Consider the following 43,256-nt stretch of genomic DNA (forward strand, 5'->3'; position numbering starts at 1 on the left):
AGCAAGCTTCACTACTACAGCCAAATTTAACACCGTGAATAAAATTAACCTGTAGACGCACAACTTGTTGGCGTGACGGGCACAAAGCCCGTAAAAAGTAATTTTTTCACAAAGAGGTTAAGAGATGCTGCGCTTTTAGAGGTAGTAATAAGGCTAAGCCTGTCAATAAAGCATGACTTGTGTTTTCTCATTTACTCCTCTTTCACTTCTCTATGTGAAATAAATCTTTAAGGTTTTTTTTCCGATGCAACGAATTTATATACCGATACAAAAAAGCGCGATATAAATACCGCGCTCTTAAATCTGCTTTTTACTTGTGAAATTTACTCGCTTTCACTTTCCATAAAACGTTGTAACTGATCTTTTAAGTTTGGCGGAATACCTTTAATTACAAGCGTGTCCGTTGCCTCGTTGTAAGTTACGCGCTCACCTAAGTGTTTACGTTCAAAGCTTACACTCACACCACCACCAAGACCTGAGAACTTAACCATGCTGGTTACGGTTTTCTTATCAACAGGGAAAGTTTCTTCTAAGTCATAGCTTTGTTCTTTACAAAAACTATCAAACGGGCTGTCATCGCCTTTTGTAAGCGTTGCAGATAGCTCGCTTACGCTGGCATCTTCACCAGTTGTCACACAGTCATTACAGTAGTCAAAAACTTGTTTACGTAAATCGTCTTTTTCTGATTTATCAAATTTTTGCTCAGATAAATAATCCTCTACTGCGCTAAGCATTACTTGGCTTTGCTGTTTTGAATCAATACCCTCTTCACAACCTAAAAAGTCTAAGAAAAAGTCAGCAACTTTACGTCCAGCTCGCCCTTTGATAAATGAAATATAACGGTTGTCGTCAGCTTGTGTATCCCACGCTGTTAAATCGATACGAGCAGCAAGTTGCATGCGTGATATGTCTAAATGACGAGAAGCGGCTAAATCAAGCTCTGAGGTCATAGAATAATGCTCTTTGATGTTAATCATCGCAATTAGCATGTAATCAGTTGCAACGTACTGGTAATGACAAAATACTAAATAGCCTGTTTCACTAAATGCATACTTATCAAGCTCTTCTTTTAAAACCGTTGAGGCTTGCTCGGTCATATGCCAAAAGCCTAACTCATCATTACGGTAACTTTGCATTGCAGATGCTACAACACTGTTTTTGTCACCACTGAAAGCACAATAACCTTTACCAGGTTTACCATTGTATGCATGATGTAATTGTTCGATAAAAACGGCTACTTTATCGTTAATTACCATCTCATCATTTCGAAGGTGAATTTGCGTATCGTCGTCTTTTTTGTCTACATAGTGAACGACTAATTTTTTAACGTCTGTTGTCATCTTTGTTTTTCACGCCTCTAGTGTTAAAATACGAGAATATAACTATTTTATTGAACCAACTAATGCCAATCTTATCAAAATACTCTAATGAAGAAGTAGAACAAATCGTCGATCAGCTTATTGATGTGCTAACTAAACACAATGCGCCGGTTGATTTAAGTCTTATGTGTTTAGGAAATTCTATCACGCATATCTTAAAAGAGCATGTACCAACAGGGAAAAGACAAGCTGTAACCGAGAACTTTGCAAAAGCGCTCGCGCAGTCGGTTAAATAAAATTTATGAATTTATCGCAGCACAATCAATTTTCATCAAAAGCGAGTCAGCTGCTAAGTTGGGGGCATTGGTTTACCTTTGCCAATATCGGCTTAGCCCTACTTATTAGCTTAAGCTATTTATTTGCAGACTCGCCACCTACAAGCTTTTTAGGCATTACCTATATGCTAGTTACTTGGCTAAGCCACACTAGTTTTATAGCCTTTTTAGCGTTTGTGCTGACGGTATTTCCGCTTAGTTTAATATTCCCCTACCCACGACACATTCGTGGCATGGCCGCTGTAATAGCCACTGTAGGCGCATCATTGCTTACTCTTGATGCTTATGTGTATGTTAATTTAGGTTATCACCTAAGTATATCTGCCTTACCTGAGATCATTTCATTGTTGTGGCATCGTTTAACAAGCTCTCCTGCTTTAACAACCATTTTAGCCAGTGGTATTGTTGTTGTTATTTTAGGCTTTCAGCTACTTGTTAGTAATTACACATGGCACCACCTTGAGCGTTTAAAGCAATATAAATTTGCACGTTACGCAATTTCTTTTTTAATCGTGTGTTTTTCGCTTAGCCACAGTATTCATATTTGGGCTGACGCCAATTTAAACTTTGACGTAACAAAACAAGATAATGTTTTGCCACTTTCATACCCTACTACCGCTAAAAGCTTGTTAGCTAAAAATGATCTGCTAGATATAGAAAGCTACGAGCAAGCACACAACGTAAAAATTAATAACCAAAATATTAGTTATCAAATGCCAAGCCCGCTTGAAAAATGCGAGGACTACACACAAGCCAATGTAGATATATTTGTATTTGAAACTCAACAACAACTCGAAAAGTTTGTTGCCGAGAATAAAAACATGCACAAAACAGAGCAGTTTTTACAGCCAACAAATCATGACGATACGTTATTTAGCTTAGTGTATGGTTTACCCGCTTTTTATAAAGCAGCAATTTTAACCGAGCAGACACTCCCAGTTTGGCAAAGTCAGCGCCGTAGCATTGAAGTAACTGACATTGAAGAACTAAGCTTTATTAATGATCAAGCACATAGCTCTAGTGCTATTCGAGTAATTAAAGCGAGTGATACCCCTACTGTTCGAGATGATGAAACACAGGTTTTTGCTTTTAGTCTTGCCAATAACAAGCAAGAAGTAGTAACCACCTCAACTTTATACAGCTCTGACAAACGTATTTCTAAGGTAGATGGGCTAATTCAACCTAGCGATTTAATTGCAACAAGCGTTGGGCAATATTTAAATTGCAAAGCTATTGCCAAGCAAACAATGCTAGGCGTTAATCTATACAAGAAAAAAGACGATATGGGCGTGAACTACTCTCAGGGTGTTGTTATAGCCTATAAAAAAGATAGGATTACCTTAATAGATTCAGATGGTAACTTTAAAAACATTTCCGCCGCTGAAGGTTTTTCTATTGAACAAGGTTTAGATATACCATTTTTAGTACAGAGTATTAAAAAGCTCAAAACCTTTACCCAATAACAGTTATCCTAACCTAGCTTGATATACCACCAAGCTAGGTTATAGTTTTATATTGTTGTTAGATATAAAAACCAAGGATGACATGTATGTTTAAAACTTCTCGTTATATTCTCCATTCTAGCTTTTTACTTATCAGTTTTTTTAGCTTTAGCGATACCACTTACTACAAATGTGTAACAGAAAAAGGCACTGTCTTTTCTCAACTCCCCTGTGACGACGAAGCAACGACTTATAAAGTTAACACAACGGGTAATCAGTATTCTGGTCCTAAGGTTGACTACACTAAACAACTAAACGAACTTGAGCGTGAAAGGCTTCTATCTGGCTTACAGGCAGAGCTTCGCAGTAATAACCATAAACTAACAATACTTGATCGTAATAAAGAGCGTGCTGAATACAAACAACAAGAGCGGTTAAATCATATCTTAGCCATTGATGATAAAAAGCGTATTACTAAAGACATTACTAAAAAACTAAAAATAATTAATAAAACATATAAGAAAAACGTATCGGCTGTGACTAAACAAATTAAAATTCTCGAAAAAAAGATAGCTCAATTCCAATAAGTTACTCTTAGTTAGTAAGTAACATTTATCTTGGTTTTAAACTTAAAATAACATACCCTTAACACAATAGAGTATAAACTCTAGGGACTTTTAAGGAGTGCAAATGCAACCTCGCCATATTGCTGAATTAATTTTAACGGGTTTTAAAAGGCACTATCAGTTATTTCAAAAAACAACAGCCAAAGCCCCTCTTGCCTTTGCAAAAAAAGATTGGCAAGCAATTAATGATATCAGCCGTTTGCGTATCAGCTATTATGATGATCGTGTTAACGAAACCACGCAAGCGCTAAAAAAAGAAACCCCAACCGAACAACTCGATGAAAGCCTATGGCTTGAAGTTAAAAAGATATACCAGCATTTTTTATGTTTTCATCCCCAAGCAGAGCTCGCAGAAACTTTTTATAACTCTGTATTTTGCCGGCTGTACCATAGGCGCTATTTTCATAATGACTTTATATTTGTAGAAGCAACCTTAAAAGATGCTCCTTCAGTGCCTGTAGAGGCAGAATATAGAACATACTTTCCTGTAGTTGATGGCCTCAAACCAACAATAAAACGCATTATTAATCATTTTGATTTTAAAGCCCCATTTGTAAATTTAGAGCGTGATATCCGCCTCCTTGTTAAAGCTTTTTATAAACAAGCACCCGATACACATCACCAACCTTGGCAAATGCGCTTTGATATTTTACACACACCTTTTTATCGTAATAAAGCAGCCTATATTGTTGGTCGTGTTGTTTCAAAAAGTGGGGTTCAGCCCTTTATAATCGCTGTATTACACGATGAAGATAACGGATTATATTTAGATGCACTTTTAACTAAGTCATCTCAAATGCGTGTTATTTTTGGCTTTGCCCGCGCCTACTTTATGGTAGAGACTCACGCACCTTCAGCACTTGTCCGGTTTTTAAATCAACTTATGCCAAACAAAACACTTGCTGAGCTCTATAATGCAGTGGGTTTTCATAAACAGGGGAAAACTGAGTTTTACCGAGAGTTTTTAAATCACTTATCTCACTCTAGTGATGAGTTTACAATTGCACCGGGGACTCCCGGTATGGTGATGATGGTATTTACCCTTCCCTCATTTGGTTATGTTTTTAAAGTAATAAAAGACAAATTTGGTGAGAGTAAACCCTTTGGCCGTGATACCGTATTAAAGCGTTATCAACTCGTAAAAAACCATGATCGCGTTGGCAGAATGGCCGATACCATAGAGTATTCTAACGTCGTATTTCCTTTAGCGCGTTTTGATAGTAATTTACTTGCGCAATTACATAAAACAATTGGCTCATCAATGGTAATTGAGGGCGATTGGTTGATCATCAAGCACTTGTATATTGAACGGCGAATGACACCTCTTAACTTGTTTTTAGAAAATGCTGATGAAGAAAGTGCTGCCGACGCGATTGAAGAATATGGGCAAGCCCTAAAAGAAATGATTGCTGTTAATATATTCCCTGGTGATATGCTCTTAAAAAACTTTGGTGTAAGTAAGCACAAACGTATTATTTTTTACGATTACGATGAAGTCCAATATCTAACCGATATGAACTTTAGAGCATTACCAAAAGCAAAGAGCTATGACGACTATTTAATGGATGAACAAAGTTACTCTGTTGCACCACAGGACGTATTTCCTGAGCAACTTTGTACATTTGTAATGCCAAACCCTATGTATAAAAAGTTTTTACTCAGCACTCACCCAGAGCTTATAGATGTTAGCTTTTGGAAGCAGGCACAACAAAATATAAAAAATGGTCAGGTAAGTCATATTTACCCATACCCGACAGCACAGCGCTTTATTCACCACTGGTAAGCGCTAAAGGACACACACAATGAATATAAGCAAAATAGATTTAAATTTACTCGTTTACCTCGATACATTGCTGCGAGAATGCAACGTAACACGCGCTGCTAATCAATTGAGTATAACGCAACCTGCAATGAGTAATGGCCTTAAACGTCTTCGTAACTTATTTAACGACCCTATTTTAGTTCGTACCAGCGATGGTATGGTACCTACCGAGCGTGCTTTGGAGTTACAACCCGTTATTCGTGGCATTTTAATGACCCTTGAAGAAACTCTAGCACCTAATCGAGAATTTGAGGCAAGCCAAAGTAAGCGTGTGTTTAGAATAATGGCCAGTGATTACGCTGCAAGTACATTAGCACCAAAGCTTTTAAGTAAATTGCACGAAGAAGCCCCCGATACTACTTTAGATATACTCACACCAAGTGATGTCACCTTTCATGATGTAGAAAACGGTAAAGTAGATATGGCAATCAACCGTTTTGAAAACTTACCGCAGTCTTTTCATCATAAACGTATTTGGAAAGATAGTTTTTGCTGCTTAGTAAAAGCCGATAACCCTATAATTGAAAACTTTAGCCTCGACAGCTATTTAAAAGCACGCCATATATGGGTGAGTAAAACAGGTTTTGGTGTAGGTGTGGGCATGGACCCTAAAGATGTGCAAAAACTTGGCTGGGTTGACGAAGCACTTGCTCACTTTGGTAAGCATCGTAATATTGCCACTTTTACGCGTAACTACCATGTAGCAATTCATTTAGCTAAAGAGAAAAATTTGATTGCGACCCTTCCTTCAAAAGCCGCAAATATATATTTAGATGATCCGGGGCTTAAAATTTTAGAGCCACCATTTCCAATTCCTCCTTTTGAGCTTGATATGATTTGGAGCCCACTGTTACATCGCGATGCGAGTCACATTTGGTTACGTCAAAAAGTAGCTGAAGTAGCTGAAGAGCTAAAATAACTTTATTACACAATATAATGTAAAAATTGCTAGGTTAATTTTTTGCCTGTTAACTTAGCACCCTACTGAGATGAAATTAAACCAATAAAATCAAATGACTACATAACCATTGAAACGTGGAACATACATTGCTTTTATTAAATTGAACTATACATTCATTTAATTAAAGAGGTCATTATGAACACCCATCAAGGATCAGAAGTAAATCATATTACTGACATCATTCAAGTTATGAACAGCGGCATCGATTTTTATCAAAAAGCACAGGAAAAAGTTGAAGACCCTGCTATTGGTGCACTTTTTCAGCGTATGATAGATGCCCGAAAAGTGAGTGTTGAGCGCTTGCAGCCATATGCAATTAATGAAAAAGGCGAACGCGAAGATGGCTCATCTTTCGCAGTTGAAGCACGACGTGCGTACACAGCCCTATTGACTACTTTCACCTCACACAACGACAGCACGTATGTAAAAGAGCTTGAAGAGGTAGAAGATAAAACCCTTGAAGAAATTAAAGCAGCAATGGATAAACCGCAACCAGCTGACTGCGAAGCTGCACTGGCTAAAACATTATTAACAATGCAAAGCTGCCATGCAGAAATGAGCCGTATGCAAAAGCATTAAGCTTACATAGCGCATAACTAGAACCCAGCCTCGAGCTGGGTTTTTTATTACCTCTAATACCAACCTACATAGTTTTTTAAGCAATTTAACAAATTGAATTACATTATAACGATGCTAAATAGACCCATTTTTAAGCAGATCGGTATAAACACCACCTTATTTCGCCACATTTTAAATACATAATTAGTACAAATATTTAATGTTATTAGAATATTTATTTAACCACGCTTTATTTTTGCTGTGCTAATTTTGTTAATAGGTACCTAAAACCTTGCTGTGGCGCCGCAGCATTTAATTAAAAATAAGGTCCAATATGAAAAAACTAACCAAACTACAAAATAATGCTGATGTAGATATGACCCCGATGTTAGACATAGTGTTCATATTACTAATTTTCTTTATTGTAACTACATCTTTTGTAAAACCTGTGGCTATTGAATTAAACCGACCACTCGACAGCCCTCAAATAGATAAGCCTGTTAAAAATGCTTTATTTAGAATTGATGAAAGTAACGGAGTATATTTTTCTGGGAGGTTAATTGATTTAGAGCAAGTTGCGACTAACTTAGCTATGTTCGCGGCTAAATATGAAATAAGTTCGGTACTTATAACCGCAGACGAAAACAGTACACATAATACTTTAATGAATGTAATGAATAATATTAAGCAATACGATGATTATCCAATAAGTTTGATTTCTAAATAAAATCAGCCCAAGCTAAAACCAAAAAAAGGGCCTTACGGCCCTTTGAGTTAAATAACAAAAGGGAGGTTATTAATTAAAAACGGTATTCTGCACCTACGTAGTAGTAAGCACCGTTAAATCCAAACGGAGCCGAACGACGTGAGTAGTCAAACACACCTGAGCTACTTATTACTGTGTTGCCACTAGCATCCACAATAGTACCTGAGCGAGAGTTACCTATTTCATTTTTATCTGGGTAAACATCGAACAAGTTATTTGCACCAATATTTACTGATAAATCTTCAGTAACGAAGTAGTTAACTTTAACGTCAGTTAAAATTTCTGCGCCATACGTTTGACGACCGCCATCTTCTACTGTGTATTCACCAAAACGATTAAGTGACAGGTTAACAGTCCAATCATCACGTTGATAAAGCGCACTTAAGTTAATACGGTCCTCTGGTTGCCACTCTTCTATAATAGAGATGTCTTCAGCTGAGAATATATCTTCTACTTTTACTGTCTCAAGGCTTGAGCCAGCAGGAGAGAACAACGATACAACATCTGTTTTGGTAAAGTTAGCTGCAAGTGTAAAATCAAGCGTGCCGCCTAAACCTTCAGTGTTCCACGTTGCTACAAAATCAACACCACGAGTTTCTGTATCAGCACCATTTAAGAAAAACTGCCCTACGCCAGCACCTGCACTATTTAGTGCTGCATCAAGGCTTGTAGATAACCCTTTACCTAAGCGATCACTAATTACAATACGGTCGTCAATATCAATCGAGTAGTAATCAACGGTTACATTAATATTATCGGTAACGTTATACACAATACCTAAACTACGGTTTTGTGATTTTTCTTCTTTAAGTTTTGGAATACCTAAACTTTGCGCAAGTGTTGAATCATTTCTAAATGTACCAACTTCTTCTGCAACTAAATTCCCATTAGTATCAACAACAAATTGTGTGCTTACGTTATTAAAGTAAAGCTGCTGCATTGAAGGCGCTCTAAATCCTGAGCTTAATGCACCACGTAATGAAATATCGTCGGTAATAGACCAGTTACCAGCAAGTTTAAAGTTTACTGTATCGCCAAAACCTTTGTAGTTATCGTAGCGAAGTGCTCCAGATAAAATCACATCTTCAATTACATAAGATTCTGCATCTACGTAAAATGAAATTACATCACGTGACTCATCCACTGAAGACGCAGGTGATGAACCACCAAAACCTTGTGAACCACCCGATGCATCTTCAGAGCCAACACCGCCACTTAAACCGCTGTAAATACTTACACCATTTAGTGTGTCGTAATCGCGGTACGCATATTCATTACCTTCTAAAATACGGTATTCGTCAGTACGTATTTCAGCACCCATCGCTAACGAATAATCATCAAAGTTTTGTGTAAAATCAATATTGATTGTTTGCAATGATAATTCCATGCCGTAAGCGTACGCTTCACGTGGAATAGTTGTACGAATATCAGCTGCACTTAAACCTTGGTCATAACGTAAAAAGTTAGCGTATGAGGCATTGATAGTGTCACTTGTAGTGTAATCAATACTGTTCTCGCCATAGGTGTAAGATAAATCAAGGCTTGCATCGTTATCAAATTCAGTTTTATAACCAAAGTTGTACGAGATATCATCGATAGTTGTGTTGATTTTTGGTAAGAAACCTAGCGGAATCGTCGCATCGTTATCTTGTAGTACTGGGTTACCACCTGCATTTGCATTATGACGGAAAAATGCAGCCGACTCATTTTCACGTGTTGAGTAAGTAATAAAGCCGTAAAGCTCGCCATCACCTAACTCGTAACCGGTATTAATTGTTAAACCAAACTGCTGAGAGTCAGCATCACCAATTCTAAAGGTATCACGATCGGCTGTCAGCTCACGCGGATCGCCAGCAAGTAAAGTGCCGTCACTTAGTTCTGTACAACCATAAAACTGACAAGAGCCATGTAAACCGGCACGGTTAGTCGGTGCACGGTCACGGTAATTGATAGTTGTATTTAAATAACCGTCATCACCTAGCGCAAAGCCTTTATTAAAATCAAGGTTAATGGTTTCGCCATCGCCTTCAGAATATTGACCGTAGTTAATAGCCGCTTTACCACCTTCGCTACCATCTTTGAGCACAATATTAATAACACCTGCAATTGCATCAGAACCATACTGAGCAGCAGCGCCATCACGTAATACTTCAATGCGTTTAATTGCAGAAGCTGGAATTGCATTCATGTCAGTACCTGCGGTACCACGCCCAACAGAGCCATTAATATGAATAATACTTGCTTGATGACGACGTTTGCCGTTAATTAACACCAATGTTTGATCGGGGCCCAAACCGCGAAGTGTCGCAGGTCTTAAAGCATCTGTACCATCACTAATTGCAGAGCTTGAAAAGTTAAATGAAGGGGCGATAGACTGAAGCATACGACCAACTTCTGTTTGGCCCGTATTTTCAAGCGCTTCTGCACTTAGGATATCTACTGGAACGGGTAAATCTTCAACTGAACGTCCTGCTACACGGCTACCGACAATAGCAATTTTTTCAATTTTTTCTTGAGCGACTTCTTCTGCTGCGTTTACACCTTGCGAATTTACTGCAAGTAAAGCTGGTAATACTGCTGCACTGACCGCTGAAAGCTTCATCATGTTGTTATCATTCCTGTTGATTTGTTTGAGTTTTATACTCAGTAAACCATTTTGATCAACAACCGCATCGAGCTCAGTCCCACCTAATAATGCCTCTAGAGCATCTAGCTGAGTGTAAAATCCATAAACTGAATTTGCGTCATACTGCTTTGCCAACTCATAAGAAAACACCACGGTTTGCTCTGTTTGTTTAGCATATTCAATTAAGGCTTTGTCTGCTCGCTGCGCTTTTATATCAAATTGCACCATTTGCCCAGTGGTTTGTGTTGCTGCTTGTACACTTAAACTAAAAATAGCCGGTGCAAGCACACTAAATCCACTCAATAAATGCGTTTGGTTACTGCGCAACTTATATAAACAGCTGACAAACAAAAATCCTCTATGGGTTTGTTTCTTTTTTTTAATGTTTTTTTTACGTTCAATCTTTATTGATGTAACTTTACCTAACATTAGTTTGATTTGCATAACGTCTACTTATGATTCTGTATGGTGTTTTAGCGTTACTACATGCTCACCTAAACGCTCATGATCAATCGAAAAGTTAGTTTGTAAACTTTCTAGTAAACCTTCAACGTCACCGGCTTTAAATACTCCAGCGACTTTAATACTGGCAAGCTCAGCTGATGAAAGCTCAAAACGTGTGGCTGTATAGCGGCTTACTTCATTTAAAGCATCGCTTAGCTCTTCTCCATTAAAAATAAGCATCCCGTTTTGCCATGCCAAATCGCGTTGTACGTCGTTCATTGAAAGCTGCGTAATTGGTTTTGTAACACTTTGCTCAATAACTGCTTTTTCGCCTGAGGTAACAATATTGGCATTAATTTGACGAATTTTTTTCGTGCTATTATCTGCAAGTTGATAATCTTTAAAGTCATTTGCATCAACCGCTACACTTGGATCAGTGATCATCACTTTGCCTTCAGTAACCACCAGTTCTAAATCTGATGAAGTATTGCGTTGTACATTAAATACCGTGCCTAACGCGGTAAAACTTTTATCACCAGCCATAACACTAAACGGACGCGTCGCATCTTTTGCTACATTAAAGCGCCCTTCTCCACGACTAAGTAATAACTGCCTGCGGCCTTTACTATAAGCAACTTCTAGTAAGCTATTAGTATTAAGCTGCACTATGGTGCCGTCTGGCAATACATACGTTGCTTGCTCGCCTACTTTTGTTTTGTAAATTTTAGTGTAATTAACTTTAGCAAGCTCTTGGTTGTAGCCATTTTCTAAGTTAATTAATAAGTAGCTGCATACCATTAACGCTGCAAACAAACTCGCTGCAATTGAGTAAGAAAACATCCACTTGTTTTTTGATGTTTTAGTATTGTTGCGCTGAGGAAATAAATGACTTAATTCGTTTAATACTGAAAGCTCATCCCAAAGCTGAGCAAGCTCGTATATAGAGTCTTGATGTGCAGTGCTTTGCATCATCCATAATTTAAATTGCTCTTTTTCATCATCAGTTAAACCACGATCAATCGCGCTTATCCAATCACATGACTTTTCTAAGATTAAATCTTTTGAATTAAATTGATGAACATTACTCATTCTGCGACCCTCTTAACTGATATAGGATGTGCTTGAGCTTTAAGGTTCGTTTGAGGGCTTTGCTCATGTTCACGCATGTATAACATGGTTTGTAACAATCCTTTGGCAATGTGTTTTTCAACAGTGCTTTGGCTTAACTGCATTTGGTCTGCTATCTCTTTTTGGCTCATACCGTAAACTTTTTTTAATATAAAGCATTTACGAATCGATGAGCTTAGTTGCTCAGTAGCTCTACAAAAAAGTAAAAAACGCTCTTTAGATGTGTATTCGTCTTCGAGCTTCATTGATTTGAGTAATACGGGCAATTCGTTATCGTTTTCTAACGAATCATTAAATTTATTGTCCCACTTAGCTATATGGTTGAGTGCTAGATGTTTTGCTGTTTTTAGCATATAACTGCGGGTAAACTGGATGTCTTGTTTTAAATCAGCTTCATAGCTTTTTACAAAAGTTTCTTGCACAATATCTTCTACATCGTCGGGTTGAACAATGCGCGATACAAAACGTTTGAGCTGTTTAGAAATATCAACAAATGTTGACGTGAACTTTACTTTTTTCGTCATCCTTAACATCCACCTGTTGTTATTTTTATTATTAGGGCGTGTTGGCCTTTCGTGGTTGAATTTGCAGCAGTACGTTTGGTATTTAGGCAAGGCAGAGCCTATGTAGTGTGGTTACTCCCCATAAATAAGTGATAACGCAGCATAAATGCCAAACATGCGCTGCCCGTTGGGTTCTTTCTAGGGACGATTAACTCTTTGTTGCTCGGTTTTGACTTAGCCCGCTAGGTTACAAACCTCGCGCCGCGATTAAATCGTACCTAGATTGAACAAATTTCAATCCACAAAGGTTAACACGCCCCAATAGATTACGAGTTTTTGACATAAAAACAAGCTCAAATGTTAATTCTGGGTTATTTAAATGCATAGGAAGATAAATGAGTAAACTTTTAGATTATATACGACTTAGTTTCTTTGCATTCGGTTTACTACTTGGAGTGCAAATACCTGCATTTGTAAGTGACTTTGGTCAAGCATTATCAGCCCAGTTAATTGAAGCTAATAATGCCGTTGCGCCTTTTAAAAGCGATGCAGCTAAGTATTTCAATAATGATTTAACTAAGCTAATAAAACACTATCAAAATATTGATGATGAAATTGTGAACAAAGGGGCAAGTAATATCAGTACTCTTTACGAGCGACAGCAAGATTTACAGATAGCCGTAAATAGGTTTGAGAAATCTCCGTATATATTTACTATGATCAGTGGCATGAGCGATATAAAGCAACAAGTATGGCAACGCTTTGAAGGTCAAATCATTTTGAAAAAAGACTCTATTATAGCCGCCATTGTTGCAGCCATAATTGTTGCCTTGCTTGCAGAGCTTACTGGTTATTTGTTTTTAATTGGAGTAAAACGCTCATTTAAACGCTTATTCGCAGCTCAAAAATAGTGATTTCATAAAATCATAAAATACATCGGTTTTGCGGGTTGTTAAACTATTTTGCGGACGTAAAAACCAAACCGGTGCATCATCTTGTGCCATTACCCCTGGCATAACTTCAACCAAAATACCGTTTTTAAGATCTTCATTAATCGCTATTTTTGATTTAATAGCAATACCATGACCTGCAATGGCAGCTTGTGTCATATTATCGGAGTTTGAAATAGTAAAACGAGTTTTAGCATTAAAGGTATGTATTTTTTTGTGTTCGTCAAAAAGCTTTAACTGGCGTTGCCACGGCAGGCAAACCCAATAATGCTCACTCAATTGCGTTAAATTTTCAGGCATGCCGTACTTTTCTATATAGCTAGGGGCTGCACACAGTATGCGACTATTGTTTACGATTTTACGAGAAAGTAATCCTGAGTCATTTAATTTTCCCACCCTAATTGCAACATCTTGCGCGTCATCAACCACATTTACAAAATGATCCGTTATTAAAAAATCAAGCTTTAGTTCAGGGTAAGCTTGCTCAAACTCATTGAGTTTAGGCATTACGTATTTTGAAAAAACCCAAGGCGGCATGGTCACGCGTAGTAAACCACTCACCGATGAGCTGCGCGCGCCAATACTATGTTCAGCATCGTGAAGGGCTTCTATTATAGCCCCCACACGCGTATAAAATATTTCACCTGCGGGAGATAACCGTACTCGCCTGCTATCTCTAAAAACAAGTACTGTAGCAAGCTCACGCTCTAGTTTACTTAAGCGATGGCTCACCGTTGCAGGCGATAAACGCTGCTCGCGGGCAGCAGCAAGTACGCCCTTGTTTTCAACTACAGCTATAAATGTTTCTAGGTCGCTTAAATTATACATAAAGATGCCATTGTGCACTTTTCAATGTTTAATATTTTCGAATGAAGCTTTCAGTATTGCAATGTTTATTTAAATATCTAAAACACTATAATTGCAAATAGTCTAATTATTGAGGTTCAATCATGAGTTTAAAAGCGCAAATAGATGCCTATAACGTACAAAAAGATGCCAAATTGCCAGCTGACGTTTTGGCACTAATGAACACTACAAACGAAGAGCTAATTGCACAGCATATAAAAGACAATGCATTGCAAATTGGTCAAAAAGTAGAAAACTTTAGCTTAGCCAACCATAACGGCGAAAACATTGAGCTTGCAGATTTATTAAAAAAAGGCCCGGTAATTATTAGCTTTTACCGTGGTGGCTGGTGCCCATATTGTAATCTAGAACTAAAAGCACTTAACGACTACTTACCACAATTTAAAACTCAAAGTGCTCAGTTAGTCGCAATATCACCACAACTACCTGATGAAACTCTCTCAACTGCACAAAAAAACGACCTTGAATTTGACGTGCTTTGCGATGTGAGCAATAAAGTAGCTGAGCAATTTGGTTTATTGTTTAAACTTGATGAGCGTATTCAAGCGTTATATACACAATTTGGTATTGATTTTGAACACTACTACGGCGATAAAAGCTTTAAATTACCGCTACCGGCCACCTATGTGATAAACCAAGAAGGTGTTATTACATACGCATTTTTAAGCGAAGATTACACCCTACGCGCAGAACCTATTGATGTTATGACAGCACTTGAATCGGAGAATAATTAATGTCTATTTTAAAATCGTTAAAAACACTTACTCTTTCACTACTTGTGGGCACAAGCCTTGTATCTGGTTATGCAGTCGCTGATGAACCAAAAGAACAAGCAAAACCTAAAGTGCTTATTTTTGATGTAAACGAAACCCTACTTGATTTAACGTCAATGCGTACCTCTATTGGTAAAGCGCTAGGCGGACGTGAAGATTTATTACCACTGTGGTTTTCAACTATGCTGCATCATTCATTAGTAGATACAGTAAGCGGTAGTTACCACGACTTTGGGCAAATCGGTGTGGCATCACTCCTTATGGTTGCTCAAAACAACAACATTGATATTACAAGTGAACAAGCTAAAACAGCTATTGTTACGCCTCTTTTAACGCTTCCTCCCCACAGCGATGTTAAAGAAGGACTGGCAAAACTCAAAGCACAGGGCTATAAGTTAGTAAGCCTTACAAACTCTTCAAACAAAGGTGTAAAGGCACAGTTTGAAAGCGCTGGTTTAATGTCTTACTTTGATGCGCGTTACAGCATTGAAGATATTAAAATTTACAAACCAGACTTACGTGCGTATGAGTGGGTACTTAAAAAGCTAAACGTAGCACCAAATGAAGCAATGATGATTGCAGCCCATGGCTGGGATGTTGCTGGTGCAAAAGAAGCAGGCTTACAAACCACTTTTATAGCACGCCCAGGTAAAGCACTTTACCCATTAGCTAAAAAACCAGATCACGTTGTGAAAGATTTACATGAATTAGCCGATCTACTTAAATAAGTACACGCTGATGAATCAATACCCAAGCGGCCAATGTTAGGATGACATTGGCCGCTTTTTTGTAACTACCCCTAAATATCTCTTAGTGTATTTATTATCATAATTAGTATGTTAAAAATTGAATGTAAACAAAGCATTTAGCCCGCTATGCGTTATTTTATCTGCTAGCAATTTAGTACTCACAACGCTACTATTAAATAAATACGTGGTGGAGAACATAATGAATAGTGAAAGATTAGGTGAGTTTGAGCAGTACTTTCAAATTAATGAAAGTATAAGAGTAAATTTATTTCCCGTATCAAACGGACAAGTTCCTAAATCGCAGCTTGAGCTTGAAGACGACATTCCCCCACTATTTAGATTAGCAAATGAAGTAAGTGAGCTTGAGCAAAGCTCGTTACGCCCACTGCGTAACTTAGGCGATATAGCACAAGAGCTAGCTACTTTTTTACAAGCGCAGTCACGTAAAATAGATTTAATAATGAGCCATATTTTGGCCTCAGAACAAGCCCAAGATAACGCAATACAATGTGATAGCTACGGCGGTGGCGGTATTCGTTTTACATCACCTGAAGTACACTCAATTGGCCAAGCATTTAGAACCAAACTGTTTTTGCACCACGAGGCCTCTGCGGTTTATTGTTACACCGAAGTTGTGGCAGTAGAAAAACAAGATAGCGAACACTACCAATACACTATGCTCTTTACCGCAATTAGAACCACTGACCAAGAACTTATTGTTAGAGCGAGTTTACATGCTCAAACCCGCCAACTTAAAAAACGTCAAGAACTTGATCAAAACCAAGGCGACCTAAACAGTGATAATTAGCTGACATCTTTATGTAAAATGCTAAACTAGCGCCATCTTAATTAGTATATAAAATTCATGAACTTTAGACTTTTACCAGAATGGGCCGAGCAAGACGCTGTTATGCTTACATGGCCTCACAAAGACACCGATTGGGCCGACAACTTAGCGCGTGTAGAACCTGTATATATTGAACTTGCTAAACACATAACAACGCAGCAACAGCTTGTTATTGTGGCGCATAACAGTGCCTTAAAAGTGCATATTACAGCATTACTAAATAGTGCTAACGTCTCTCTTAATCGTGTTCATTTTGTAGTAACGCCTACTAACGATACCTGGGCGCGCGATCATGGTCCGCTTACTTGCGCCGCTATTGATTCAACAGAACAATTAAAAGTATATGATTTTACTTTTAATGGTTGGGGCAATAAGTTTGAAAGCACATTAGACAATCAAATTAATCGTACTTTGGTAAAAGAGCTAAGTAGCACAAACAACCAATATCAAGCGCTCGATATGGTACTTGAAGGTGGCGGTATTGAAATAAACGAGCACGGTGTGTTGCTAACAACCAGTGAGTGTTTGCTTAATAAAAACCGTAACCCTGATTTAAACCCAAATGATATTGAAGCACTTTTGAAAGAGCACTTAGGCGCGACGAGTTTTTTATGGGTTGAACATGGCTATTTAGCGGGCGATGACACCGACAGCCACATTGATACTTTAGTGCGTTTTGCTCCAAATAATACCCTTGTATATGTGCAGTGTGACGATAAAACTGATGAGCATTTTAGCGCACTTGATGCGATGGAAAAACAACTAAAAACCTTTAAAACTGCCGATAACACCCCATATAACTTAATTGAGTTACCGTGGCCAAAAGCCGCTTATGACGATGAGCAAACACGCTTACCGGCTACCTACGCTAACTACTTAATTATTAATAATGCTGTGCTTGTGCCAACGTATAATGATGCCAATGATGAACGTGCTCTTGCACAAGTTCAAAAAGCATACCCACAACACACTATTATTGGCGTAAATTGCCAACCAATCATTGAACAATTTGGCAGCCTGCACTGTATTACAATGCAATTACCTCGTGGATTTTTAGCTGGAGCAGCACAATGACAAGCCCTGCAAAATTAACCGTTGCGTTAGTGCAACAAAGCAATACCGATAACGCAAAGGACAATATGGCAAAATCAATAAGTGCCATTCGTGAAGCCGCTCAAAAAGGTGCAAAACTGGTTGTACTCCAAGAGCTACACCGAAGCCTCTATTTTTGCCAAACCGAAAATGTTGACGTATTTGATTTAGCCGAAACCATTCCAGGCCCTAGCAGTAATGCCTTAGGTGAGCTTGCTAAAGAGCTAAGCATTGTTATTGTCGCGTCTTTATTTGAAAAGCGCGCTACGGGCCTTTATCACAATACTGCAGTTGTATTAGAGCAAGACGGCAGTATTGCAGGTAAATACCGCAAAATGCATATTCCTGATGATCCAGGTTTTTACGAAAAATTTTACTTTACCCCAGGTGATATCGGTTTTGAGCCTATTCAAACCTCGGTGGGTAAATTAGGCGTGCTAGTATGTTGGGATCAATGGTTTCCTGAAGCTGCACGTTTGATGGCAATGGCTGGCGCTGAGGTATTAATTTACCCAACCGCTATCGGTTGGGATCCTAACGACGACATTGCTGAGCAAACTCGTCAAAAAGATGCGTGGGTTATTAGCCAGCGTGCCCATGCTGTTGCCAATGGCGTGCCGGTAATTAGCTGTAACCGCGTTGGCCATGAAAGTGACCCTAGTGCGCAAAGCGATGGTATTTCGTTTTGGGGCAATTCGTTTATTGCAGGCCCACAAGGTGAACTATTAGCAGAGGCTAATAATACTGATGAGCAAATTTTAGTAGTAGAAATTGATCAAAAACGCTCAGAAAACGTAAGACGTATTTGGCCTTTCTTACGTGATAGACGAATTGATCACTATAAAGACCTAACAAAAATATACCGAGACTAAGTAACCTTAACTCAAGATGGCTCTTACTTGCTAAGAGCCATCTATAAATGGAGTAATAAATGGCGTTTGAGCAATGGGCAGCCTTGCCTTGGGTAAAATCTCATAAAGATAAAATTCAATGGGGCCAGCTAAGCGGAAGTGGTTTAAGTATTGCTATTGCTGAAGGCGTTAAACAACAAGATAACTTAGTCTTAATTGTTACGCCTGATACACCAAGTGCACTGCGCCTTGAAACAGAATTAGAATATTTATTACCCGATAACCCAGTCATGGTATTTCCTGATTGGGAAACTCTGCCATACGATCATTTTTCTCCCCATCAAGATATTATTTCAGCCCGTTTGGCCACTTTAAACACCTTAAAAAAAGAACAACAAAGTGTGTTAATTGTGCCTGTATCTACTTTAATGTTGCGCACAGCCCCGGCCTCATTTATTTACGGTTCAACAATAAACTTTAAAGTAGGCGACAAACTAGACACTCATAACTTTCGTGACAATTTAGAGCAAGCCGGTTATTTAAATGTTCAACAAGTAATGGAGCACGGCGAATACGCTATACGCGGCTCTATCGTTGACTTATACCCAATGGGTAGCCCACACCCATTCAGACTCGACTTTTTTGATGACGAACTCGATACCATTCGCTTATTTGATGTAGAAACACAGCGCTCTGATGAAAAAGTAGATAAAATTGAGCTACTTCCAGCGCATGAATTTCCTACTAACGACGCTGATATAGAACGCTTTAGAATAAGCTACCGTGAAAAATTTGGCGCAAGCTCGCAGCAAGATTCAGTATACATGCAGGTAAGCAAAGGTAACTGGCCTGCAGGTATTGAATACTACATGCCGTTGTTTTTTGAAAAGCTCGCGACTATTTTTGACTACCTGCCAGATACAACAACCGTTATGCAGCTGGGTGATTTAGAGCACGCGGCAGATAACTTTTGGCACGATGTAAATGTACGCTATGAAAACCGCAGAGTTGACCCACTTCGTCCATTACTTGAACCCAATGCGCTTTATCAGCCTATTGAAGAGCTGTTTTCTAATTTAGGCAATTTTGCACGTATTAGATTATCCCTTGCAAAGCTTGGCACTAAAGCGGGTAATAAAAACTTAAGCGTTAGCGAGCTGCCAGCCATTCGAATTGATCATAAACAGCATGAACCTTATGGCGCGTTTATAAATTATGTAGCAGAGCAAAAAAAGAAAAAAGGCCGCATATTACTCAGTGTTGAATCGGACGGTCGTCGCGAATCATTGCTGAGCATTTTAAAACCAAGCGGTTTAAAATTTAAAGAATTTGAAACACTCGAACAATTTATAAAAAGTGCAAGTGACGTAGGCTTAATAGTAAGTCCGCTCGAGCAAAGTGTAGTACTTGGCACTAAACCAAGCCTTTCTATTATTACCGAGCAAGAACTGCTTGGCATAAAAGTATCTCAGCGCAGACGCCGCAAGCACAAGTACGAAGCCAGCCAAGATGCGCTAATTCGTAATTTAGCCGAGCTTAAAGAAGGTCAACCTGTTGTGCATCTTGATCACGGTGTTGGCCGTTATCAGGGGTTGCAAACAATTGATGCTGCAGGTGTAGTTACTGAATTTGTAACAATTACTTACGCAAGTGAAGCTAAATTGTACGTGCCAGTATCTGCATTGCATATGCTGAGTCGTTACTCTGGCGGTGAAGAAGCCAGCGCCCCACTGCATAAGCTTGGCTCAGATGCATGGGAAAAAGCAAAAAAACGTGCGGCTGAAAAAGTTCGCGATGTAGCCGCAGAATTACTCGACATTTATGCTCAGCGCCAAGCAAAACCTGGTAATAAATTTACTCTAGATGCCCCCGCATATCGACAATTTAGCGATAGCTTTCCGTTTGAAGAAACTGACGATCAGCGCAACGCCATAGAAGCCGTATTAGGTGATATGCAATCAAAACAAGCGATGGATCGTTTAGTGTGTGGTGACGTAGGCTTTGGTAAAACAGAAGTGGCCATGCGCGCTGCTTTTGTAGCAGTTAACGATGATAAGCAGGTAGCCATTTTAGTGCCCACCACCTTGCTCGCTCAACAACACTATGAAAACTTTAAAGACCGTTTTGCTGATTTTCCTATTGAAGTAGGTGTGCTTTCGCGCTTTAACTCCACTAAAGAGCAAAAAGACACACTTGAAAAAATGGCCAATGGTAAGCTCGATATAGTTATTGGCACGCATAAACTTATTCAACAAGACATTAAATTTAACGATTTAGGCTTGTTAATTGTTGATGAAGAGCATCGCTTTGGTGTTCGCCAAAAAGAGAAAATTAAAGCACTGCGCGCCGATGTAGACATACTCACACTGACTGCAACGCCAATACCTCGTACACTCAACATGGCCATGAGCGGCATGCGCGATTTATCGATAATCGCAACGCCACCGGCTAAACGTTTAGCGGTAAAAACCTTTGTACGCCAACGCGATGTAGAACTAATACGCGAAGCGGTACTGCGAGAAATTAAACGCGGTGGCCAAGTTTACTTTTTACATAACAACGTAGAAACTATCGAGCGTGTTGCACAAGAAATTAGTGAATGGGTACCTGAAGCCAGTGTGACTACAGCCCATGGCCAAATGCGCGAGCAAGAGCTTGAGCAAATAATGACTGACTTTTACCATCAAAAATACAACGTGCTAGTATGTACCACAATTATCGAAACCGGTATTGATGTGCCTACGGCTAATACCATTATCATGGACAGAGCAGATAAACTCGGCCTTGCCCAGTTACACCAATTACGTGGACGAGTTGGTCGAAGCCACCATCAAGCGTATGCCTACCTACTAACAGGTGACCCTAAAGCCCTTTCTAAAGATGCGAGTAAACGCTTACAAGCAATTGAATCATTAGAGGACTTAGGTGCAGGTTTTGCCCTCGCTACACATGACTTAGAAATTCGTGGTGCGGGTGAGCTACTTGGCGATGATCAATCAGGCCAAATGCAAACCATCGGCTTTAGTTTGTATATGGAAATGCTCGAACAAGCCGTAAATGCGCTGCGCGAGGGTAAAGAGCCAACGCTTGAAAACCTACTTCAAAAACAAACCGAAGTAGATTTAAAGCTCGCTGCATTATTACCTGATGACTACATACACGATGTTAATGCACGCTTGGGTATGTATAAGCGAATTGCAAGTTGTGCTAACCTTGATGATATGGATGAGCTACAGGTGGAACTAATAGACCGCTTTGGTTTACTACCTGATGCTGCTAAAAACCTATTTAGCCTACAATTATTAAAAATGAAAGCTAGTAGTTTAGGTATAACTAAAATTGAGGCAAACCCAAAAGGTGGTTACTTTGAGTTTAGCCAAGATACCAAGGTTAACCCTAGCTTCATCATTGGCTTGATACAAAGTGCACCTAAGGTGTACAAAATGGATGGCGCAAATAAACTGCGCTTTGCAATTAGTGAGGCAAATGCCCGCGAACGCTTAAAAATGGTCACTGCAATGATTGCAGATTTCGAAAAAAAGGTTAGCCATTAATGTTGCTAAAAAAATCGCTTATTGTTTTATGCTGCTTATTTAGCAGCACTGCATTTGCAGAACGCTGGTTTGAGGTTGAGGTGCTTGTATTTAAACAGCGCCCTGCCCCGTATTTACAAGAAGACTTTAGCCTTAAGCACAAAGCTATTGAAGATAAAAATACGCTAGACTTACTGACCCCTCTTTACACTGAACAAGCAATGCAGGCCTGCATAGATGGCGATGAGCGTTTTCAAAAACGCACTTTTACTGATTCATTAGTTAATTCAAACCCGCAATCAGGTGTATGTGACAACAGTATTGACTACCTACAAAGCTACGATGAGCTACCTGTAACGCCTTTAGCACCCGCTAAAGATGATATGCAGCAAACCTATTTATTAGCGCCGCAACAGCTGCAATTTAAAGCGCAATATAGGCAACTGGACCGCAAAGGCTTAACACCTATTCTACATACTGGCTGGCGCTTTGAAGGTGCAAGCAAGTCACGCGCCCCAAGCATGCATTTAATGGCGGGTAAGCATCTTAAAAATGAACCCAATGTAACACCTAGCTATTCAAACCCTGATTTTGTAAGTTTATTGAATTCACAACCGGCGCTATTTAACGACCCAGATCAATCAAAAGCAGAATGGGAACTAGACGGTTTATTTAAAATACATTTACGACATTATTTATACATTACAGCTAATTTTGATATTAGCCAAAAGCTAGAAAACGGCGATATAGAGTCAGCCCGTTTTTCTCAGTTTAGACGTGTAATTAGTGGTGAAGTACATTACTTTGACCATCCACGAATGGGCATGATTGTCCAGATCAGAAAATTCAAACATTAATATTAAGTAGGATATAACAATGAAAAAACTCCTTATCATCGCAGCTACATTAAGCCTTGCGGCTTGTTCTAAGGTAAGTCTTGAAAATTATGAAAAAATTAAAGTAGGCATGGATAAGACTGAAGTTGAAACTATTTTAGGCAGTGCTGATAACTGTGTTGAAAAGACACTACATACTAACTGTGTATGGGGCGATGAAGCAAAAAATATCGAGATCACGCTAGTATCAGACAAAGTAACTTTATATAGCAAACATGGCTTAGCTAATAAATAAAGTGACCAAATATTAGGGGCTTATTGTATCAGCCCCTTTTAAAATTAATTAAACTCATTTTTTGGAGTAGATAAGCTCAATATTAACGATTTTACTGCGATTTAACGTTATTTTATAGCGTTGATAAAGTGTTTTATCTTCCTCAGTTAGAACAAGTACCATGTTTAATTGATAACGCCTTTCTACAGCCTGCTTAGAAATTTTATTACTGTCTAAATGATATAGCTTCCCTTCACCACGTTTTAAATAACGTGCAAATGGTGCAAGATTAAATTGTAGCGTGTGCTGTAGTGTATCGTAGCCGGGCAAAAATTCTTTCGCACTAACACGTGTCTCACTTGCAAAGTGTAACCACTGCGCAGCTTGTTTATTTTGTTGACGACGTTTTGAAAAAATAGATTTCACTTCTTTAGGTATTTTTTTAAAGCGCATGTATTCAAGCCAAATTAACTGACTCGCTACTTTGTCTTTGGTAATACTATTTTTAAAACTAAATCGCCACTTAGGTCGCCCTTGTACAATGGCTCGCCAAATCATACGTGTAATATCTTCTTTAAATATTTCACGCAGCCCGTAAATAACTCCTAAAATTAAAATAAGCGTCGCGGTGACTTCCGTAAACGTTGAGCGGGCATTAAGTATCACAACCATCACAAATGCCATGATAACAGCTGTTACAGTGCCTTTAACTAATCGTTTAAGGTAGCTGTTAAGAAACCGCGTTTGACGCTGTAATATTACGCCGTGCTCAATTAAGCGTTGTAACAAGCGCATTTTATTTGTTATTCGATTTGCGTCTTGCATAGTGGTTTCAGAGTTGTAGCTTTTCTCTGCTCGATACGTATTTTCGCTTTTACAAAACTGCAGTAAATCGTTACGCTCTTTTGCATAATCGCTACTACGTGGGCCTTCATCTAAAAGCTTTAAAAAAGATTGCTCAACATGCCAACTTAAATAGTTATCAGCATTGGTAAAAAATGGCAGTAGTTTTTCGTCATCTGGTGTGTAGCGACGCAGCTTTTTTAAAAGCCCTTCGCTTTGCTCATATACCTCGTTAGCACGTTTATAAAAGTCTTCGGCTTCATCAATTTTTAACGCGTCTTTTATATCGGCATCAAGGGCTAAACGTACTTGGTAACAAAATAAATTAAGGTTTTGCCGGTAATCTTGTTGCTCACCTTTGTTTTTACTAACAAAACGGCTTCGCACTAAAGGCAAGTGTATATTGTTAGCGTTATACGCTAGGTGTGATTTAAAGTGGTTATTAAAGTAAGATTCTTCGGTAAGTGTTTGCGGATTGATCCCCATTTCATTAGGGATAGAAAAATACAGATCTATGCGCTGTTCAGAACGAGGAGTTAGTTCTGGTTCAATGACAAAAGATAAGTTTTCATCTTGTTTTAACAATTAGTTCTCCTTCTAAAATATCGTTTTAGTGTACTTGCCTCCTTTATTTTGTTCAATAAAAAAGGCTCAGTAAATACTGAGCCTTAATAAGATTAATGTGCTAGTTAAAATTTAACATTTACACCAGCAAATACACGACGGCCAAGTACATCATATGTGTACGGGTCAGTATTAGAATCGTTGTTACCTGAGTAGTATGGTGGCTCTTTATCAAACATGTTATTAACGCCTGCAGAAACAGTTAACACATCATTGATCATGTAAGAAGCACTAATATCATGATATACAATAGACGGTGTTGTAGGAGCTAAACACGTATCATCGCCGATACATGCAAAGCTATCCATTCCAGCAATATAACGAGCTTCATATGTAGCATCCCAGTTGTCACCTTTAACATTTAAGTTAAAGTTCGATTTAATATCTGCATAACCGCCGGCACCACCAGTGATGAAGCCTGAGTAATCGACTATTGCACCGGTATCAACAACATACTCATCTAAATAAGTTGTATCTAAGCCTGTTTTCCAGCTTAAACCTAATGCTTCAAATGCATAAGTAAGGTTTAAATCGACACCTGATGTTTTCTCAGAACCAATGTTACGTAATTGGTTGTTGAAAACAATACGGCCATCAGCTTGGAATACTGCAGAAGTACTTATACAAATTGCATTAGTGCTGCTATTTGCGTTACCAATACATTGATCTACTACATATTGATTGTTATAAGTAGAAATTGCATTCTCAATTTCAATGTCGTAATAATCTAGCGTCATTGAGAAACCATCAAACCACTCTGGCTCGTAAACAACACCAACGGTAAGCGTATCTGCTTCTTCTGGAGTTAAGTTACTGTTACCACCAACGGTTACTTCAGCTTGGCTGTCTGCACCAGGGTAACTAACTTGCTCGTATGATGGCGCGTTACCAGAATAAAGCTCATCAACTGTTGGGGCACGGAATGCTGTAGAACGAACACCACGTAGCATTAATTCGTCATTTACGCGCCAAGTTAAACCTAGTTTCCACGTTTCGTCTGAACCGAACGTACTATAATCGAATGCACGAACAGCTGCACTTAACTCAACTGCATCAGCAAAAGGTGCATCAGCAAGTAATGGTATAGCAAATTCAACATAAGCTTCATTTACATCAAAACCACCACTAGTAGCATCAACGCGAGGATCGTTACCTAACCCCTGCGCTGCAATTGAATCTGGTGTGTACCATGCTTTTTCTTGACGGCGCTCAACACCTGCTGCAAACGCAGCGTAACCAGCGGGCATTTCAAACATTTCGCCTGAAAGTGATGCTGCTAAAATAAATAATTGACTACCACCTGAATTTTGCTCTGTGTAAATGTAGTCTTGTACATTAGATAACGCCCAATCAGCTTCATCTAATGGATTAAATGTTCCAGCCGCAATTGCTGTATTTATTGCAGAAACATTGTGGAGGTTACTTAGTTTATCTACTGAATCATTGCGACCAAAGTTCGCAGAAAAATCCCAAGAGTAATCACTTATGACACCTTCTGCACCAACAACAATACGGACCGTATCTACTGTTTGGGATAAACCACGTGCACCACTTTCTGTCATACGACGACGATAACTAATTTCATCGCCGTAAGCATAGTTCGTTGGTGTTGTAACATAATTGCCATCAGCATCTTCTACAAACGCACCATCAGTAATCTGACGTTTATCATACGTTTGGCTTAATAGACTATTACCCATGCTTTCATTATAGTTAAAACCAAAGTTAATTGGTTGTGGAGCTAATTGCTGCTCTGACCAACGTTTAGTGTAAGTAAACTCACTAAAAAGGCTCGTATCATCGCTTAACTCATAAGTCCCCATGCCAGTAAGATTCAAACGTTCCATTGGCGTGTATAAGTAACTTTGTTCTGCATAATTGTAAGCATCAGCTTCATCAGTGAAGCGGTGTAAACTACCACCACGGTTACTTAAACCGCTGTCGTTTGCTACACCTTGTTGCTCAACTTCACCATCGCTGTTAGTAATACCAGCAGTGTTTACGTTATAAATATGGCCGCCTTCACTAAATGATGAACCACCACAGAAAAGACCGTTTTCACCTTCAAATAAAGGACAATTTGAAAATCCACGATCACCTTGGCTAGCTTCGCCACGATTCGTATATTGAGCACCAAAGACAATATTACCTTTATCGAATGAAGTACCCACTGTAAAGTCGATAGAAGTTTCTGATGCATCATGCTTTGATGTCATTGCAGAATTAACGTTTAAATCTAAACCTTCAAAATCATTTTTTAAAATGATGTTCACAACACCAGCAACAGCATCCGTACCATAAACAGCAGATGCGCCATCTTTAAGTACTTCTATCTGTTTAATCATAGATACAGGGATAGTGTTTAAATCAACTGTAGAAGCTGCACCAGTACCTGAGTTAATCATACGACGGCCGTTTACAAGTACTAATGTACGTTGCGAACCTAAACCACGTAAATCAATTGATGCATTACCGCCAGAGCCGTTATTTACGCCTGGATTAGTCATAGCGCCGCCAGTAGCAGTCATTTGCTGAAGCACACTATCAACTGATGTAGCACCAGAAGCTCTGATTTCATCTGCACCAATAAGTGTAACTGGGCTAGCGGTTTCCATGTCAGAACGCTTAATGCGAGAACCCGTTACTTGAATTTTTTCGATTGCTTGTGCTGAGTCTTCAGCAGCAAGAACTTGCACACTTGAGAACATTGGAAATGCTGCGATTACAGCTAAACCAAGAGTTGATTTTTTCATGAAAGAACCCTACTTGTTGGAAATTTACCTTTATTGGTAATGCTCACTTTTTATTAGAATAGTGAGTCAGGTGGGCAACTTAGGCGCTTTTAACTGAACGAAAACTTAATGGCAGCTCAATTTATATCAAGAAATAAAATGGAATAACCATAGTAGGTACATAGGTTACATTATGTTTCAGTGTTAATTAATAAATACACTTTAAAAACAACACCTTGAAAAGGCAAGGAAACATTAGAAACACACCTGAAACCAAAGTGATTCACTTTGTAATCAAATGTAATTAACTGAGCTACGTACCAAAAACAGACAAATTAACAACTTAATCACAGCACATTATTAAAACCGCAAAACTAAATGTTAATTAATAACCATATTTATGCATACTTGATGCTTAAATAGTCTTATTTAGCCTCTTTGGAAGGTTTTTTGATTAGATTTTTTTATTCAGTCGTAATTAAAGTTGAACTTTTTGAGAGCACTTATTCACTATTGAAGTTTTGTCAGTATTAAAACCTAAAAAGGCAATTTTATTGATCTTGTCACTCAAATAATCGTATGTATATGAAAACGAACTCACATCAAAAATGTAAGCTGTATACAAGAGTTTGTAGTCGCAACTTTAATACGTTACGTAAAAAGAGTAATTGAGTGTTTGTATTACAGAGGTGGCATTATCTTTAACGGTTAGTTCTAAATTCCAAAGCATATTTTGCTCTGAACAAATACCAACCATAGTATTACTTTGCCAAAGATCATTATGTTTTTTAAATTTTTGGGGAATGTAACCCATGTACATAGTGATGCCTTTAAGCTTGGCATCTTCAATTGTAACGTTTGCAGGTAAGTCACTAAAGATAGTAAATGGGGTTTCGGGGGAAAGGGTTTTCTCGCTTAACCATACTTTAACATCATTTGAAAAAGTACAAGGCAAATTGGCTTCGCACTGGGCATTTTTAAGAAATTTTTCATCTGTATTTTTAGAAAAATCACACGCTGTTAATAAAAAAAACACCACAGTGAATAAACTTAACCTATATATAAGCATAACAATTTCGCACTAAAGAAAAGCAAATACTAATAATCGTGACTGTAAATAACAAGTGCGAGTGTTACTATTAGGCCAAATTAGGCACAAACTGTATCAAAAAATAAACAACAAGCTCACAAAGTTTGATTGATGTCATAATTTTATGTAATTGACCTATCTTTTTTAGGCCAAAAAATTTATCATTTCACCCGCAAAAAATAAGGGTTTCTCAAGTTTTTTTTCTGAAGTTTTCATGTATTGAAAGTTTTAGGTAACACGCTTGAGAAAAATAGTAGGCCCCACTTTTAATAGTGGGTAATTCATTTCTAAACGCATTTATTGCAGCGGAAGCCAGAAAATGAGCCAAACAGTAGCATCACAAACTGAGTATAACTATAAGGTTGTACGCCAATTCGCTATTATGACAGTGATTTGGGGCATCGTTGGCATGAGTATTGGGGTTCTGATTGCTGCCCAATTAGCTTGGCCAGCACTTAACTTTGATACACCATGGTTAACTTACTCTCGACTACGTCCGTTACACACGAACGCAGTAATTTTCGCATTTGGTACTAGTGCACTGTTTGCGACGTCTTATTACGTCGTACAACGTACTTGCCAAACGCGTCTTTTCTCAGACAAACTCGCCGCCTTTTCATTTTGGGGCTGGCAGCTAGTTATTGTATTAGCAGTAATTACATTACCACTTGGTATTACTAGCTCAAAAGAATACGCAGAACTTGAATGGCCAATCGATATTTTAATCGCTGTGGTTTGGATTGTTTACGCTATTGTATTCTTTGGTACTTTAATCAAGCGTAAAGTGTCGCACATTTATGTTGCTAACTGGTTCTATGCTGGCTTTATTATTACTGTTGCAGTACTACACATTGTAAACAGCATGGCAGTGCCTGTGTCGTTAACTAAATCATACTCAATCTACGCAGGTGCGGTAGATGCTATGGTTCAGTGGTGGTACGGTCATAACGCTGTAGGTTTCCTATTAACTGCTGGTTTCTTGGGTATGATGTATTACTTTGTACCAAAACAAGCAGGTCGCCCAGTTTACTCATACCGTTTATCGGTAGTTCACTTTTGGGCATTAATTTCATTATATATTTGGGCAGGTCCTCACCACCTTCACTACACTGCGCTTCCTGATTGGACGCAAAGTTTAGGTATGGTTATGTCTATTATCCTATTCGTACCGTCTTGGGGTGGTATGATTAACGGTATTATGACCCTATCAGGCGCATGGCATAAACTGCGTACTGATCCAGTACTACGCTTCCTAGTTGTTTCATTGTCTTTCTACGGTATGTCTACGTTCGAAGGCCCTATGATGGCAATTAAATCTGTAAATGCGTTATCTCACTACACAGATTGGACAATCGGCCACGTACACTCAGGTGCACTAGGTTGGGTTGCTATGATTTCAATTGGTGCTATTTACCACTTAATTCCTGCGTTATTTGCGCAAGGTCGTATGTATAGCGTTAAATTAGTTAACACCCACTTCTGGTTACATACTGTAGGTGTTGTTTTATACATTGTTGCAATGTGGATCTCTGGTGTAATGCAAGGTCTAATGTGGCGTGCGGTAAATGCCGACGGTACATTAATGTACAGCTTTGTGCAGTCTTTAGAAGCGTCGCATCCTTTCTACATTATGCGTTTTGTAGGCGGTGTATTCATCGTAACAGGCATGTTAGTTATGGCTTATAACGTTTTCCGTACAATTTCAGCTGAGAAAGAATCTCTGAAGTTAGACGCGCAAGCACAATTAGCATAACGGAGTGAGATGATGAGCAATAAAAATTCACAAAACAAACATGAAATAGTAGAAAAGAACGTTGGCCTTATGGCTATTCTGACTGTTTTTGCTATCAGCTTTGGTGCATTAGTTGAAATTACTCCGCTAATGTTCCAAGACGACACAACTAAACCAGTAGAAGGCCTACGCCCTCTTAATGCTTTAGAAATGGAAGGCCGTGACATATATGTACGTGAAGGTTGTTATAACTGTCACTCACAAATGATCCGCCCTTTTCGTGATGAAGTTGAGCGTTACGGTCACTACTCTGTAGCAGGCGAGTCAGTATGGGATCACCCTTTCCAATGGGGTTCTAAACGTACTGGCCCTGACCTTGCTCGCGTTGGTAAACGTTACTCGGACGACTGGCATTATGCTCACTTAGTTGACCCACGTGCTGTGGTTCCTGAGTCGAATATGCCGGGTTTTCCTTGGTTAGCAGAGGATAAGGTAGATACAAGCCTGACTCTGAAAAAACTACAAATTTTCCGTGATACTTTTGCTATTAACCCAGAAAACCCTAAACACCCGGGCCTAGGTTATGGCAGCGACGAAGAACTTAAAGCTGATGTTGAAAAAGTTAACGCTATGAATAACGGCGAAGGCGCAACAGAAATCCAAGCTCTAATCGCGTATTTACAGCAACTTGGTACCCACTTGAAGTAAATTATTATGGATTACGGAACATACAGAGGCATTTTGACTCTGGTAATTTTAGTATTGTTTATTGTGATTGTTGTATGGGCATACAGCAAGCGTAGCAAAAATCGTTTTGATAGCGCTGCTAATGCCATTTTCGAAGATGAAAAAAAACATAACAACACACTCTCTAACGAGGAAAAGGAGTCTGAAAAATGACTAGCTTTTGGAGTATTTGGGTTATTGTATTAACCCTTGCATGCTTATGCATCATCTTTGGCCTATTAGTTTGGAACTTAAAAAACTATGCTGGCGTAAAAGAAGGTGAAAGCTGTGGACATGAATTTGACGGCATTGAAGAGCTAAATAATCCACTACCAAAATGGTGGACTTACATGTTTTTCGCAACTTTTATTTGGTCAGTATATTACCTTGCAGCTTACCCAGGTTTAGGCAACTGGGAAGGTTTAGGTAAATGGACTAGCTCTAATCAAGGTATTACGTCTTTAGCTGAATCTAAAAAAGCAGTTGCAGAGGCTAAAGCAGAAGGTCGTTTTGTTAAACTTGATAAAGAGTATGAAGCTGCAGAAGAACGCTTTGGTCCTATTTTTAATCGACTTGCACAAGTGCCGGTTTTAGATTTAGTTAATTCTAAGTTTGAAGGCGACGCAGCGCAGCAAGTTGCTCTTGAAAATGGTGACAAACATGAACAAACAGATGGTCAATTAGCCATCGAAATTGGTCAGCGTTTATTCTCACAAAACTGTGCGCAATGTCACGGCTCTGATGCACGTGGTGGAACAGGCTTCCCTAACCTAACGGATAAAGATTGGTTATATGGCGGTACACCAGACAAAATTAGAGAAACACTGCTTAATGGTCGTATAGCTGCAATGCCAGCTTGGGGCGATGCTCTTGGTGAGCAAGGCGTTAAAGAAATGACTGCACATGTGCTGAGCCTTTCTGGTCGTACTGTTAACCAAAAAGATGCTGCCGCAGGTAAAGCTAAGTTTGCTATGTGTGCTGCATGTCACGGTGCTGACGGTAAAGGGTCGGTTGCACATAACCTACCATTTGGCGCGCCTAACCTGACTGATAACATTTGGTTATACGGTGGTTCTCAACGTGCTGTTGAAGAAACACTTAACCACGGCCGTGCTGGTGTAATGCCTGCTTGGAAAGACATTTTAGGTGAAGATAAAATTCACTTATTAACAGCCTACGTTTACAGTTTATCGCAAGATAAATAAGCACGCGGTTAATAAAATGTTTATAAATTAATTTATTTAATTCAATAGATTAATCCAGATCAAAAAAGCCTCCAGTCGGAGGCTTTTTTTTAGTCTTTTACGTATAATTCCTATAAAATAACGCTTCCTAAACTAATTTTAGAGACACTATGCAACCTACTCCGTGGTATAAAAATTTTTGGCCTTGGTTTTTAATCTTTTTTCCGTTAGTTGCCATTATTGGCTGTATTAGCTTATTTATTACGGCAATAGGTAACGGCCCAGATATGGTTGTTGACGACTACTACAAAAAAGGTAAAGCAATAAACTTAGAACTGACTAAGTTTGAAAAAGCAAAAGCACTTTACTTACATGGCGAATTAAATGTAACCAACGAGCGTGTAAGCTTTAAGTTTACAAAAGGTGACAGTAGCAACGTACATGTTTTAAAACTTTCGTTTTACCACCGTACTATTAAAGCGCATGACTTTGAGGCAACACTTACGCCTAATGCCAATCAAGAATTTACTGCATTACTTGATAAGTATACGCCAGGTGCATATTCTGTATTTATTGAGCCAATTGATGGCAGCTGGAAACTAAAAGAAAACATTGTTCTACCGACGGCTGAAACCGTTTTAGTTACTCCTAACTATAAGTAATCATTACTATGTCTCACTCTTGCTTTCATTGCCTTGAAAGTGTGCCAAACGGATTTAGCGCAAACGTTATAATTGACGATATTGCCCAGCCAATGTGTTGCATTGGCTGCCAAGCAGTTGCGCAAAATATTGTTGATCAAGGTATGACTGATTATTATAAATACCGAACTGTTCGCGCAGGCAAGGTTGAGCAACTGGTACCTGAGCAACTCGCATTTATAAAAAGTTATGACAACGAAGACATTCAAGACGAATTTATAGCCACTAACGACAATATCTCAGAGGTATTGTTGAGTGTTGAAGGTATAACCTGCGCAGCGTGTGCGTGGCTTATCGAAAAACAACTCTTAAACTTAAATACTGTAAAACGGGTTGATGTAAATACTTCCACCAACCGCGCGATGATCCAATGGGATAAAACCAGCACCCCCTTGAGTGAAATTATTACTTCCTTAGCCAAAATTGGTTATAAAGCCTACCCATTTCAATCAGATACTGAAGCTCAACAAAAGCAACAAACTGCCAAAGCCTATATTCGCCGCTTAGGTGTTGCAGGCTTAATGACCATGCAAGTTATGATGTTTGCGTTTGCCATGTACTTTGGCATGTTTTCAGGCATGGACAGCAATTTTGAGCAGTATTTTAGATGGATCAGCTTAGTACTTGCCTCTCCGGTTATTTTATATAGCGCACTGCCCTTTTTAACCAACGCCATAAATGGCTTAAAAGCAAAACAGCTCAATATGGATTTACCCGTATCGCTGGCTATTTTTGGTGCGTTTGGCGCAAGTTGTTACGCCACATTTATGCAAGTCGGCGAAGTATATTTTGAATCTGTGTGCATGTTTACCTTTTTACTTTTATTAGGTAAGTACCTTGAATTTAGAGCGCGTTTAAAAGCGAGCGAATTTACTGCCAACTTACAAAAATTATTGCCATTAACAGCCCGCACCATTAACGACAGTGGTGAAGAACTTATAATTGCAGCCAAAAAACTAAAACTTAATGACGTAGTACTCATTAAAGCGGGTGAAACAATTCCTGCCGACGGCGAGCTTATAAAGGGTAAAACTACGGTTGATGAATCAATGATGACGGGCGAACACCAACCCGTTACAAAATTTATCGGCCACAATGTCTACGCCGGTTGCGTTAACCACGACGGCGTTATTGAAATAAAAATTAATAAAATTGGCCAAAATACGCTTTTAAATCAAATTATCCGCTTGCAACACAACGCATTAACTAAACGCCCTAAACTGGTTGAAATTACAGATAAAATTGCGCAATGGTTTATAGCGTGCCTACTTATATTTGCTTCACTTACAGCTATTGGCTGGTACCAAATTGATCCTGAGCACGCATTTTGGATCACCATTTCGGTTTTAGTTGCTACCTGCCCATGTGCCCTGAGTTTAGCCATACCAACCGCACTTACATGCGCGGTTGCAACCTTGACCCGTAAAGGCGTATTAATAAAACAAGCGCATGTGCTCGAAACACTCTCACAAATTACGTTATTTGCCTTTGATAAAACAGGCACACTTACTCAAGGTAAATTTAGCCTAGATGAAGTAGATATACTCGATAAGCAATACACAAAAGCGCAAGTGCTAGATATGGCAGCTATGTTAGAGCGTTATTCTGAGCACCCTATCGCCAGCGCATTTGATGAAATTACTCCTGCTCACCACAATCTTAATAACGTTGAAGTGCATCCAGGTCTGGGAATTAGCGCACAAGATGCAAACAATCATTATGCAATTGGTAAAAGTGGTTGGTTTGATAGCAAAAAATCAAATGCACAAGCAAGCTTGTATATAAATAAGCAGGTTGTTGCACGTTTTTACTTTATTGATAAAGTAAAAAACGATGCTCAAAAGCTTATAGGCTCACTTCAATCGCAAAATTTAACGTGTCATATGTTAACCGGTGACGCATCAGATGCTGGGCAAAAAGTAGCTAAGCAACTCAACCTTGAAAGTGTGCAATCTGGGTGTTCGCCACAAGATAAACAAACAGCTGTTGAACAATGGGCGTCACAAAACGAAGTTGTAGCAATGGTCGGCGATGGCGTAAACGACAGCCCTGTATTTGCCAGCGCGCATTTATCCATTGCAATGGAAACCGGTGCTGACATATCAAAAAATAGCGCCGATGTAGTGCTCCTTAATAGCGATTTAGCTTCAATTGATCATTTACTCAATGTGGCAAAACAAACCAGACGAATTATTAAGCAAAACCTTGCGCTGTCTTTATTGTATAATGCATCCATATTACCATTGGCAGCGCTGGGCTTAGTCGCTCCGTGGATGGCTGTTATTGGCATGTCTGCCAGCTCAATTATTGTGATTAGTAATTCACTAAGGCTATTAAAGTTATGAGCATAATTTACATTTTGATCCCTATTGCCATTTTGTTTGTCATTATTGCTATAGGCGTTTTCTTTTGGGCCGTAAAAAGTGAGCAGTTTTCTGATTTAAATAAGCAAGGTCATAGTATTTTGTTTGAAGACGACAAAGAGCAACATAACAAAAGTAATGATTGACCCTCTTTACACCAGCGCATTTTTAATGGGGCTAATAGGTAGCGGTCATTGCATTGCCATGTGCGGCGGTATTGCAAGCTCATTACAACTGGCAAGTGATAAACGCAAAACATTCACCTATTCATTTGCCTATAATACCGGGCGTGCACTGAGCTACATGGCAGCAGGTGCACTTGTTGCTGGTATTAGCAGCCAATTTGCTAGGCAAAACACATCTTTTTCTTTAGCACTTTCATTCATTGCAGCTATTTTTATGCTCCTAGTCGGCGTGTATATAATGCGCTTAGGCCCTACGTTGCAATGGTTAGAAAAAATTGGTAAAACCTTAGTGTGGCAACACATTGTTAAGCTAAATAAATACTTAATGCCTATTAACTCACCATTTAAAGCCCTAGGTTACGGTGCTTTGTGGGGATGGCTTCCATGTGGACTTGTTTACTCAGCACTTACATGGGCGATGACTAGCCCAAGTGCCCTAGACGGTGCTTTAGTGATGCTATGTTTTGCTTTGGGTACTTTCCCCGCAATGATCACGTTAGGCGTTACCGCACAAAAACTAAATAGTATTATTAACCACCCTTGGACCCGAATTGTATTGGGCAGTGTTATAATCTGGTATGGTATCTACTTATTGATAATTGCAACTGACAAGCTGATACAATAACCTATTCGCAGTATTAACCTTTTATGGTTATTTTGCAGTCGTGTGTATAAAAATTTAAACGGATTAAATTATGGATTTCTCTCAAAGTCGCGCTAAAGGTAATTGTGCTATTAGCTGTAATAACTGCAGTATTAGTCAATTGTGCTTGCCATTTTCTCTCAATGGCCAAGAAATGGATAAGCTAGACGAAATTATTGAGCGAAAAAAACCACTCCATAAAGGCGATTATCTATTTGAATCAGGCGCGCCTTTACAAGCTATTTATGCTGTACGCTCTGGCTCATTTAAATCGTACACATTATCAGAGCAAGGTGATGAGCAAATAACCGGGTTTCATTTAGCGGGTGACTTAGTAGGCTTTGACGCGATAAGTAAAATGGCGCACCAGAGTTTTTCACAAGCACTTGAAACGTCAATGGTGTGCGAAATACCATTCGATACCCTTGACGAACTTGCTGGTAAATTACCAAAACTTCGTCAACAAATAATGCGCTTGATGAGCAGCGAAATTACATACGATCAAGAAATGCTGTTATTACTCAATAAAAAATCAGCAGAAGAACGCTTAGCTAGTTTTATTTATAACTTATCAGAGCGTTTTGGTGAACGTGGTTTTTCACGCAAAGAATTTAGATTTACCATGACTCGCGGTGAAATAGGTAACTACTTAGGCCTTACCGTAGAGACCATTAGCCGTTTATTAAGCCGTTTTCAAAAAGCCGACTTAATAAAAGTAGAAGGTAAATTTATTACAATTTTAGATAATGATGCCTTAGCTAAAACGGCAGCAATCGTTAAGCCTCGCTAAATTAAATAGTTTGATTTAGAACAACAATTTATATGCTACCCCTTTAACTGTTTTATATTTGCGTTACACTAATTGTACACCCGTTAGGCAAATGGAGTAGCATATGAACACTATTAAACGCATTATTGCGGTTATTGACCCTACCAAAGACGATCAACACGGTTTATCACGTTCAATAGACTTAGCCAAAAAATCTGGCGCAAGTATTACCGCCTTTATGACGGTTTACGACTTCTCTTATGAAATGACAACGATGCTATCTGGCGATGAACGCGAAGCAATGCGTGATGCCGTACTAAAAGATCGCCAGCTATGGCTTAAAGATTTGGTTTCACCTTACAAAGATATAAATATTGACACCCAAGTGGTTTGGCATAACCGTCCTTATGAAGCCATAATCGATACTGTAATTGATCAAAAGTACGATTTAGTAATTAAAGGCACACATCAACATGGTGCACTTAAATCCGTTATTTTCACCCCTACCGACTGGCATTTAGTACGAAAATGCCCTGCCCCGGTGTTGTTTGTTAAAGAAATGGCATGGCCAGAAAACGGTAATATTTTAGCTGCTGTGAATGCGGTTAGTGAAAACGAAGAACATGTAGCACTTAATAAACGGGTAATTAAAGACGCACAATTTTTATGTGAACTTGCCAACGCAAAACTTAATTTAGTTAATGCTTATCCTGCAACGCCCATAAATATAGCAATTGAAATTCCTGAGTTTAACCCTGGACTTTATAACGAATCAGTTAAAAAACACCACATTGAATCAACCAATGCACTTGCTGCTGAGTTTAATTTAAGCCAAGAGCAATGTTTTATTGAAGAAGGCCTACCAGAGGATGTAATCCCTGATGTAGCTAAGCGGTTAAATAGCGAATTAGTTGTTATTGGTACCGTTGGTCGTACAGGCTTAAGTGCCGCTTTAGTAGGTAATACAGCAGAGCATGTAATTGATAGCCTTGATTGCGATGTACTAGCACTTAAGCCCGATGGTTACGTAAGCCCGATGGCAAAGAAACTAGATTAATTAAAAATTTAGCAAGTAACAAACTGGATATTACTTGCTAAAAATACCGTGTTTAATTACATCCTAAACTCGCATATTCAGGTGGTTTGGGTATAATACGCCCCTTTATTTTTAGCAAATAACTTTGCTGTATTGTTTTACTAGGGGGCGTAATTGTCACACTCAGATCAAGCTAAAGCTCAATTTAACTTAAATAAGCTACAAAAGCGTTTACGTCGCCAAACTGGTCAAGCCGTTATGGACTTCAATATGATTGAAGAAGGTGACCGTATAATGGTGTGTTTATCAGGTGGCAAAGATAGCTATACCATGCTTGAAATGCTTCAACATTTAAAACGTGTAGCACCTATAAAGTTTGATCTCGTTGTTGTAAACCTAGATCAAAAACAACCAGGGTTTCCTGAGCACGTTTTACCCCAGTATCTTGATAAATTAAATGTAGAATACAAAATTGTAGAAGAAGATACCTACAGCATTGTTACTGACATTATTCCTGAAGGTAAAACAACCTGTTCACTTTGCTCACGACTGCGCCGTGGTATTTTATACCGCACAGCAAATGAGTTAGGCGCAACTAAAATAGCCCTTGGCCACCATCGTGACGACATGATTGAAACGTTGTTTTTAAATATGTTTTACGGTGGAAAACTAAAAAGTATGCCGGCTAAATTAATGAGTGATAACGGCGAGCATATGGTTATTCGCCCACTTGCATACTGCAAAGAAAGCGATATAAGCCAATACGCATTTGCACAAGGTTATCCAATTATTCCGTGTAACCTATGTGGTTCGCAAGAAAACCTACAGCGTAAACATACAAAAGCAATGCTCGCTAAATGGGATGCTGAGCACCCAGGCCGTATTGAGAGTATTTTTACAGCAATGCAAAACGTCGTGCCTTCACACTTAGCTGATGCTGATTTGTTTGATTTTAAAAACTTACAAACCGGTGAAGTCATTGATGGTGGCGATATAGCTCTTGATAAGCCAGACATTCCTAAAGTGCCTGTTACTAATGAGCTTGATGAACAAGAAGCGCCAAGTGTAGTTACTATAAATTTAAGCTAACATATCTAGGCTAACAAATTTAAGGGGGTTGTATTTATGTACAACCCCCTTAAATTTACCAATTCAGCCTTACGTTGTCTTTTTAACTCTCAGCTAGGCCTTGTAAAAACTCTAAACTTAACTTTTCTTGTGCATTAGTCTGATACGGCAACTGCTGTAAACTGTCGTACGAGAAATCGTTTATATCAAAATGGCTTATTTCACTATTCCCAAAGCTGTTACGCTCACCTGGGCTTGGCGACATTCTTTCTATTACAAAGTCACTTAAGCGCATATCGGTAACGCCCTTAGGTAATACTGACCAATGAGCTTTTAAGTCTACGGTTTGGCTCCCTTGTGTTAAGCGTTCCTTAGATACCAAATGAGCAAGTGGTGTATCACCACTATATAAATTCGCCCTAACACGATACAAACCACTTTTTATCACCGTTAAATTAGCTGGCATAATCATGTTTTCATTTTGAGCATAAGCAATTTCAAAACCTGTCAAAGTAGCACTTGGCGGCATATATTGAATTTGCGCAACTACGGGTACTTTTTTGCCGTCAACATCGCCCTGCACATACACTTGCAAACTACGAGGGTAATCTTCATCTTCTTTAAATGTAATAATTGCCTCACCTTCACGCGCATTGCCCGTATGGGTATTTAATACTTCCTTTGTATCAGTATTTGCAAGTTCAACGACCACTTTATCAAGCCCTTGAGCGCTTACCTTTATTGTTATTTCTTCTGGATATACAAAACGATATTGTTTGAGGCTTACCGTTAAAGCATCGCCGCTTTCACCTATGGGGCTCGACACAGGATAAAACTGATTTGGCTTTAATCGATCTTCATCTAAAGGACTCAAAGGTTGGGAATAAGGAGGAAACTTAAGTGCACTTTCGTATTGCATCACCACTTGCTGCGCTGCTTTTGTTAGGTCTTCATTAAACGCAATTTGCTTTTTTGATTGTGGTTTTTTAGCTTTAGGCACATCTATAGGGATCACTTTTACAGGCGATAAGTCAGGTGCGTTCGCGCTGTGTTTAATCTGTGGTTTTATTGGCTCAGCAACTTTATGAGCATCATTTTTACCAGTAAACCATAGCGAGAATAAAATAGTGCTAATAATTAAAGCAACGACATAAAATTTTTTCATTTTTATATTTCAATCTTTTATAAGGCGTATAGTTTTTAATACCAATCTGCTTATATATGGGTCTATTTAACGTTAAGAAAATTACGCTAGAACTAGGCAAAAATTTTTGTATCTAGTTGTTCTAAATAAAAAATTTTTAACGACGTTATAGTGGAATTTAATTCGTTAAATTGATCAAAGATTTATGCAGATTGGTATAACTACACGCCTTCTATGTTATGGAATCACATTATAAATAAGTGCTGATGCACTTAAATTATTTGAATCCCTAATATAACGATATTGTTTTTTCCAAAACCAACTACCTGTAGTTTTATCAAACGTATTAAACCCTACGTTATTACCTTCAACATTTACGTTATTCATGGCTATTGTGACATTACCTTTACGCTGCGCGTTATGTATTTCGTTATGGCTATAACTGTCACTCATCATCATTGGATAATGATTTGGCATAAAGCTACTAACAGCATCACCTTGCGATTTTAAATGGCCATCTGTATCAATACTGCTGCTACAACTTCCAAACGAGCCAGCCGAACTTGCACCACATGAAGAGTGCGATGCTACAACCGAATCATCATTACCTTTTAAAAATCCACCTGTTAAACCTAAATACGCATTACCATCTGCCACAAAGCGTAATCTAGGTGTACGTGCATCAGGAAATGGCGATATTTTACGGGCATTATTCACTTTTAAATCGTGTAATACACCAACAGCTTCGGTTACATCGCTCCCTAGCCACCATTTGAGTGCTGCATCGACCGCAAAGTTCCATGATGCGCCAGTTAAAGCACTAACTGCTACATCAGCCAGCTCACTTCCACCGCCCGCGCCTGCTAAATCAAACGTCGCAACAATATTAAGCGGCTGTAAGCCTGCGTTTTCTAACCAGTTTTCTTGGTTATCAATAATATGGCGTGCAACTAAGTCGCCTGTTGAATGTGTTACAAATACACAGCCATCACTGCATAAATTAGAGCGTGAAATTTGCTTTAACTTTGGCCACACCCAATCGGTAGCAATTTTACCTTCAATTCGCTCATAAGCAGGCCAATCAATTCGCTCATCTGCACGATTATTCCAGTACGATTGCCAATATGTTTCACCGTCATTAATTACATCACTACCCGACTTATTGGTTATTTGCGAAGTTTGTAACCCGTGAATTAATATAATTTTGTAGTCTTTACTCGCAGCAGAAAAGCTCATTAGCATAGCAAGCCCAGCACCAATTAGGTGACTTGGTTTAATTAATGTGTGTGTGCGCTTAGTGTTGTTCATACAATTCCTTAATGTTGTGTACGTAATATTTTATTATCATTTAAGGTATTCATACTAGGGCTTGTCAGCCTTGGCGTTCATCAGTATTAGGAACAAAGAACAAAAATGCAACAATTTATTATCATTTATAGGAATGAAGAAACTTATTACTTGTTATTTAATGGGTTAATAAAGAATAGTTGTTAAATTTAAAATTATCAGGGATGTTTCGAGAGTAATATTGAGGGGGGTTAGGTTGAGCGGGTACCGGTAAAGGTGCCCGCTTTAGAATAAGGACGTAACTAATCTAGCCGTTAGCTTTGAGTTCACTGGTAAATTGCCCAATCGCATTTACAACTTCTTGTGCGCCTTGCTGAATTTCCTGCATCACATCACCCGACTCTTTAGATAGTGCTAAACCTTGCTCTGCTTTTTCTTTACCTTTTTCTATTACAGCCACCGTATTTTGGGTTTGTGATTGGTTACGCTGTACTACTTCTACTATTTCTTCTGTTGCTTTTGATGTACGAGATGCAAGCAGTCGAACCTCGTCTGCAACCACAGCAAAGCCTCGACCTTGCTCGCCAGCTCTAGCCGCTTCAATTGCGGCATTTAATGCTAACAAATTGGTTTGCTCTGCAATACTACTAATACTTTGTACAATACTCGATATTTGTTGCGACTGCTGATCAAGCGCTGAAATTTCACTTGCCGCTTGCTCCATGTTAATAGCCAGCTCGGTCATTACTGCAACCGTATCTTGTATAACGCTCGCGCCTTGCTCTGCTTTTTTATCCGTTTGGGTTGAGGTGCTATAAGCAATTTCGGCAGCCTTAGATATCGCAATTTCTTGATTTACTTGCTCTGTAATAACTGTTGCAAACTTCATTACTTTATAAAGCTCATTCGCGTCATTTGAGATTGGGTTATATGACGCTTCTAACCATACAACATTGCCGTATTTATCAACACGCTTAAAGCGCTCCGCTATAAACTGTCCTTCTCTTAATTTAGCCCAAAACTGTTGATACTCTTGGGAATTATACTCTGAAGCTTCACAAAATGTGCGATGGTGTTTTCCTATTAATTCACTTTCTTGATAACCCATTGCTGATAAAAACTGCTCATTTGCTTTTAAAACATGGCCTTCTAAATCAAATTCAATTACTGCCATAGAGCGATATATCGCTTTGATAGTGTCGCTTTGCTCGCGGGAAGCCGTAATTGTTTTTGTAAGCACACTCCCGAATATAGAAAAATAGAGCAACTGATCTTGCTCCCCTTTTACAGGATGTACTATTAAACGTAACCATTCAGCTTTACCATCACCGCGCGCAATTTGTAATGCACCGCCCCAATGTCCTTCTTTTTTTATAGCTTGCTGTAGGCTTTTAAATTCTGAAGATTGACGAGATGACTCAGTAATAAAATCATCAAAAGAGTTATTAGTAAGATCGTCTTCGTTGTAGCCTAAGTTTTCTAAAAACCTATCATTGGCGTGCGAAATTCTGCCATCATAGAGAATGTTCAGTACTAACATCTCTCGGTAAAGCCCTTCCCACACTTGTTGTAACGGATAGAGTTCTGCTTTTAAAGAGGCTATTTCATTTTGCTTATTTTTAGAAAAAAACATTAATATCCTTACTAGGGCGTGTTGACCTTTGTGGATTGAAATTTGTTCAATCTAGGGGCGATTAAATCACGGCGCGAGGTTTGTAACCTAGTGGGCTCGATAACTGCTCCTGCGTTATTCTAATGGCTTACATCCATGTAAGAATAAGTAAAAACCGAGCAAAGCTTCCGCGTCCTGCTCACGCCCCTTACCTA

At 38.9% G+C, this 43,256-nt stretch carries 38 protein-coding genes; 27 read left to right on the forward strand and 11 right to left on the reverse strand.

Annotated elements, in window-relative coordinates:
- Positions 1 to 323: 323 nt before the first annotated feature.
- Positions 324 to 1,340 carry a nucleoid-associated protein YejK gene (gene yejK, locus H5117_RS10685; protein WP_182737753.1) on the reverse strand — a complete coding sequence of 339 codons (1,017 nt, stop codon included), beginning with the start codon at positions 1,338 to 1,340 and terminating at the stop codon, positions 324 to 326.
- A gap of 62 nt (positions 1,341 to 1,402) precedes the next feature.
- Between yejK and H5117_RS10690 the strand changes: the two genes are divergently transcribed.
- From H5117_RS10690 to H5117_RS10720, 7 genes are all read left to right on the forward strand, one after another.
- Positions 1,403 to 1,615 (forward strand): DUF1414 domain-containing protein, encoded by a 213-nt coding sequence (locus tag H5117_RS10690; protein WP_002961475.1) that lies wholly within the window; start codon positions 1,403 to 1,405, stop codon positions 1,613 to 1,615.
- Between the two features lie 5 nt (positions 1,616 to 1,620).
- The gene (locus tag H5117_RS10695) at positions 1,621 to 3,117 is read left to right on the forward strand and encodes a DUF3413 domain-containing protein (RefSeq protein WP_182737757.1); all 1,497 of its coding nucleotides are present in this window, start codon (positions 1,621 to 1,623) and stop codon (positions 3,115 to 3,117) included.
- An 86-nt stretch (positions 3,118 to 3,203) separates the two neighbouring features.
- Complete coding sequence (locus tag H5117_RS10700; protein WP_024596961.1) at positions 3,204 to 3,683, forward strand: DUF4124 domain-containing protein; 480 nt, start codon at positions 3,204 to 3,206, stop codon at positions 3,681 to 3,683.
- 103 nt (positions 3,684 to 3,786) lie between these two features.
- Positions 3,787 to 5,505 carry a bifunctional isocitrate dehydrogenase kinase/phosphatase gene (gene aceK, locus H5117_RS10705; RefSeq protein ID WP_182737768.1) on the forward strand — a complete coding sequence of 573 codons (1,719 nt, stop codon included), beginning with the start codon at positions 3,787 to 3,789 and terminating at the stop codon, positions 5,503 to 5,505.
- A gap of 19 nt (positions 5,506 to 5,524) precedes the next feature.
- Positions 5,525 to 6,463 (forward strand): LysR family transcriptional regulator, encoded by a 939-nt coding sequence (locus H5117_RS10710; RefSeq protein ID WP_002961484.1) that lies wholly within the window; start codon positions 5,525 to 5,527, stop codon positions 6,461 to 6,463.
- Positions 6,464 to 6,640: 177 nt separating this feature from the next.
- Positions 6,641 to 7,084, forward strand: a complete 444-nt coding sequence (locus tag H5117_RS10715; RefSeq protein ID WP_002961486.1) for a PA2169 family four-helix-bundle protein — start codon at positions 6,641 to 6,643, stop codon at positions 7,082 to 7,084.
- A gap of 313 nt (positions 7,085 to 7,397) precedes the next feature.
- On the forward strand, positions 7,398 to 7,790 hold the full coding sequence (locus H5117_RS10720; RefSeq protein WP_182737772.1) for a biopolymer transporter ExbD: 393 nt from the start codon (positions 7,398 to 7,400) through the stop codon (positions 7,788 to 7,790).
- Positions 7,791 to 7,863: 73 nt separating this feature from the next.
- Here H5117_RS10720 and H5117_RS10725 read toward each other — a convergent pair whose 3' ends face one another.
- Genes H5117_RS10725 through H5117_RS10735 form a run of 3 tightly spaced genes read right to left on the reverse strand, consistent with a single transcriptional unit; the run spans position 7,864 to position 12,551 of the window.
- Positions 7,864 to 10,899: a TonB-dependent siderophore receptor gene (locus H5117_RS10725; protein WP_182695105.1), complete on the reverse strand. Its 3,036-nt coding sequence runs from the start codon at positions 10,897 to 10,899 to the stop codon at positions 7,864 to 7,866.
- Between the two features lie 9 nt (positions 10,900 to 10,908).
- Positions 10,909 to 11,988, reverse strand: a complete 1,080-nt coding sequence (locus tag H5117_RS10730; protein ID WP_024603563.1) for a FecR family protein — start codon at positions 11,986 to 11,988, stop codon at positions 10,909 to 10,911.
- A complete protein-coding gene (locus tag H5117_RS10735; protein WP_024597233.1) occupies positions 11,985 to 12,551 on the reverse strand; it encodes an RNA polymerase sigma factor in 567 nt (188 codons plus the stop codon). Before H5117_RS10735 ends, H5117_RS10730 begins: the two co-directional genes overlap by 4 nt.
- 374 nt (positions 12,552 to 12,925) lie before the next feature.
- On the opposite strand from H5117_RS10735, the gene H5117_RS10740 reads away from it, so the two are divergent.
- Positions 12,926 to 13,441 carry a DUF2937 family protein gene (locus tag H5117_RS10740; RefSeq protein ID WP_165723945.1) on the forward strand — a complete coding sequence of 172 codons (516 nt, stop codon included), beginning with the start codon at positions 12,926 to 12,928 and terminating at the stop codon, positions 13,439 to 13,441.
- Here the strand turns inward: H5117_RS10740 and H5117_RS10745 are convergent.
- The gene (locus tag H5117_RS10745) at positions 13,421 to 14,308 is read right to left on the reverse strand and encodes a LysR family transcriptional regulator (RefSeq protein WP_002961497.1); all 888 of its coding nucleotides are present in this window, start codon (positions 14,306 to 14,308) and stop codon (positions 13,421 to 13,423) included. The two genes, H5117_RS10740 and H5117_RS10745, sit on opposite strands and share 21 nt — an antisense overlap.
- Before the next feature lie 122 nt (positions 14,309 to 14,430).
- Here H5117_RS10745 and H5117_RS10750 point away from each other — a divergent pair, with 122 nt between their 5' ends.
- The 8 genes from H5117_RS10750 to H5117_RS10785 all read left to right on the forward strand — a co-directional run bounded on the left by H5117_RS10750 (position 14,431) and on the right by H5117_RS10785 (position 23,323).
- Complete coding sequence (locus H5117_RS10750) at positions 14,431 to 15,081, forward strand: peroxiredoxin-like family protein (RefSeq protein WP_182737776.1); 651 nt, start codon at positions 14,431 to 14,433, stop codon at positions 15,079 to 15,081.
- Positions 15,081 to 15,848 carry a haloacid dehalogenase type II gene (locus H5117_RS10755; protein ID WP_182737789.1) on the forward strand — a complete coding sequence of 256 codons (768 nt, stop codon included), beginning with the start codon at positions 15,081 to 15,083 and terminating at the stop codon, positions 15,846 to 15,848. The genes H5117_RS10750 and H5117_RS10755 overlap by 1 nt, the downstream gene beginning before the upstream one ends.
- A gap of 220 nt (positions 15,849 to 16,068) precedes the next feature.
- A complete protein-coding gene (locus H5117_RS10760; protein WP_002961502.1) occupies positions 16,069 to 16,677 on the forward strand; it encodes a PilZ domain-containing protein in 609 nt (202 codons plus the stop codon).
- A gap of 57 nt (positions 16,678 to 16,734) precedes the next feature.
- Complete coding sequence (locus H5117_RS10765; RefSeq protein ID WP_182695104.1) at positions 16,735 to 17,790, forward strand: agmatine/peptidylarginine deiminase; 1,056 nt, start codon at positions 16,735 to 16,737, stop codon at positions 17,788 to 17,790.
- Positions 17,787 to 18,680, forward strand: a complete 894-nt coding sequence (locus H5117_RS10770) for a carbon-nitrogen hydrolase (RefSeq protein WP_024597239.1) — start codon at positions 17,787 to 17,789, stop codon at positions 18,678 to 18,680. Before H5117_RS10765 ends, H5117_RS10770 begins: the two co-directional genes overlap by 4 nt.
- Positions 18,681 to 18,739: 59 nt before the next feature.
- The gene (gene mfd, locus H5117_RS10775) at positions 18,740 to 22,213 is read left to right on the forward strand and encodes a transcription-repair coupling factor (protein WP_182737793.1); all 3,474 of its coding nucleotides are present in this window, start codon (positions 18,740 to 18,742) and stop codon (positions 22,211 to 22,213) included.
- Positions 22,213 to 23,049: a peptidoglycan binding protein CsiV gene (locus tag H5117_RS10780; RefSeq protein WP_165723939.1), complete on the forward strand. Its 837-nt coding sequence runs from the start codon at positions 22,213 to 22,215 to the stop codon at positions 23,047 to 23,049. The genes mfd and H5117_RS10780 overlap by 1 nt, the downstream gene beginning before the upstream one ends.
- A 19-nt stretch (positions 23,050 to 23,068) precedes the next feature.
- Entirely contained in the window at positions 23,069 to 23,323 is a 255-nt protein-coding gene (locus tag H5117_RS10785) for a lipoprotein (RefSeq protein WP_024597375.1), read from the forward strand.
- 54 nt (positions 23,324 to 23,377) lie between these two features.
- Here H5117_RS10785 and H5117_RS10790 read toward each other — a convergent pair whose 3' ends face one another.
- The 3 genes from H5117_RS10790 to H5117_RS10800 form a co-directional block, all read right to left on the reverse strand.
- The gene (locus H5117_RS10790; protein WP_024597376.1) at positions 23,378 to 24,730 is read right to left on the reverse strand and encodes a hypothetical protein; all 1,353 of its coding nucleotides are present in this window, start codon (positions 24,728 to 24,730) and stop codon (positions 23,378 to 23,380) included.
- A gap of 104 nt (positions 24,731 to 24,834) precedes the next feature.
- Positions 24,835 to 27,522, reverse strand: a complete 2,688-nt coding sequence (locus tag H5117_RS10795) for a TonB-dependent receptor (protein ID WP_182737796.1) — start codon at positions 27,520 to 27,522, stop codon at positions 24,835 to 24,837.
- A gap of 622 nt (positions 27,523 to 28,144) precedes the next feature.
- Positions 28,145 to 28,570: a hypothetical protein gene (locus tag H5117_RS10800; protein ID WP_039490088.1), complete on the reverse strand. Its 426-nt coding sequence runs from the start codon at positions 28,568 to 28,570 to the stop codon at positions 28,145 to 28,147.
- Positions 28,571 to 28,910: 340 nt separating this feature from the next.
- Here H5117_RS10800 and ccoN point away from each other — a divergent pair, with 340 nt between their 5' ends.
- The 11 genes from ccoN (at position 28,911) to ttcA (ending at position 39,019) form a co-directional block, all read left to right on the forward strand.
- Positions 28,911 to 30,344, forward strand: coding sequence for a cytochrome-c oxidase, cbb3-type subunit I (gene ccoN / locus H5117_RS10805; RefSeq protein ID WP_002961515.1), 1,434 nt, complete (start codon positions 28,911 to 28,913; stop codon positions 30,342 to 30,344).
- Between the two features lie 12 nt (positions 30,345 to 30,356).
- Positions 30,357 to 31,031, forward strand: a complete 675-nt coding sequence (ccoO, locus tag H5117_RS10810) for a cytochrome-c oxidase, cbb3-type subunit II (protein ID WP_024597379.1) — start codon at positions 30,357 to 30,359, stop codon at positions 31,029 to 31,031.
- A 6-nt stretch (positions 31,032 to 31,037) separates the two neighbouring features.
- Positions 31,038 to 31,223, forward strand: a complete 186-nt coding sequence (locus tag H5117_RS10815; protein WP_024597380.1) for a CcoQ/FixQ family Cbb3-type cytochrome c oxidase assembly chaperone — start codon at positions 31,038 to 31,040, stop codon at positions 31,221 to 31,223.
- Positions 31,220 to 32,254, forward strand: coding sequence for a cytochrome-c oxidase, cbb3-type subunit III (gene ccoP, locus H5117_RS10820; protein WP_039490091.1), 1,035 nt, complete (start codon positions 31,220 to 31,222; stop codon positions 32,252 to 32,254). Before H5117_RS10815 ends, ccoP begins: the two co-directional genes overlap by 4 nt.
- Positions 32,255 to 32,403: 149 nt before the next feature.
- On the forward strand, positions 32,404 to 32,895 hold the full coding sequence (locus tag H5117_RS10825; protein ID WP_002963075.1) for a FixH family protein: 492 nt from the start codon (positions 32,404 to 32,406) through the stop codon (positions 32,893 to 32,895).
- Between the two features lie 8 nt (positions 32,896 to 32,903).
- Positions 32,904 to 35,279, forward strand: a complete 2,376-nt coding sequence (locus H5117_RS10830) for a heavy metal translocating P-type ATPase (protein ID WP_182737799.1) — start codon at positions 32,904 to 32,906, stop codon at positions 35,277 to 35,279.
- On the forward strand, positions 35,276 to 35,443 hold the full coding sequence (gene ccoS, locus H5117_RS10835; RefSeq protein WP_002963071.1) for a cbb3-type cytochrome oxidase assembly protein CcoS: 168 nt from the start codon (positions 35,276 to 35,278) through the stop codon (positions 35,441 to 35,443). The genes H5117_RS10830 and ccoS overlap by 4 nt, the downstream gene beginning before the upstream one ends.
- On the forward strand, positions 35,436 to 36,107 hold the full coding sequence (locus H5117_RS10840; RefSeq protein ID WP_039490095.1) for a sulfite exporter TauE/SafE family protein: 672 nt from the start codon (positions 35,436 to 35,438) through the stop codon (positions 36,105 to 36,107). The genes ccoS and H5117_RS10840 overlap by 8 nt, the downstream gene beginning before the upstream one ends.
- A gap of 70 nt (positions 36,108 to 36,177) precedes the next feature.
- Positions 36,178 to 36,915: an FNR family transcription factor gene (locus H5117_RS10845; protein WP_002963069.1), complete on the forward strand. Its 738-nt coding sequence runs from the start codon at positions 36,178 to 36,180 to the stop codon at positions 36,913 to 36,915.
- A gap of 103 nt (positions 36,916 to 37,018) precedes the next feature.
- Entirely contained in the window at positions 37,019 to 37,951 is a 933-nt protein-coding gene (gene uspE, locus H5117_RS10850) for a universal stress protein UspE (protein WP_182716156.1), read from the forward strand.
- A 153-nt stretch (positions 37,952 to 38,104) separates the two neighbouring features.
- Positions 38,105 to 39,019: a tRNA 2-thiocytidine(32) synthetase TtcA gene (ttcA, locus tag H5117_RS10855; RefSeq protein ID WP_002963067.1), complete on the forward strand. Its 915-nt coding sequence runs from the start codon at positions 38,105 to 38,107 to the stop codon at positions 39,017 to 39,019.
- An 82-nt stretch (positions 39,020 to 39,101) separates the two neighbouring features.
- On the opposite strand, the gene H5117_RS10860 is transcribed toward ttcA, so the two are convergent.
- From H5117_RS10860 to H5117_RS10870, 3 genes are all read right to left on the reverse strand, one after another.
- Complete coding sequence (locus H5117_RS10860; RefSeq protein ID WP_182737803.1) at positions 39,102 to 40,163, reverse strand: hypothetical protein; 1,062 nt, start codon at positions 40,161 to 40,163, stop codon at positions 39,102 to 39,104.
- Between the two features lie 216 nt (positions 40,164 to 40,379).
- Entirely contained in the window at positions 40,380 to 41,450 is a 1,071-nt protein-coding gene (locus tag H5117_RS10865) for a hypothetical protein (protein WP_182671759.1), read from the reverse strand.
- Positions 41,451 to 41,736: 286 nt separating this feature from the next.
- Positions 41,737 to 43,062 carry a PAS domain-containing methyl-accepting chemotaxis protein gene (locus H5117_RS10870; protein ID WP_182737806.1) on the reverse strand — a complete coding sequence of 442 codons (1,326 nt, stop codon included), beginning with the start codon at positions 43,060 to 43,062 and terminating at the stop codon, positions 41,737 to 41,739.
- Positions 43,063 to 43,256 lie beyond the last annotated feature (194 nt).

This window comes from Pseudoalteromonas sp. SG45-1 (assembly GCF_014164135.1).
Classification (GTDB): Bacteria; Pseudomonadota; Gammaproteobacteria; order Enterobacterales; family Alteromonadaceae; genus Pseudoalteromonas; species Pseudoalteromonas distincta.

Bases quoted from the DNA above. Each gene is read 5' to 3' on its own strand.
- yejK (WP_182737753.1), bottom strand. From the start codon at position 1,340: ATGACAACAGACGTTAAAAAATTAGTCGTTCACTATGTAGACAAAAAA.
- H5117_RS10690 (WP_002961475.1), top strand. From the start codon at position 1,403: ATGCCAATCTTATCAAAATACTCTAATGAAGAAGTAGAACAAATCGTC.
- H5117_RS10695 (WP_182737757.1), top strand. From the start codon at position 1,621: ATGAATTTATCGCAGCACAATCAATTTTCATCAAAAGCGAGTCAGCTG.
- H5117_RS10700 (WP_024596961.1), top strand. From the start codon at position 3,204: ATGTTTAAAACTTCTCGTTATATTCTCCATTCTAGCTTTTTACTTATC.
- aceK (WP_182737768.1), top strand. From the start codon at position 3,787: ATGCAACCTCGCCATATTGCTGAATTAATTTTAACGGGTTTTAAAAGG.
- H5117_RS10710 (WP_002961484.1), top strand. From the start codon at position 5,525: ATGAATATAAGCAAAATAGATTTAAATTTACTCGTTTACCTCGATACA.
- H5117_RS10715 (WP_002961486.1), top strand. From the start codon at position 6,641: ATGAACACCCATCAAGGATCAGAAGTAAATCATATTACTGACATCATT.
- H5117_RS10720 (WP_182737772.1), top strand. From the start codon at position 7,398: ATGAAAAAACTAACCAAACTACAAAATAATGCTGATGTAGATATGACC.
- H5117_RS10725 (WP_182695105.1), bottom strand. From the start codon at position 10,899: ATGCAAATCAAACTAATGTTAGGTAAAGTTACATCAATAAAGATTGAA.
- H5117_RS10730 (WP_024603563.1), bottom strand. From the start codon at position 11,988: ATGAGTAATGTTCATCAATTTAATTCAAAAGATTTAATCTTAGAAAAG.
- H5117_RS10735 (WP_024597233.1), bottom strand. From the start codon at position 12,551: ATGACGAAAAAAGTAAAGTTCACGTCAACATTTGTTGATATTTCTAAA.
- H5117_RS10740 (WP_165723945.1), top strand. From the start codon at position 12,926: ATGAGTAAACTTTTAGATTATATACGACTTAGTTTCTTTGCATTCGGT.
- H5117_RS10745 (WP_002961497.1), bottom strand. From the start codon at position 14,308: ATGTATAATTTAAGCGACCTAGAAACATTTATAGCTGTAGTTGAAAAC.
- H5117_RS10750 (WP_182737776.1), top strand. From the start codon at position 14,431: ATGAGTTTAAAAGCGCAAATAGATGCCTATAACGTACAAAAAGATGCC.
- H5117_RS10755 (WP_182737789.1), top strand. From the start codon at position 15,081: ATGTCTATTTTAAAATCGTTAAAAACACTTACTCTTTCACTACTTGTG.
- H5117_RS10760 (WP_002961502.1), top strand. From the start codon at position 16,069: ATGAATAGTGAAAGATTAGGTGAGTTTGAGCAGTACTTTCAAATTAAT.
- H5117_RS10765 (WP_182695104.1), top strand. From the start codon at position 16,735: ATGAACTTTAGACTTTTACCAGAATGGGCCGAGCAAGACGCTGTTATG.
- H5117_RS10770 (WP_024597239.1), top strand. From the start codon at position 17,787: ATGACAAGCCCTGCAAAATTAACCGTTGCGTTAGTGCAACAAAGCAAT.
- mfd (WP_182737793.1), top strand. From the start codon at position 18,740: ATGGCGTTTGAGCAATGGGCAGCCTTGCCTTGGGTAAAATCTCATAAA.
- H5117_RS10780 (WP_165723939.1), top strand. From the start codon at position 22,213: ATGTTGCTAAAAAAATCGCTTATTGTTTTATGCTGCTTATTTAGCAGC.
- H5117_RS10785 (WP_024597375.1), top strand. From the start codon at position 23,069: ATGAAAAAACTCCTTATCATCGCAGCTACATTAAGCCTTGCGGCTTGT.
- H5117_RS10795 (WP_182737796.1), bottom strand. From the start codon at position 27,522: ATGAAAAAATCAACTCTTGGTTTAGCTGTAATCGCAGCATTTCCAATG.
- H5117_RS10800 (WP_039490088.1), bottom strand. From the start codon at position 28,570: ATGCTTATATATAGGTTAAGTTTATTCACTGTGGTGTTTTTTTTATTA.
- ccoN (WP_002961515.1), top strand. From the start codon at position 28,911: ATGAGCCAAACAGTAGCATCACAAACTGAGTATAACTATAAGGTTGTA.
- ccoO (WP_024597379.1), top strand. From the start codon at position 30,357: ATGAGCAATAAAAATTCACAAAACAAACATGAAATAGTAGAAAAGAAC.
- H5117_RS10815 (WP_024597380.1), top strand. From the start codon at position 31,038: ATGGATTACGGAACATACAGAGGCATTTTGACTCTGGTAATTTTAGTA.
- ccoP (WP_039490091.1), top strand. From the start codon at position 31,220: ATGACTAGCTTTTGGAGTATTTGGGTTATTGTATTAACCCTTGCATGC.
- H5117_RS10825 (WP_002963075.1), top strand. From the start codon at position 32,404: ATGCAACCTACTCCGTGGTATAAAAATTTTTGGCCTTGGTTTTTAATC.
- H5117_RS10830 (WP_182737799.1), top strand. From the start codon at position 32,904: ATGTCTCACTCTTGCTTTCATTGCCTTGAAAGTGTGCCAAACGGATTT.
- ccoS (WP_002963071.1), top strand. From the start codon at position 35,276: ATGAGCATAATTTACATTTTGATCCCTATTGCCATTTTGTTTGTCATT.
- H5117_RS10840 (WP_039490095.1), top strand. From the start codon at position 35,436: ATGATTGACCCTCTTTACACCAGCGCATTTTTAATGGGGCTAATAGGT.
- H5117_RS10845 (WP_002963069.1), top strand. From the start codon at position 36,178: ATGGATTTCTCTCAAAGTCGCGCTAAAGGTAATTGTGCTATTAGCTGT.
- uspE (WP_182716156.1), top strand. From the start codon at position 37,019: ATGAACACTATTAAACGCATTATTGCGGTTATTGACCCTACCAAAGAC.
- H5117_RS10860 (WP_182737803.1), bottom strand. From the start codon at position 40,163: ATGAAAAAATTTTATGTCGTTGCTTTAATTATTAGCACTATTTTATTC.
- H5117_RS10865 (WP_182671759.1), bottom strand. From the start codon at position 41,450: ATGAACAACACTAAGCGCACACACACATTAATTAAACCAAGTCACCTA.
- H5117_RS10870 (WP_182737806.1), bottom strand. From the start codon at position 43,062: ATGTTTTTTTCTAAAAATAAGCAAAATGAAATAGCCTCTTTAAAAGCA.